Origin of the sequence: Neohoeflea coraliihabitans, assembly GCF_019334345.1 — a bacterium.
GTDB lineage: Bacteria > Pseudomonadota > Alphaproteobacteria > Rhizobiales > Rhizobiaceae > Pseudohoeflea > Pseudohoeflea coraliihabitans.
Genome location: NZ_JAHWQX010000001.1, coordinates 684,896 through 742,061 on the forward strand (window position 1 = coordinate 684,896; position 57,166 = coordinate 742,061).

52 protein-coding genes and 1 other RNA gene (2 of these 53 cut by a window edge) are annotated in these 57,166 nt (G+C 63.1%); 25 read left to right on the forward strand and 28 right to left on the reverse strand.

Annotated features, from left to right (window positions below; genetic code table 11):
* From ftsH to tolQ, 8 genes are all read right to left on the reverse strand, one after another.
* On the reverse strand, positions 1-221 hold the 5' portion of the coding sequence (gene ftsH / locus KY465_RS03240; protein ID WP_219158377.1) for an ATP-dependent zinc metalloprotease FtsH. 1,723 nt of this gene lie to the left of the window's left edge; 221 of the gene's 1,944 nt are visible here — the first part of the coding sequence; its start codon is at positions 219-221; its stop codon lies beyond the left edge, outside the window.
* Between the two features lie 111 nt (positions 222-332).
* On the reverse strand, positions 333-1,682 hold the full coding sequence (tilS, locus tag KY465_RS03245) for a tRNA lysidine(34) synthetase TilS (RefSeq protein WP_219158379.1): 1,350 nt from the start codon (positions 1,680-1,682) through the stop codon (positions 333-335).
* 13 nt (positions 1,683-1,695) lie between these two features.
* Entirely contained in the window at positions 1,696-2,631 is a 936-nt protein-coding gene (ybgF, locus tag KY465_RS03250; RefSeq protein WP_219158381.1) for a tol-pal system protein YbgF, read from the reverse strand.
* 238 nt (positions 2,632-2,869) lie between these two features.
* The gene (gene pal, locus KY465_RS03255) at positions 2,870-3,373 is read right to left on the reverse strand and encodes a peptidoglycan-associated lipoprotein Pal (protein ID WP_219158383.1); all 504 of its coding nucleotides are present in this window, start codon (positions 3,371-3,373) and stop codon (positions 2,870-2,872) included.
* 148 nt (positions 3,374-3,521) lie between these two features.
* Entirely contained in the window at positions 3,522-4,832 is a 1,311-nt protein-coding gene (tolB, locus tag KY465_RS03260) for a Tol-Pal system beta propeller repeat protein TolB (RefSeq protein WP_219158385.1), read from the reverse strand.
* An 18-nt stretch (positions 4,833-4,850) separates the two neighbouring features.
* On the reverse strand, positions 4,851-5,954 hold the full coding sequence (locus KY465_RS03265) for a hypothetical protein (RefSeq protein WP_219158387.1): 1,104 nt from the start codon (positions 5,952-5,954) through the stop codon (positions 4,851-4,853).
* A 9-nt stretch (positions 5,955-5,963) separates the two neighbouring features.
* The gene (gene tolR, locus KY465_RS03270) at positions 5,964-6,416 is read right to left on the reverse strand and encodes a protein TolR (protein ID WP_219158389.1); all 453 of its coding nucleotides are present in this window, start codon (positions 6,414-6,416) and stop codon (positions 5,964-5,966) included.
* A 29-nt stretch (positions 6,417-6,445) separates the two neighbouring features.
* Positions 6,446-7,162: a protein TolQ gene (tolQ, locus tag KY465_RS03275; RefSeq protein ID WP_219158390.1), complete on the reverse strand. Its 717-nt coding sequence runs from the start codon at positions 7,160-7,162 to the stop codon at positions 6,446-6,448.
* Between the two features lie 361 nt (positions 7,163-7,523).
* Between tolQ and ku the strand changes: the two genes are divergently transcribed.
* Positions 7,524-8,444: a non-homologous end joining protein Ku gene (gene ku, locus KY465_RS03280; RefSeq protein WP_219158392.1), complete on the forward strand. Its 921-nt coding sequence runs from the start codon at positions 7,524-7,526 to the stop codon at positions 8,442-8,444.
* 8 nt (positions 8,445-8,452) lie between these two features.
* The gene (gene ligD / locus KY465_RS03285; RefSeq protein WP_219158394.1) at positions 8,453-11,101 is read left to right on the forward strand and encodes a DNA ligase D; all 2,649 of its coding nucleotides are present in this window, start codon (positions 8,453-8,455) and stop codon (positions 11,099-11,101) included.
* Between the two features lie 18 nt (positions 11,102-11,119).
* Here ligD and KY465_RS03290 read toward each other — a convergent pair whose 3' ends face one another.
* From KY465_RS03290 to ybgC, 4 genes are all read right to left on the reverse strand, one after another.
* Complete coding sequence (locus KY465_RS03290; protein WP_219158396.1) at positions 11,120-12,685, reverse strand: tripartite tricarboxylate transporter permease; 1,566 nt, start codon at positions 12,683-12,685, stop codon at positions 11,120-11,122.
* A gap of 11 nt (positions 12,686-12,696) precedes the next feature.
* A complete protein-coding gene (locus KY465_RS03295; RefSeq protein ID WP_219158401.1) occupies positions 12,697-13,128 on the reverse strand; it encodes a tripartite tricarboxylate transporter TctB family protein in 432 nt (143 codons plus the stop codon).
* Between the two features lie 57 nt (positions 13,129-13,185).
* Positions 13,186-14,178: a Bug family tripartite tricarboxylate transporter substrate binding protein gene (locus tag KY465_RS03300; protein ID WP_255561407.1), complete on the reverse strand. Its 993-nt coding sequence runs from the start codon at positions 14,176-14,178 to the stop codon at positions 13,186-13,188.
* Between the two features lie 164 nt (positions 14,179-14,342).
* Entirely contained in the window at positions 14,343-14,804 is a 462-nt protein-coding gene (ybgC, locus tag KY465_RS03305) for a tol-pal system-associated acyl-CoA thioesterase (protein ID WP_219158403.1), read from the reverse strand.
* A 116-nt stretch (positions 14,805-14,920) separates the two neighbouring features.
* Between ybgC and KY465_RS03310 the strand changes: the two genes are divergently transcribed.
* From KY465_RS03310 to KY465_RS03320, 3 genes are read left to right on the forward strand one after another with little or no spacing between them, the layout of a single operon-like run.
* On the forward strand, positions 14,921-16,141 hold the full coding sequence (locus tag KY465_RS03310; protein WP_219158405.1) for an NAD-dependent epimerase/dehydratase family protein: 1,221 nt from the start codon (positions 14,921-14,923) through the stop codon (positions 16,139-16,141).
* Positions 16,138-17,019, forward strand: coding sequence for a glycosyltransferase (locus tag KY465_RS03315; RefSeq protein ID WP_219158407.1), 882 nt, complete (start codon positions 16,138-16,140; stop codon positions 17,017-17,019). Before KY465_RS03310 ends, KY465_RS03315 begins: the two co-directional genes overlap by 4 nt.
* Complete coding sequence (locus KY465_RS03320; RefSeq protein ID WP_219158409.1) at positions 17,016-17,909, forward strand: NAD-dependent epimerase/dehydratase family protein; 894 nt, start codon at positions 17,016-17,018, stop codon at positions 17,907-17,909. Before KY465_RS03315 ends, KY465_RS03320 begins: the two co-directional genes overlap by 4 nt.
* An 18-nt stretch (positions 17,910-17,927) precedes the next feature.
* Here KY465_RS03320 and ruvB read toward each other — a convergent pair whose 3' ends face one another.
* The 3 genes from ruvB to ruvC all read right to left on the reverse strand — a co-directional run bounded on the left by ruvB (position 17,928) and on the right by ruvC (position 20,183).
* Entirely contained in the window at positions 17,928-18,968 is a 1,041-nt protein-coding gene (gene ruvB / locus KY465_RS03325) for a Holliday junction branch migration DNA helicase RuvB (protein ID WP_219158411.1), read from the reverse strand.
* Between the two features lie 89 nt (positions 18,969-19,057).
* Positions 19,058-19,672, reverse strand: coding sequence for a Holliday junction branch migration protein RuvA (ruvA, locus tag KY465_RS03330; protein ID WP_219158413.1), 615 nt, complete (start codon positions 19,670-19,672; stop codon positions 19,058-19,060).
* 4 nt (positions 19,673-19,676) lie between these two features.
* Complete coding sequence (gene ruvC / locus KY465_RS03335; protein ID WP_219158415.1) at positions 19,677-20,183, reverse strand: crossover junction endodeoxyribonuclease RuvC; 507 nt, start codon at positions 20,181-20,183, stop codon at positions 19,677-19,679.
* Positions 20,184-20,391: 208 nt separating this feature from the next.
* Here ruvC and KY465_RS03340 point away from each other — a divergent pair, with 208 nt between their 5' ends.
* Positions 20,392-21,381: an LLM class flavin-dependent oxidoreductase gene (locus KY465_RS03340; RefSeq protein WP_219158417.1), complete on the forward strand. Its 990-nt coding sequence runs from the start codon at positions 20,392-20,394 to the stop codon at positions 21,379-21,381.
* Positions 21,382-21,422: 41 nt separating this feature from the next.
* Here KY465_RS03340 and KY465_RS03345 read toward each other — a convergent pair whose 3' ends face one another.
* From KY465_RS03345 to KY465_RS03365, 5 genes are all read right to left on the reverse strand, one after another.
* Positions 21,423-22,169: a YebC/PmpR family DNA-binding transcriptional regulator gene (locus KY465_RS03345; protein ID WP_219158419.1), complete on the reverse strand. Its 747-nt coding sequence runs from the start codon at positions 22,167-22,169 to the stop codon at positions 21,423-21,425.
* A 95-nt stretch (positions 22,170-22,264) separates the two neighbouring features.
* Positions 22,265-23,089, reverse strand: a complete 825-nt coding sequence (locus tag KY465_RS03350; protein WP_219158421.1) for a TIGR00282 family metallophosphoesterase — start codon at positions 23,087-23,089, stop codon at positions 22,265-22,267.
* A gap of 3 nt (positions 23,090-23,092) precedes the next feature.
* Positions 23,093-23,668 carry a 5-formyltetrahydrofolate cyclo-ligase gene (locus KY465_RS03355; protein ID WP_219158423.1) on the reverse strand — a complete coding sequence of 192 codons (576 nt, stop codon included), beginning with the start codon at positions 23,666-23,668 and terminating at the stop codon, positions 23,093-23,095.
* A 152-nt stretch (positions 23,669-23,820) separates the two neighbouring features.
* Positions 23,821-23,978, reverse strand: a non-coding RNA gene (gene ssrS, locus KY465_RS03360) — 6S RNA.
* A 243-nt stretch (positions 23,979-24,221) separates the two neighbouring features.
* On the reverse strand, positions 24,222-24,785 hold the full coding sequence (locus tag KY465_RS03365; protein ID WP_219158425.1) for a hypothetical protein: 564 nt from the start codon (positions 24,783-24,785) through the stop codon (positions 24,222-24,224).
* Between the two features lie 3 nt (positions 24,786-24,788).
* Here KY465_RS03365 and KY465_RS03370 point away from each other — a divergent pair, with 3 nt between their 5' ends.
* Positions 24,789-26,102, forward strand: a complete 1,314-nt coding sequence (locus KY465_RS03370; RefSeq protein ID WP_219158427.1) for an alpha/beta fold hydrolase — start codon at positions 24,789-24,791, stop codon at positions 26,100-26,102.
* 62 nt (positions 26,103-26,164) lie between these two features.
* On the opposite strand, the gene KY465_RS03375 is transcribed toward KY465_RS03370, so the two are convergent.
* On the reverse strand, positions 26,165-26,521 hold the full coding sequence (locus KY465_RS03375; protein ID WP_219158429.1) for a cell division protein ZapA: 357 nt from the start codon (positions 26,519-26,521) through the stop codon (positions 26,165-26,167).
* Positions 26,522-26,570: 49 nt separating this feature from the next.
* Positions 26,571-26,846 carry a DUF4164 domain-containing protein gene (locus KY465_RS03380; RefSeq protein WP_219158431.1) on the reverse strand — a complete coding sequence of 92 codons (276 nt, stop codon included), beginning with the start codon at positions 26,844-26,846 and terminating at the stop codon, positions 26,571-26,573.
* A 278-nt stretch (positions 26,847-27,124) separates the two neighbouring features.
* On the opposite strand from KY465_RS03380, the gene tkt reads away from it, so the two are divergent.
* The 7 genes from tkt (at position 27,125) to KY465_RS03415 (ending at position 35,909) form a co-directional block, all read left to right on the forward strand.
* Positions 27,125-29,116, forward strand: a complete 1,992-nt coding sequence (gene tkt / locus KY465_RS03385) for a transketolase (protein ID WP_219158433.1) — start codon at positions 27,125-27,127, stop codon at positions 29,114-29,116.
* A 47-nt stretch (positions 29,117-29,163) separates the two neighbouring features.
* Entirely contained in the window at positions 29,164-30,171 is a 1,008-nt protein-coding gene (gene gap / locus KY465_RS03390) for a type I glyceraldehyde-3-phosphate dehydrogenase (protein WP_219158435.1), read from the forward strand.
* 241 nt (positions 30,172-30,412) lie between these two features.
* Complete coding sequence (locus tag KY465_RS03395; protein WP_219158437.1) at positions 30,413-31,042, forward strand: MarC family protein; 630 nt, start codon at positions 30,413-30,415, stop codon at positions 31,040-31,042.
* 46 nt (positions 31,043-31,088) lie between these two features.
* Positions 31,089-32,285 (forward strand): phosphoglycerate kinase, encoded by a 1,197-nt coding sequence (locus KY465_RS03400; RefSeq protein ID WP_219158439.1) that lies wholly within the window; start codon positions 31,089-31,091, stop codon positions 32,283-32,285.
* A 172-nt stretch (positions 32,286-32,457) separates the two neighbouring features.
* Entirely contained in the window at positions 32,458-33,483 is a 1,026-nt protein-coding gene (locus tag KY465_RS03405; RefSeq protein WP_219158441.1) for a class I fructose-bisphosphate aldolase, read from the forward strand.
* Between the two features lie 171 nt (positions 33,484-33,654).
* Positions 33,655-34,437, forward strand: a complete 783-nt coding sequence (locus tag KY465_RS03410; RefSeq protein ID WP_219158443.1) for an SGNH/GDSL hydrolase family protein — start codon at positions 33,655-33,657, stop codon at positions 34,435-34,437.
* Between the two features lie 221 nt (positions 34,438-34,658).
* Positions 34,659-35,909 carry an MFS transporter gene (locus KY465_RS03415; RefSeq protein ID WP_219158446.1) on the forward strand — a complete coding sequence of 417 codons (1,251 nt, stop codon included), beginning with the start codon at positions 34,659-34,661 and terminating at the stop codon, positions 35,907-35,909.
* A gap of 77 nt (positions 35,910-35,986) precedes the next feature.
* On the opposite strand, the gene KY465_RS03420 is transcribed toward KY465_RS03415, so the two are convergent.
* On the reverse strand, positions 35,987-36,967 hold the full coding sequence (locus KY465_RS03420) for an NAD(P)H-quinone oxidoreductase (protein ID WP_219158449.1): 981 nt from the start codon (positions 36,965-36,967) through the stop codon (positions 35,987-35,989).
* A gap of 90 nt (positions 36,968-37,057) precedes the next feature.
* Here KY465_RS03420 and KY465_RS03425 point away from each other — a divergent pair, with 90 nt between their 5' ends.
* The 6 genes from KY465_RS03425 (at position 37,058) to KY465_RS03450 (ending at position 42,648) form a co-directional block, all read left to right on the forward strand.
* Positions 37,058-37,246 (forward strand): DUF1192 domain-containing protein, encoded by a 189-nt coding sequence (locus KY465_RS03425; protein WP_219158451.1) that lies wholly within the window; start codon positions 37,058-37,060, stop codon positions 37,244-37,246.
* 392 nt (positions 37,247-37,638) lie between these two features.
* Complete coding sequence (rcdA, locus tag KY465_RS03430) at positions 37,639-38,157, forward strand: protease adaptor protein RcdA (RefSeq protein ID WP_219158453.1); 519 nt, start codon at positions 37,639-37,641, stop codon at positions 38,155-38,157.
* Between the two features lie 157 nt (positions 38,158-38,314).
* A complete protein-coding gene (gene hemH, locus KY465_RS03435; RefSeq protein ID WP_219158455.1) occupies positions 38,315-39,388 on the forward strand; it encodes a ferrochelatase in 1,074 nt (357 codons plus the stop codon).
* Positions 39,389-39,510: 122 nt separating this feature from the next.
* A complete protein-coding gene (locus KY465_RS03440; protein ID WP_346432583.1) occupies positions 39,511-40,503 on the forward strand; it encodes an SPFH domain-containing protein in 993 nt (330 codons plus the stop codon).
* Positions 40,504-40,507: 4 nt separating this feature from the next.
* Positions 40,508-40,966, forward strand: coding sequence for an NfeD family protein (locus KY465_RS03445; RefSeq protein WP_219158457.1), 459 nt, complete (start codon positions 40,508-40,510; stop codon positions 40,964-40,966).
* A gap of 269 nt (positions 40,967-41,235) precedes the next feature.
* Positions 41,236-42,648 (forward strand): outer membrane beta-barrel protein, encoded by a 1,413-nt coding sequence (locus tag KY465_RS03450; RefSeq protein WP_219158459.1) that lies wholly within the window; start codon positions 41,236-41,238, stop codon positions 42,646-42,648.
* On the opposite strand, the gene galU is transcribed toward KY465_RS03450, so the two are convergent.
* Complete coding sequence (gene galU, locus KY465_RS03455; protein ID WP_219158461.1) at positions 42,645-43,535, reverse strand: UTP--glucose-1-phosphate uridylyltransferase GalU; 891 nt, start codon at positions 43,533-43,535, stop codon at positions 42,645-42,647. The genes KY465_RS03450 and galU overlap by 4 nt on opposite strands.
* Before the next feature lie 199 nt (positions 43,536-43,734).
* Between galU and KY465_RS03460 the strand changes: the two genes are divergently transcribed.
* Entirely contained in the window at positions 43,735-44,991 is a 1,257-nt protein-coding gene (locus KY465_RS03460) for a lytic murein transglycosylase (RefSeq protein ID WP_219158463.1), read from the forward strand.
* Between the two features lie 107 nt (positions 44,992-45,098).
* The gene (locus KY465_RS03465) at positions 45,099-46,295 is read left to right on the forward strand and encodes an SGNH/GDSL hydrolase family protein (RefSeq protein WP_219158465.1); all 1,197 of its coding nucleotides are present in this window, start codon (positions 45,099-45,101) and stop codon (positions 46,293-46,295) included.
* A gap of 59 nt (positions 46,296-46,354) precedes the next feature.
* On the opposite strand, the gene KY465_RS03470 is transcribed toward KY465_RS03465, so the two are convergent.
* The gene (locus KY465_RS03470) at positions 46,355-47,809 is read right to left on the reverse strand and encodes a glutamate synthase subunit beta (protein ID WP_219158467.1); all 1,455 of its coding nucleotides are present in this window, start codon (positions 47,807-47,809) and stop codon (positions 46,355-46,357) included.
* 12 nt (positions 47,810-47,821) lie between these two features.
* A complete protein-coding gene (gltB, locus tag KY465_RS03475) occupies positions 47,822-52,522 on the reverse strand; it encodes a glutamate synthase large subunit (protein WP_219200754.1) in 4,701 nt (1,566 codons plus the stop codon).
* A 627-nt stretch (positions 52,523-53,149) separates the two neighbouring features.
* Between gltB and KY465_RS03480 the strand changes: the two genes are divergently transcribed.
* Positions 53,150-54,196 carry a threonine aldolase family protein gene (locus KY465_RS03480; protein ID WP_219158469.1) on the forward strand — a complete coding sequence of 349 codons (1,047 nt, stop codon included), beginning with the start codon at positions 53,150-53,152 and terminating at the stop codon, positions 54,194-54,196.
* A 70-nt stretch (positions 54,197-54,266) separates the two neighbouring features.
* Here KY465_RS03480 and KY465_RS03485 read toward each other — a convergent pair whose 3' ends face one another.
* The gene (locus KY465_RS03485; protein WP_219158471.1) at positions 54,267-54,794 is read right to left on the reverse strand and encodes a redoxin domain-containing protein; all 528 of its coding nucleotides are present in this window, start codon (positions 54,792-54,794) and stop codon (positions 54,267-54,269) included.
* A 177-nt stretch (positions 54,795-54,971) separates the two neighbouring features.
* Positions 54,972-55,985, reverse strand: coding sequence for a DUF3179 domain-containing protein (locus tag KY465_RS03490; RefSeq protein WP_219158473.1), 1,014 nt, complete (start codon positions 55,983-55,985; stop codon positions 54,972-54,974).
* Between the two features lie 311 nt (positions 55,986-56,296).
* Between KY465_RS03490 and KY465_RS03495 the strand changes: the two genes are divergently transcribed.
* Positions 56,297-56,875: a hypothetical protein gene (locus KY465_RS03495; RefSeq protein ID WP_219158475.1), complete on the forward strand. Its 579-nt coding sequence runs from the start codon at positions 56,297-56,299 to the stop codon at positions 56,873-56,875.
* Positions 56,872-57,166: the 5' portion of a phage holin family protein gene (locus tag KY465_RS03500; protein WP_219158479.1), read on the forward strand. The gene runs 104 nt beyond the window's last position; only the first 295 of its 399 coding nucleotides appear in the window; it begins with the start codon at positions 56,872-56,874; its stop codon lies off the right edge, out of view. Before KY465_RS03495 ends, KY465_RS03500 begins: the two co-directional genes overlap by 4 nt.

The following is a 57,166-nucleotide window of genomic DNA, read 5'->3' on the forward strand; positions in this document are numbered from 1 at the left end:
GTCTGGAACGCCCCTGCGGTATCCTTGTAGTTGCCGGTAATCCGCTCGCCGACGATGGTCACGTCGCGGACACGGCCGGCATCAACCTCATTGAGGAACTGCGAATAGGGAATTTCCCGCCCGGAAGTCCGGTCGGTCGGGCTCTGGAACATGTTGAACAGTGCGATCAACAGCAGCGCGATAATGGCCCAGAGTGCAAAATTGCGTAGGTTTGGATTCATCCTTGTCCCCAAGAGGGTAAGGGCTGGTTCACAGCCGTGGCGACGCGAGGCGTCAAAAACATGCGTCTAACATAGGTTTCCGCTTGGCGTTTGCCAAGGTGAAAGCCCCTTTCACGGGGCAGCTTTTGCCCACCCGGTCCAGGGACACGCGGCAAAGGGCGTTCGCTCTGCCAGTCGCGCCAGCGCAGCCGCCTGCGCGGTATCGAAAACCGGCAGCAAACGTGACGCGCGCCCGCACAAACGTTCCAGCATGACATGCCCGCACGGCACGCCCTGCCCCCCCTCTGTGCACGACAATTCAGGCAGAATTCCGTCTTCGCCGCCCCCCAGCACCTGAACCGCCGAACGGCCCGCATTGCGGATGCGAAACCGGCCATCGAAGATTTCTTCCGCGCCTGCTGCCACACTGATCGGCAGCACATTGCGGCGCTCCCGCCGCAACAGATAACCCGGCCCTCGCGAGTGAACCAGAACCCGCCCGAGGGTCACCGGCATGGCAGCATTCCCCCGCGCCAGCATCATCAGCTTCGCGCGCCCGGCGCGATCCGGCTGGCGCAACCGACCGCCGGCCATATCGATGCAGGCGGCCAGGGCGCCGGCGGCAATGTCCTGCCCCACCCCGGGCAGCACCAGTTCAAACCGATCAGTCGCAAGGCGGCGGCAGCCGGCATCAAGGACCTGCGCCACCGCCGCGCTGCGTGCCGCCCGCTCCGCCCACAACGGTGCCAGCCCGGCAACCGGCTTGACCCCGTCCTGGCGCACACGCACCCGTTCGAAGCGCCGGTCAGCATTGGAAGGGTCCTCGATCCAGCCCACGCCGTTCAGCCTGAGATAAGCCTGCAGATCGCCTCTTCTGCACATCAGCAGCGGACGCACGAACCAGACGCGCTCATTGTATAGTGTGGCCGGCGGGATGCCGGTCAGCCCGGGTATATAAAGATGGTTGCCGCTTGTCGGTTCGATCGGCGCAGCGTGGCGGGTCCGGCGCATCTCCAGGGTTTCCGCCTGGTCATCGGCCGTATGGGCCGTGGCGATCGCCGCCAGTCCGTATCGTTCCGCCGCGGCTGCGAGGAGACCATAGCGCGCCACTCGGGCCGCCGCCTGCAGACCGCTTTTCGGCTTCTCGCCGGTCCAGCTGAGGGTGACATGCTTAACGCCGAGGCTGCGGCACAGCGCACCGACCGCAGCGGCCTCGGCCGGCGATGCCGCGCGCAACCCGTGATCGACTGTCAGAGCGATAATCGGGCGGTCGGCAGCCACCTCGGCCAGCGCCACCAGCAAGGCGGTGGAATCGCTCCCGCCAGAGACCGCAACGCCAATCGGCCGCGGATCGGTAAAATCTGCAATGAATGTTTTCAGCGCCGCTTCAGGCGATCCCGGACAAGCGGCGGACCGCGGGGAGAGGCGCGTCTTGTGGCGCGGGCCGCGCTGCGGTTCGGATTGCGACGCGCGATCGGCCATCTGGTGCCTCAGCTCAGCAATTGGCGCTGGTCTGCTCCTGTTGCGCTTTCTTGCGCACCGCCGGCGAGGCCGCCGGGTAGTTCGAGGCGAGTTGCCGGTAGGTCGCGCAGGCCGCCTCCAGCTTGTCGAGCGCTGCGAGCGACATGCCGAGTTTCAACATCGTGTCGGCCCCCTTGTCAGCCTGCGGGTAGCGCTTGTGTGCGTCGAGAAAGGTCTGTGCCGCATCGGAATAGCGCCCCTGCGAGAACTGTGCCTCGCCGAGCCAGAACATTGCATTCGGCGCATTGGGATCATCGGGATGGATGTCGGCGAAATCGCGGAACACACTTTCGGCCAGCTGATAATCGCCCGCCAGGATGTGATCGTACCCGGCCTGGTAGAGAGCATCGGGGTTGTCGAGAGACGCAGTCTGTGTCGCCGGCCCGTCACCGGGCCCGGTCACCGCATTGCCATTCTCGTCGAAGGTCAGCGTACCCAGCGTGCGTGGCGGCGCCCCGGTAGCCGATGACGGAGCGGTGGAGGCGGTGGTCGTGTCTTCAACACCCGGCGGCGTCTGCGTGCCGGCGTGGTCCATCGGCACCTCGCCACTGACCGCCCCGTCCGCCGACCCGGCATCGGAGCGCTGGCCGCTTCCGCCCTCGAGCTGCTGGAACCGGAACTCGTTGTCTTCCTGCATCTGGCGCATGCGCTCTTCCATCTGCAGCAATTGGAAACCCAGCTCCTCGATGCGCCCATTCAGTCCGCGCACCTGCTCCTCAAGCTGGCCGATGCGGTAGATCGCATCACCCGACTGCACCCGGATCACCTGACTGGTGCCGGCCATCGCCGTCGCCGCCGCCTGCGGTGTCACCACCGGACCGCTCCACACAGGCGTGACCAGTCCCGTCCAGGTCAGCGCCGCCGCACCTGCAATCGCACCAATCCCGCCCAATCGACGCATTTTCTTCATCTGTCTCAACCTCGTTTTGTCATGGCTCCGGCAACACGCCACCCCGATGGCCGTCTCGCCCGTCAGGCAAGGGAGCCGATTTCGTTCTCGTCAGCGCCGATGCGGCTGCAACTGGACGCCCTGCCTCGCGACACCGCGCCACAGCCGCTCAATCACCATACAACCGGGCATTTCTATGGTGCGCAGAAAAAAGGCGGCCATCAAGGCCGCCTTTGATCTCTGACCGGAAGGCCCTGTTTTAGCTGCCGCTGGCACCGCCAAGTGCGGTGACCGCGCGCCGGTTCTGCGACCAGCAGGAGATATCGTCACAAACGGCCACCGGACGTTCCTTGCCGTAGGAAATCGTCTGGACGCGGTTGGCGGGAATTCCTCTCGAAGCGAGATAGGCCTTGGTCGCTGCGGCGCGACGGGCGCCGAGAGCCAGGTTGTATTCCCGCGTGCCGCGCTCATCGGCATGACCTTCGATGGTGATGCGATAGTTGGGATAACGCGCCAGCCATTGCGCCTGCTTGTCGAGCGTCGCCGCCGAATCAGGCCGGATGGCTGTCGAATCCGTGTCAAAGAAGATGCGATCCCCGACATTGACTGTGAAATCTTGCTGCGAACCCGGCGTGGCCGAACTCAACCCCAGTTCCCCCGCATTGTTCGGCAGCGACTTCTTGCTCGCGCACCCGGTTACGGCAAGCGCCACGAAAAGCGCGAGAAATGCCGGATTGCGGGCGATTGTGGACATGCGGCGCATGGCCGGCCTCCTTGAATGTTGTGGTTGACCAAATCTAACCGATGGCGGTTAATCGGCCTTGAACAGACAGGGTAAATCCCCGGTTAAAAACTCCCCGATTGCGCCCAGATGAACTGCAAATGCGGCATGAAGGCGGCGACAATGCGCCTTATTCGAGAAGCGGCGACCAGGCCGGGTCCGAGGCATAGCCCGGTGTTTCCACCCGCTGCTCGTTGTATCCGGTCAGGTCGATCGAGTAGATTTGCGGGCCACCGGCGCCAGCCGGCTGCCGGAAGAACATCAGCACGCGCCCATTCGGCGCCCAGGTCGGCCCCTCATTGTGGAAGCCGGTCGTCAGGATGCGCTCGCCCGATCCGTCCGGCTTCATCACGCCGATCGAGAACTTGCCGCCCGACTGTTTGGTGAAGGCGATCAGGTCGCCGCGTGGTGACCACACCGGCGTCGAATAGGATCCGTCGCCAAAGGAAATGCGCTGCTGGTTCGAACCGTCCGCCCCCATCACGTAAAGCTGCTGGCGCCCGCCCCGGTCGCTTTCGAACACGATGCGCTGCGAATCCGGCGAGAATGACGGCGAAGTGTCGATCGCGGCCGTCGAAGTCAGCCGCGTTGTCGCGCGTGACCTCAGATCCATGGCATAGATGTTGGCATTACCATCCTGCTGCAGGCTCATCACGATCTTCTGGCCATCGGGAGAAAAGCGCGGCGAGAAAGTCATGCCGGGAAAGTTTCCGACCAGTTCACGCTGTCCGGTTTCCAGTTGCAGCAGATAGACCCGCGGCTGCCCACCCTCGAACGACATATAGGTGATTTCCTGCCGGTTCGGCGAAAAGCGCGGTGTCAGGACGATATCATTGCCCGACGTCAGCATGCGCACATTGGCGCCATCCTGGTCCATGATCGCCAATTGCTTCTTGCGATCGCTCTTCGGGCCGCTTTCCGAAACAAAGACGACGCGACTGTCGAAATATCCTTTTTCGCCTGTCAGCCGCTGGTAGATCGCATCGGCAATGATATGCGCGACCCGCCGCCAGTTTTCCGGGCTTGTGAAGAACTGCTCGCCCGCCAGCTGCTGGTTGGCAAAGGTGTCCCACAGCCGGTACTCGGCGCGCAGCCGGCCATCGGCCTCGCGCACCACCCGGCCGGTCACCAGCGCCTGCGCGTTGATCGCGGTCCAGTCGGGAAACCGCGGCGTCTGGTCGGGATCGGCAATCTGTTCAATGAAGGCGGCCCGGTTGACCGGCGCGAACAGGCCCGACCGTTTCAGATCGGCTTCGATCACGCCGGACACGCGCGCACCGAGATCGTCACCGGCCTGAAAATCGGTAATCGCGATCGGCAGCGGCTCGACATTGGCGCGGTTGATGTCGATTTCGACCAGCGCGGCGGCCGGCTGCGATGCAAGCAGGCTCGCAACCAGCAGAGCGGCGAACACGAACAGAGTCTGGCGCAGTTTTCGCATGGATCACAAACCTCACTATTAAAACAATTGGCTCGGGTCGAAGTGTACGACAACTTCAGACCAGGCGTCGTATTTGGCCACCGGCAGCGTATAGGGCTGGGCGCGCAACACCGCCCGCCGGGCACTGCTCGCCAGTGTCCCGCGGGTGCCCGCCGAACCGCCCGAGGCCGAGACATTGACATTGCCGACAATATTGCCGGCCGGGTCCAGCTTCATGCGCACCGTCACGCGCACGTCGCCGCCATCGGCCATGCCGGGAATGATGTTCCAGTACTTCTGGATCTGCCCGCGCAGCGCGTCCATCTCGCTCTGGCTCAGCGTTTCGCCCCGCGTCGTCTGGGCGCCGCCGAGCGACGCCGTCTCCGTGCTTCGCTTGGCGCCGCCGCCTTTGGCCGTGTCCTTGTTCAGCAAGGCGGCGATCTCATCGGCATTGAAATCCGATTCCTTCGACGAGGAGGCGCTTGCCGTGGGCTGCCTGGTCTCGGGTTTCGGCTCGACCTTGGCGACCTCTTTCGGGGCGGCTTCCTTCGGCGCCGGCTCCGGTCGGCGCTGCGGCACCGGACCGGCACTGGGCAAGGCGGAAAATTCAGGCTCGGGGGGCGCCTGCTCGATGGCTTCGGCGACCGGGTCCGGCTCTGGCGGAAGCGAGGCCAACTCGGTCGGCTCCGGTTCTGCCGGCTGTTCGGCCGGCTCGATGGGCGCAGGCGCTGGTTCGGCTTTCGTCACCGGCTCGGGGACAGGCTCAGGCTTCGGCTCCGGCTTGACATCCGGCTCGGGCGTCGGCACCGGCTTTTCCGAGGGCTTGGGCGGCGCATCGGCGACGACCTCGCGTTCGGCCGCCTCGGCATTCTCGTTGGCACTCAGATCAGCCGTATTGTCGCCGACCGTCTCGGCATCCTCCACCGGATCCGGCCGCTGCGTCGGTTTCGGCGCCGCCGTCTCGGCCACGGGTGCCGTTTTTTCGCCCTGCTGGATCTGCGTGATCTCCTCGATCGGGATGATATCGACCGGCAACGCCTCGACATCCGCAACTTCGAGGGTCCGCGGAGCCGTGAAACTGGACAGCGCCACGGCGAGAACCAGGGCGTGCAGTCCGGTCGATATGATAAGGCTGCCTTTCATGACCGACGATCAGCTATCCTGCTCCTGGAGCGTCACCAGGCCGAGATTGCGATATCCGGCTGCCGAGATGCGCGCCATCACCTTCATGACGGTGCCGTAGTCGGCACTGGTGTCGCCGCGCACATAGATGCGCTCATTGTAGCCTGTCGTGGCGATCGCTTCGAGCTTCGGGACCACCTCGTCGAGGCCGATCTCGGTTTCCTGCAGAAAGATCTGCCCATCCGGATTGACGGAAATAGTGATCGGCTGCGTTTCCGAGTTCAGGGCCTTGGCCTGGGTTTCCGGCAGATCGATCGGCACGCCGACCGTCAGAAGCGGCGCTGCCACCATGAAGATGATCAGAAGCACGAGCATCACATCGACGAACGGCGTGACATTGATCTCGCTGACCAGCTCGCGCCGCCGTCCGCGCCGACCGCGCCGCGTGCTCCGGCCGCTGCCTCCTGAAACGGACATTCCCATCAATGAGCCTCCGTAAGCGTTTGCGCGGCCTATTCGGCCGCCTGGCGGGTTTGCATGCGCTCGTCGATCTGCCGCGACAGAATTCCCGAGAATTCATCGGCGAAACCTTCGAGCCGCGCCGTTATCTTGCCGGCATCCGCCGAGAACTTGTTGTAGGCGATGACGGCCGGAATTGCCGCCAGAAGGCCGATCGCCGTCGCCATGAGCGCCTCGGCGATACCCGGCGCGACAACGGCCAGATTGGTCGATTTCGAACCGGCGATCGCCTGGAACGAGGTCATGATGCCCACCACGGTTCCGAACAGGCCGATAAACGGCGCCGCCGATCCGATTGTCGCCAGCGACCCGAGACGCGCCTCGAGTTTCTCCGCTTCGCGCGCCAGCGTCACATCCATGGCCTTGTCGATACGCATCTGCAGGCCGATCGGGGACTTCGCGCCGCGTTCGAACGATTTCTTCCACTCGCGCATGGCGGCCACGAACACCGCGCCCATGCCGGTCGGCTTGCGCTCGGAAAGGGAACGATAAAGCTCCTCAAGCGACTGGCCCGACCAGAACGCCTGCTCGAATTTGTCGAGCCGGCGGCGGACCCGCCCATAGCTGACAATCTTGTCCGCGACGATCGCCCAGGTCCAGATCGACGCTCCAACAAGACCGAGCATGACGATCTTCACGACGATTCCCGCCTGCATGAAAAGCGACCACAGCGTCACATCGCTCGTTGCGGCCAGTCCAACCTGTTCCATAGTGATAGCCCTCGAATCCAAACGCCCGGCGGCTAAACCGGGCGGCCAAGACGTCCTCTTTGCCGGAAACCGCAAGCGGACGGGTCAAACCCTTGCTCGCCGTGGCTTTCTCGCGGCCAATTTTGGTTAAAGGATGGCGCAGGACGCCAGCCCGTCGACTCTCCGACATTGATAATCTGTTATGGTTAAGGCTTCGTTAGGCTCACCCTCCGCCGGCGAGCGCTGCCCTTATGGCCTGCAGCCGGGAACCTATGGCGCCAGACCGGGGTTAAAGACCCGATATCGCCGCGTTCCGGATCCGTCAGGGTCCCTGGCGATCCTGCGGCGTTCAGAGTTCTTTTTGCGTAACCGGGAGAAGCGAATGGCACCGAGGTCCCTTTGGAAAGGTCAGCTGCGTCTCTCCCTGGTCTCGATTCCGGTCGAACTCTACAGCGCCACCCAGTCCAGTGGTCGCACCTCGTTTCGCCAGATCCACAAGCCTTCCGGCAAACGCGTGCATTACGACAAGGTGGTGGAAGGCATCGGCCCGGTCGATAACGATGATATCGTCAAGGGATACGAGATCGAGAAAGGCGAATATGTTCTGCTCGAACCCGAGGAGATCGACGCCGTCAAGCTCGAAACCAAGCGCACGCTGGAGCTGGTGCAATTCGTCGAAGCCAGCGCGATCGACCCGATCTACTACGACAAACCCTATTATCTCGTGCCCGAAAATCAACTCGCCGAGGAAGCCTACCAGGTGATCCGCGATGCGCTGCGCAGCACCAGGAAGGTGGGCATCGGCCAGCTCACCATGCGCGGCCGTGAATACCTTATCGCCGTCAAGCCCTGCGGTTCGGGACTGCTGCTCGAAACGCTGCACTACGCCGCGGAGCTGCGCGATGCGGACCCGCTGTTCAAGGGCATCCCCGAAACCAAGGCAGATTCCGACCTGCTTGAGGTCGCCACCGCGTTGATCGACAAGAAAACGTCAGACTTCGACGCTTCCGCCTATAAAAGCAATTATGAGGCTGCCCTGCGTGACCTCGTCAAGCGCAAGATGAAGGGCAAGCGCCTGACCATCGACGAGGACGAGGAACGCAGCGATAGCGGCGGCGACAATGTCATCGATCTGATGGCCACCTTGAAGAAGAGCCTTGAAGGCTCATCCGGGTCGGGCGCGTCGAAATCGCGCGCTGGCAAATCATCCCGTTCAAAATCCGCTTCCAGCAAGACCGGCAGCAAATCCGCAAAGAGCAAGTCCGCGAAGTCCTCTGGCGGATCGACGCGCAAATCGGCCTGAGGCAGCACATGGCGACCTCCCGCACCGATATCGAAGAGTACAACCGCAAGCGCGACTTCAACAAGACCAGCGAACCGCGCGGCGCCACCGGCAAAAGCAAGGGGCGCCTCGCCTACCTGATCCAGAAACATGCCGCGCGCCGCCTGCACTACGACTTCCGACTTGAACTCGACGGCGTCTTGAAAAGCTGGGCGGTCACTCGTGGCCCGAGCCTCGATCCCGAGGACAAGCGTCTTGCGGTGCGCACCGAGGACCACCCGATGGACTACGGCCGTTTCGAAGGCACGATCCCCGCCAAGGAATATGGCGGTGGAACGGTGATGCTGTGGGACACCGGCTGGTGGGAGCCGTTGGAAGACGCCGGGCCCGGCCTCGCGGAAGGCAAGCTGAAATTCCGGCTGCATGGCGAACGCCTGACCGGCAGGTGGACGCTGGTGCGCATGCGACCGCGCGAGCGAGAAAAACGCGAGAACTGGCTGCTGATCAAGGAGCGCGACGACATTGCCTCCGAGGAAGGCGACAAGCTGCTGCGATCGGAAATGACCAGCATTGTCTCCGGCCGCACCATGGAGGAGATCGCCGCCGGTGAAGGCGCCCGCGGCAAGCGTGTCTGGCACTCTGGCAAGAGCGCCAAGGAGAATGTCGCCAGCGGCGCCGTCCCGGCTGGCCAGGACAAGAAGAAACCGGCGCGAAAGACACAGAGTCGCCTCGCCGCACCGCGTTTTATCGCGCCACAGCTTGCCAAGCGCGTTGAATCAGCGCCTGCCGGCGATGACTGGGTCAGCGAGGTGAAGTTTGACGGCTACCGCCTGCTTTGCGCCATCGGCAAGGGCGGCGTCCTCTGCTACACGCGCAACGGCCATGACTGGAGCGAAAAATTCCCCGACATCGCCGCCGCTCTAAGCACTCTGCCATGCCGCAACGCGCTGATTGACGGCGAAGCCATAGCCGAGGGCGAAGGTTCGAGCTTTTCGGCTCTGCAGGAGGCCCTCGCGACCGGCACGCCGATTTCCTATTTCGCCTTCGATCTGCTGACCCTCGACGGAACCGACCTGCGCAAGCAGCCATTGCTCGAGCGCAAGGAGCGGCTGAAGGAACTGCTCTCCGGGCACACCGGCGGCACGTTGCGCTACAGCGAGCATGTGCGCGGCCACAGCCAGGAGGTTTTCCGCCAGCTGTGCCGCGCCAATCAGGAGGGTTTGATTGCCAAGCGCGCCGACGCCGCCTATCGCTCGGGACGGTCCGGTGGCTGGCTGAAAGTCAAATGCACCCGCCGCCAGGAATTCGTCGTGGGTGGATTTTCGGCCTCCGACAAGCGCGGCCGGCCGTTCGCCTCCTTGCTGCTCGGCACCTTCGAAGACGAGAAGCTGATCTATCGCGGCCGCGTCGGCACCGGCTTCAACGAGCGCTCGATGAGTGAACTCGCCGGTCTGTTTGCCAAGCGGGCTCGCAAGTCCATGCCTTTTGCCGAGGTGCCGAAACAGTTTGCACGTGGCGCCAGATGGCTGCGACCGGACCTCGTTGTCGAGGTCGATTTCGCCGAGTTCACGGACCATGGCCATATCCGGCATGGCGTTTACGAGGGGCTGCGCCGCGACAAGAAGGCACCCGACGTGGCTCTGGAAGGCCCATCCGCCCCCGGTTCAAATGATGGCAGCGCGTCGCCAGCCCCTGGAAAAAAGAAAACGCCACAGCGAGTCAAGGCGATGAAGACGGAAACCCGCAAGTCCGCCCAGACCGCGCCAAAAGGCAAGACAGGCCCCGTGGTCGCCGGTGTCCGGATCAGCAGTCACGACCGGGTGATCTTCAAGAAGCCGGGTCTGACCAAACTCGACCTCGCGGAGTATTACGAGCGCGTCGCCGAGCGTTTTCTCGCCGAATCGCGCCATCGTCCCGTCTCCCTGGTGCGGTGCCCGAGCGGCGACATCGGCGATTGCTTCTTCCAGAAACACGCTGGCCAGGGCTTTCCCGACTCGATTGGCGAGATCCCCATCCAGGAATCCTCCGGCAAGACAGCCAAATACATGGTCCTCGATGCCGCCGAAGATATCGTCGCCGCTGTCCAGATGGGCACCATCGAGTTCCATGTCTGGGGCGCCCGCAGCGATCGTCTCGACCGGCCCGACCGCATGGTTTTCGACCTCGACCCCGATGCCGGTCTCGACTTCGAGCGCGTCAAGGCGGCTGCAAGCGAAATGCGGCAGGTGCTTGAAGCGGTGGGCCTGCAATCCCTGGCCATGGTCACCGGCGGCAAGGGCATTCACGTCATCGTTCCCCTGCAGCGGCGCGCCGACTTCGCCGAAGTCAAAAGCTTCTCCCGCGACCTGTCTCAACGGCTGGCTGCAGCGGCGCCGGAGCGCTACACCGCAACCATGTCGAAGAAGAAGCGCAAGGGCCGCATATTCATTGACTGGCTGCGCAATGAGCGCGGCTCGACGGCGATCGCGCCGTGGTCCGTGCGCGCCCGGCCCGGCGCTCCGGTCGCCGTGCCCGTATCATGGCAGGAACTGGCCGACCTTGACGCCGCCAACAGCTTCAGCCTGGCCGAGGCTGTCGATCGCGCCCAGGCGCCCGACCCCTGGCAGGAGGCGAATAGCTGGCGGCAGTCGGTCACCAGGCACATGCTCAAGGCGGTCGCCGGCGAGAATGGGAAGTGACGCCCGGCAAGCCGTCGCTCAGTCGGGGTTGGCCCCTTCGGTCGCCGCTGTCGCCGTCTCGTCCTTTGCCGCCGCTTTGCGCATGCGCGCCCTGACGATGCCGCCGACAAAGATCGGCAGCACGAAACCGACAATGGCGATCGCCCACAGGATCAGGGTCAGCGGCGATCCGACGAGGATCGAATAATCACCATCATTGATGGTCACCGCGCGCCGCAGATTGACCTCCATCTCGTTGCCGAGAAGCGTGCCGAGAATGACCGGAACCAGCGGAACATCAAGCTTGCGCAAAGCCCAGCCCATGATACCGAAGCCGACCATCACCATCAGATCGAAACTGCTGCCGGAAATGCCGTAAATGCCGACGAACGAGATCATGGCAACGATCGGCATCAGGATGCGCGGCGGCACCATCAGCACCCGCACGAACAGCCCGACCATCGGAATGTTCATTGCCAGAAGCATGAAGTTGCCGATGAACAAGGCCGCGATAAGACCCCACACGACATCCGGGTTTTGCGTAAACAGCAGCGGGCCGGGGGTGATGTTGAGCGCCAGCAGGACGGCCAGCAGCACCGCGGTGGTTCCCGACCCCGGCACGCCGAGCGCCAGCATCGGCACAAGCGCTCCGCCGGCCGCGGCATTGTTGCCCGCCTCGGGGGCCGCGACACCGCGCGGGTCGCCGGTGCCGAATGTGCCCTTCTTGTCGACGAGCTTCTTTTCCAGGGAATAGGAAATGAACGAGCCGAGCGAGGCGCCGGCGCCGGGCAGCACACCGGCGATGAAACCGAGGACCGTGGTGCGCAGCATGGTCGGCGTGCAATAGCGGATCAGCCCCCATGACGGCGCGATCTTGCCGATCACCACCTTCGGCTTGGCCGCTTCCTCTTCCGCCGAACCGCGATGTTCGAGGAAGATGAACACCTCCGACAGCGCAAACAGTCCGACGATGGCGACAAGGAAGTCGATCCCGTCATAAAGATGCACCTCGCCAAATGTGAAACGCGGCACGCCGGTCTGGGTATCGACCCCGATCATCGCCAGTCCAAGTCCGAGGGCCGCTGCAAAGGCCGATTTCGCCTGGTTGCTGGCGCTGATCCCGCCTAGCGTCGCAAAGGCCAGGGTGAACAGCGCAAAATACTCGGCCGGCCCGAATAATAGGGCCACCTTGACCAGTTGCGGCGCCAACAGCACGAGACCCCAGGTCGCAAAGAACGCGCCGACGAAAGACGCAATGCCCGACAGCGCCAGGGCTTCGCCGGCCCGCCCCTGCTGCGCCATGGGATAACCGTCGAGACAGGTCATCATCGCGGGCTCGTCGCCCGGTATGTTCAACAGGATCGAGCTGATTCGCCCACCATACATCGCGCCGTAATAGACCGAGGTCAGCAGGATCAGCGCCGGTGTCGGCCCGAGTCCGAGCGTGAAGGCCAGCGGTATGAGGATCGCCACCCCGTTGGACGGGCCGAGGCCCGGCAACGCGCCCATGATCGTGCCGAGAAAGCAGCCGAGCAGCGCCAGTCCGATATTCTGGAATGTCAGCGCTACGGAGAAGCCATCAGCAAGCGAGGAGAGTGTGTCCATGACCTAAACCCTCAGAACCCAAGCGGCCCGGAAGCCAGCGACAGCCCCAGGATCAGCTTGAACACAACATAAATGCCGATCGCCGTGCCGAGACCGACGACAGCTGATTGCAGCGGGCGCGTACCCAGCCGCCATGTCAGATAGCTCGCCGCCAGCGTGGTGGAGATGAGAAACCCGAGTTCCGGCAAGAGCTGCGCATAGGCCAGCATCACCAGGGCCGCCAGACCGATCTCCGCGAGCCGTCCGGCGCGTGGCCAGGAGGGCTCGGGATCCGGTTTGATCAGGAAATAGACAGAGGCAAGAGCCATCACCGCCGCAATGACCAGCGGGAACGTTTTCGGCCCCACGGCATCCGACAGGAAGCTCTCCTGGATGATGGTCGCCTGATACGCGAAAATCAGCGCGATCAGAATGCCGATACCACCGAAGATGCGGTCGCTCATGCTCGTCCCCCCCGCAAGAATGTGGCCCGCCCCTTCATCGGGCGGGCCATGGGTTCCCTATTGGAGGATCCCGATTTCCTTCGACAGCGCCGTGATGTTGTCGACGGAGTCCCTGACGAACGCTTCGAACTCGGCGCCCTGCAGGTCGAGCGGGGCGAGACCGTTCGTCTCCATCACCGCCTTCCATTCGTCACTGGCATACAGCGTGCCAATGGCATCCACCCAGAATTCATAGGCTTCGCCGCTCATGCCGCCCGGCGCATAAAAGCCGCGCCAATTCGCGCCGATTGCGTCGATGCCCTGCTCCTTGGCCGTCGGCATGTCGGCAAATTCACCCTCGAGACGCTCCGGCGCCAGAACCGCCAGCACCTTGATGTCGCCGGAGTCGACAAAGCCCTTCGCTTCCGACAGATCACCGGTGAAGGCCTGCAGGGAACCGGCGAGAAGTTGCGTGACCGCCTCGCCACCGCCGGCAAAGGCAATGTATTTGACGCTCCGCACGTCGGAAATACCGGCTTTCTGAGCGGCGATCAGCACCTTCAGATGATCCCAGCCGCCGACCGCCGAACCGCCGCCGATGCTGACCGAACTCGGGTCATCCTTGATCTTCTCCAGAAGTTCGGGAAGCGTGTTGATCTCGCTGTCCTTCGCGACAGCGATAACACCGTAATCGGCACCCACGGCCGCCAGCCAGCGCACCTGATCCATCGTGTTGCCCGGATAGGCGTTTTGCGCCAGTCGGGTGGCCGTGGCGGACGACGCTGCGATGATCAGATCATTCGCGTCGTTGCGCTTGTTCACCACCTCTGCGAACGCCACGCCGCCACCGCCGCCCGACAGGTTCACCACCTGCATGGTGGATTTGATGAGCCCCAGATCCTGCAGCGACTTGCCGACCTGCCGGCAGGTGAAGTCCCAACCGCCGCCCGGATTTGCCGGGGCGATACATTCCGTCCGTTCCGGTTCAAAGGCACTTGCGGCCGACACCGCCATCGCCAGTGCACCGGCAATCGCCAATCCGCCAATCAGCGGCAATGCTGCTATTTTCATGATCGCTCCTCCCATGACAGTTTTGCTACCCACTCTACGCGCATGACGGGCGGGGATTGGAAACCATAGCATGAAATTTGAGCGTCGCACGCTCGAAAACCGCCAGCGCCGATTTGCCGTTCAGGGCACGGCGAACGGCGGCAATTGAGCCGTTATTCGCGCCTTCAAGGGGAGATGCGCAGCCGCGCCGCCAGCGCGTCCGGCAGACGCCGCGGCCGGCCGAAACCGTTGACCACCGCCACCTGCACCTTCGCCGAAATCAGCAGGTCCTCCTCCCTCCGGATCTCCTGGTGGAGCGTCATGCGTGCGCCGCGCACCTCGTCGGCCTGCGTGGAGATGATCAAGACGTCGTCCATGCGCGCCGGCGACCGGAAATCGATCTCCATCCGCCGCACCACGAAGGCCACGGCTTCTGCCGGGTCGCCGACCGCATGAATCGCACTTTGCGCCACCCCCAGATGGCGGATCATGTCGGTGCGGCCGCGCTCGAGAAAATGCAGATAGCGCGCATGATAGACAACGCCTGAAAAGTCGGTGTCCTCATAATAGACACGCTGGCGCAGCACGTGACCGGCGTCGGTCAGTTCGCCTGCCAGTTCGTGGGGGGTTGTCGAAACATCCCGCATTATCCGTTTCTCCTGCCCTTTTCACGGCGACTGGAACATGCTTTTAAAGCATCGCGCGCCGGTCACAATTGTTTCTTGCAACTGGTGCATAAGGCGGACGAATTCAGGAGCAGACAATGAAAATAGCGATCCTTGGCGGCGACGGTTTCGTCGGCTGGCCGACAGCCCTGCATCTGTCCGATGCCGGCCACGACGTGCACATCATCGACAATCTGTCGCGGCGCTGGATCGACACCGAGCTTGGCGTCCAGTCGCTCACCCCGATGGATTCGATCCAGGAGCGCACCCGCATCTGGCATGCCGAAACCGGCCGCCGCATTCATTTTCACCTCATCGACCTTGCCGGTGATTATCAGCTCTTGAAGAACTGGCTCGATGCGCATCGGCCAGATGCCATTGTTCATTTCGCCCAGCAGCGTGCCGCGCCCTACTCCATGAAGTCGGACCGGCACAAGAACTACACCGTCAACAACAATGTCAGTGCCAGCCACAATCTGCTCAACGCCATGGTCGAGCTTGAGCTCGACGCCCACCTCGTGCATCTCGGCACCATGGGCGTGTACGGCTATTCGACCGTCGGTGCCGCGATCCCCGAGGGCTATCTTCCGGTCGGTATCGAAACCATGTCCGGCGAGACGGTGCAGCAGGAAATCCTCTATCCGGCCAATCCCGGCTCCATCTACCACATGACCAAATGCCTGGATCAGCTGCTGTTTCAGTTTTACGCCAAGAACGATGGCGTGCGCATCACCGACTTGCACCAGGGCATCGTCTGGGGCACCCACACGCCGCAGACGGCACGCCACCCGCAACTGATCAACCGCTTCGATTACGACGGCGATTACGGCACGGTCCTCAACCGCTTTTTGATCCAGGCGGCGATCGGCTATCCGCTGACCGTTCACGGCACCGGTGGCCAGACGCGCGCCTTCATTCACATCCGCGATTGTGTGCGCTGCGTCGAGATCGCCTTGAACAATCCGCCGGCACGCGGCGACCGCGTCGAGATCTTCAACCAGATGACCGAAACGCACCGCGTTCGCGATCTCGCCGAGCTGGTGTCCCGCCTGACCGGTGCCAAGATCGCCATGCTGCCCAATCCGCGCAAGGAGGCGGCCGAGAACGAACTGGTCGTCAACAATGACAAGTTCCTCGCCCTCGGCCTCAACCCGACCCGGCTCGAAGACGGCCTGCTCGAGGAAGTGGTCGAGGTCGCGAAAAAATTCGCCTATCGCGTCGACCGCAGCCGTGTTCCTGCCACCGCCGCCTGGACGCGCGAAATCGCCCCGCGGATCGACAGGGACCCGGAAGGCACGGCGCTCAAATCGGTCTCATGACCGCCCCTGCCGCTGCTGCCTCATCTGCAACCGGGCTGGCACCCGACGGCCCGGCAGGCTCCGAGCGGGCCTATGTCACTCTGGTCACCAATGCCGACTACGCGCTCGGCGCCACGGCGCTGGCCCGCTCGCTGCAACGCACCCAGACCACGGCGGATCTTGTCGTGCTGCACACAGGCGGCGTTGGCCAGGCCGAACTCGCGCCACTCAAAGAGCTTGGCTGCAGGCTGGTGCGCACTGACCTGCTGGCCACCTCGGACGCCTTCAACGCCCGCCATGCCCGTGGCAAGCTGCATGCCGACGCCCCCTTCACCAAGGGGCGCAAACCGGCTTTTCACTCGCCGCTCGACAATTTCTGCAAGCTGCGTCTGTGGCAACTGACCGACTATGCAGCCTGCGTCTTCATCGATGCCGACGCGATCGTGCTCAAGAACATTGACCGGCTGTTCGATTATCCGGAATTTTCCGCCGCGCCCAATGTCTACGAGAGCCTGAGCGATTTTCACCGGCTCAACTCCGGTGTCTTCACGGCGCGCCCGGATGCATCGACCTTCGCCGCCATGCTCGAGCGGCTCGATCAGCCGAACGTGTTCTGGCGGCGCACCGACCAGACCTTCCTGCAGGATTTCTTTCCGGACTGGCATGGACTGCCGGTGTTCGACAACATGCTGCAATATGTCTGGTTCAACCTGCCGGAACTCTGGGATTGGGCATCGATCTCGATCCTGCATTTCCAATACGAGAAACCCTGGGAAAAGGATCACCCGAGGACGGCGCAGCTGCGTCCCCTGATCGACCTGTGGCAGGCGTTCCTCACCGGCGAAGCGATCCCGGACATCGCAACGCTGCCCGGCCCGCCGGCACGTCGCGAGACATGAAGCGGGTCCTTGTTTCCGGCGCCACCGGCCTCGTCGGCCGCTACATCGTCGATCATCTGCTGCAGCACGGCTTTCAGGTCGTTGTCGGCGGGCGCACCCCGCCGCCTTCCGGCGTCTTTCGCAAAGCCTTGCCGCATCGGCTCCTTGCACTCGATCCAGACAGCGATCAGAGCGAAGCCTTTACCGGTATCGATCACTTTGTCCACGCCGCCTTCTCCCACCTCCCCGGTCGCTACCGTGGCGGCGAAGGTGATGATCCGGAGGGCTTTTGCCGCGCCAATCGCGCCGGCACGCTTGCCCTGTTCGAAGCAGCGCGCCGCGCTGGCGTCCGGCGCCTCGTCTTTCTGTCAAGCCGCGCCGTCTACGATGGCGTCACGCCCGGTTCCCTGCTGCGCGAGGATGCGCCCCTCGCCCCCACTTCACTGTACGGCCAGGTCAAGCTTGAAGCGGAGACGGCCCTTGCCGCGCTGCGCCACCCCGGCTTTGACGGTGTCAGCCTGCGTGCCACCGGGGTCTATGGTGATCTCGTTCCCAACAAATGGCAGGGCCTGATTGCCGATTATCTCGCCGGCCGCCCGGTGCCGGCCCGGGCCGCCAGCGAGGTGCATGGCCGTGATCTCGCCGCCGCCATCGTCCTTTTGCTTGCACAGGCAGAGCCCGGCGAAATGCCGGATGCCGTGAACGTCTCCGATATCCTCGTTGACACGCGCGACATCCTGGCCCCCTTCCAGTCAGCCCTTGGCGTGTCCCACCCCCTGCCGCCCGCCGGTGACCCGAACGCCGTGTCGGTGATGAGCATCGAGCGTCTCGCCAGGCTCGGCTGGCAGCCGGGCGGTCGTCCGCTGTTTGACAGGACGATGGCCGGTCTTGCTGCCCGCTGGCCGTTCTGACATCTGTCGCCGCGCCGGCTAGTCCTCGTCGAGCGACAGCCGGAACTGCGCCGCTTCGAGATCCTTCGGCATGGCCATGCCAAGGTGGCCGAAGGCGCGATTGGTGAGCAACCGTCCGCGCGGCGTGCGCTGGATGAACCCCTGCTGGATCAGATAGGGCTCGATAATGTCCTCGATGGCATCGCGCGGTTCCGACAGCCCAGCCGCGATCGTCTCGATGCCCACCGGACCGCCGCCAAAATTCCCGGCAATCATCGTCAGGTAGCGCATATCAAGCTGATCCAGCCCCATGCTGTCGACAGACAGCCGTGTCAGCGCCGCATCGGCAATGTCCCGGCTGACCGCATCCGCTTCCGCCACTTCCGCAAAATCGCGCACCCGGCGCAACAGCCGCCCGGCGATCCGTGGTGTGCCGCGCGCCCGCCGCGCAATTTCCCGCGCCCCTTCGTCGGTCATGCCAAGCCCCATGATCCGGGCCCCGCGCCGCACGATCAGCTCAAGTTCTTCGACCGAGTAGAACTCCAGCCGGACCGGGATGCCGAAGCGATCGCGCAACGGATTGGTCAGAAGTCCAAGCCGCGTTGTCGCCGCCACCAGGGTGAAGCGCGCCAGGTCGATCTTGACCGACCGGGCCGCCGGCCCTTCACCGATGATCAGATCGAGCTGGAAATCCTCCATCGCCGGGTACAAGATCTCCTCGACTGCAGGATTGAGCCGGTGAATCTCGTCGATGAACAGGACATCCCCGTCTTCCAGGTTGGTCAGCAGCGCCGCCAGATCGCCGGACTTGGCGATCACCGGCCCCGAGGTCGAGCGAAAATTGACCCCCAGTTCCTTCGCCATGATCTGCGCCAGCGTCGTCTTGCCAAGCCCCGGCGGACCGACGAACAAGACGTGATCGAGCGCCTCGCCGCGCGCCTTGGCCGCCGCGATGAACACTTTCAGGTTGGCGCGCGCTTCGGCCTGTCCGGTAAAATCGTCGAGCCGCTGCGGCCGGAGGCTCTGTTCCAGATCCTCGCCGCGCTTCTCCGGATCGATCAATCGATCGGCCTCGCTCATTAATTCACTCCGTAGCTGGCGCTCGGGCGCCCATGGCCGCCGACAAACCCGTCATCTCCTAGCAAGATCACCCGGCCATGAACAAGCAATCAGCGCGACAATTCCTTCAGGCCAAGTCGAATGAGCTTGGCTGCATCGGCGTCCTCGCCGGCCGTCTTCAAGGCGGCCGCGACAGCATTGGCCGCCTGATCGCGGCTGTAGCCAAGATTGCTCAGCGCCGAGACGGCATCGGTCACCGGACCGGTCGCGACACCCTCGCCAAGCTCCTGTTTCAGGCCGATCGCCGGCGCCGCATCACCGGCATAGGCCGGTGCCTTCGACTTCAGTTCGGTGACGATCCGTTCGGCCACTTTCTTGCCCACCCCGGGCGACCGCGCCACCATCGCAACATCGCGCAGCGCCACCGCATTGGCGATCTCCGACGGGCTCAGCGTCGACAACACCGCCAGCGCCACCTTGGCGCCAACGCCCTGCACCCCCTGCAGCAGGCGAAACCATTCCCGCTCCAGATGCGAACCGAAGCCGAACAGCCGGAACTGATCCTCGCGCACATAGGTTTCGATATGCAACACCGCCGCCTCGCCGACGCTCAGCCGCGCCACCGTACGCGAGGCGCATGACACCGCGTAGCAGACCCCATGCACATCGATCAGCACCAGATCGCCATCGATCTCGTCGATCGTGCCTTTCAGCTTTCCGATCATGCCGTCACTCCGCTGCCATCCGCCAGCCCGGCGCCGCCCGGTGATGCGCATGGCAAATGGCAATCGCCAGCGCATCGGCGGCATCGTCACTGTCAAATGTGGCGCGCGGCATCAAGACCTTGACCATCATGCGGATCTGCCCCTTGTCGCCGTGCCCGACACCGATAACCGTCTTCTTGACGGCATTCGGAGCATATTCACAAACCCGCAGACCCGCCCGTGCCGGCACCAGCATGGCAATGCCGCGCGCCTGCCCCAGTTTGAGGGTCGCCGCCGCATTCTTGTTGACGAAGGTGTTCTCGACCGCCGCCTCGCTTGGCCGGAAGGAATGAACGATCTCTGCCAGGCCGTCATGCAATTGCATCAGCCGGGTCGCAAGATCGCAATCCGCGTTGGAGCTGACCGTGCCCGAGGCGACAAAGCGCAACGTATTGCCGAGGCTTTCAACCAGGCCCCAGCCGGTCCGCCGAAGCCCCGGATCGATGCCGATGATGCGAATCGCCTCTGTCATGCCGGAATCCTAGCCGCCCCGCCGCGACCTTTCCATCAAAATGTGAACAAAACAAAAACATCTCTCAGCCGGACGCAGCGCCTTTGGCAAATGCGACTCGCATGCCTAAATAGAAGAACGGCCCGGCGCAAATTGCCCGCCTGATTTCCATTTCCCCGCCGCGGCGCCTCTGCCGCAGCCGCGGGCGACTGTCCCGAAAGCTTGATTGATGACCGCGTTCTCCATCCTTGACCTTTGCCCCATCATTGAAGGCGGCGATGCCCGCCAGGCGCTCGCCGAGACCCGTGAGATGGCCAAGGCGGCCGAGGATGCGGGTTTCGCCCGCTTCTGGCTTGCCGAGCACCACGGCATGGCGGGCATTGCCAGCGCCGCCACGGCCCTGGTCATCGCCGAGGCCGGCCATGCCACCGAGACGATCCGCATCGGCTCCGGCGGCATCATGCTGCCCAACCACGCGCCCCTGGTCATCGCCGAACAGTTCGGCACGCTGGAAGCGCTGTTTCCCGGCCGCGTCGATCTCGGCCTCGGACGTGCGCCGGGGACCGACATGGCGACCGCCCGCGCCTTGCGGCGCAATCTCGAGGCCGGCGCTCAGAGCTTCCCCAATGACATTCTCGAATTGCAGGCCTATCTCGGCGAACCACAGGACGGCCAGCGGCTGCGCGCGGTGCCCGGCGAAGGCGCCAATGTGCCCATCTGGATTCTCGGCTCCAGCCTCTACAGCGCGCATCTCGCCGCCGCTCTCGGCCTGCCCTACGCCTTCGCATCGCATTTCGCGCCCGACCAGCTGTTCGAGGCGCTTGAGATCTACCGCACCGGCTTCAAGCCGTCAGCTCAGCTCGACGCGCCTTATGTGCTGGCCGCTGTCATGGGCGTCATCGCCGCGACCGACGAGGAGGCCGCCTATCACTTCACCTCGGTGCAGCAGAATTTCGTCAACATGCGCCGCAATGCGCGCGGCAAGATGCCGAAGCCGGTCGCTTCCATGGATGAAATCTGGACCGAGATGGAAAGGACGATGGTCGAGCACACCTTGCGCTTTGCCATTGTCGGCGGCCCAGACAAGGCGCGCGAGAACATGGCCCGCTTTCTCGCCGACACCGGCGCCGACGAGATCATGGTGTCGATCCCGGTTTACGCGATCGAGGCGCGGCTCGATGCGGTCCGGCGCTTTGCCGCGCTTCGCGACAGTCTCTGACATCACGCCGACGACGGGACAGAAACCCGCCGCTTGCCGGATCAGGCCGACAGCTTCGCCATCACCTCGTCATCGACCTCGAAGTTGGCATAGACATTCTGCACATCGTCGTCATCGTCGAGCACGCTGATCAGCCGCAACACCGACATCGCCTTGTCCTCATCGACCGGCGTCATCGTCTGCGGCTTCCACACGGCACGCACGGATTCGGCTTCGCCGAGCTGGTCTTCCAGTGATTTCGACACATCGCCGATATCCTCGAAGGCGCACAGGATGGTGTGGCCATCATCATCGCTCGTCACATCCTCGGCGCCGGCCATGATCGCCGCTTCCATGATCTCGTCCGCCGTGCCCTTGTCGGCGGGATAGACGATCTCGCCGACCCGATTGAACATGAAGCCGACCGATCCGGTTTCTCCGAGCGCGCCGCCGGATTTGGTGAAGGCCGCGCGCACGGTGGAAGCGGTGCGGTTGCGATTGTCGGTCAGTGCCTCGACAATGACCGCCACGCCGCCCGGCCCGTAGCCCTCATAGCGCACTTCCTCGTAGTTCTCGCTGTCGCCGCCCGACGCCTTGCTGATTGCGCGTTGGATATTGTCTTTCGGCATCGATTGCGACTTGGCGTTCTGAATCGCCAGTCGCAGACGCGGGTTCATTGCCGGATCGGGCGCACCCATTTTTGCCGCGACCGTGATCTCGCGCGCCAGCTTGGAGAAGATCTTCGAGCGCACGGCATCCTGCCGGCCCTTGCGGTGCATGATGTTCTTGAATTGTGAATGACCTGCCATCGCGTCTTCTATCCCGTTCTCAATATGCCGGCCTTATAATCGCGCCACTGCTGTTCGTCCAGAACCGGCGCCACAACCGATCCTTCGCCGCCCGGTCAAGTCCAGAACGAGGGCACGCTTTCGCTCAAGCGGGCGCCAAGGCGAAGCGGCGCGATCTTCTCCGCCAGGCCGGTCCGGTCGGAGATCTCCACCGCCACACCACAAATGGTCGCCGGCCCCGATGCCGCTTCAAAGCGCCCTTTCGGCAACCGCGTGATGAACCGGTTGAGCGGCTCCTCCTTGTCCATGCCAAGCGAGGAATCATAGTCTCCGCACATGCCGGCATCGCTCATATAGGCGGTACCGCCATCAAGGATCATCGCGTCCGCCGTCGGAATGTGCGTATGCGTGCCGACCACCAGACTGGCCTGCCCGTCAAGAAAATGCGCAAAACACATTTTCTCGCTGGTCGCCTCGGCGTGGAAATCGAACACCACCGCATCCGCCTGCTCTCCGAGCGGCGTATCCTGCAGGATGCCCTCGGCGCAGCCGAATGGGTCGTCGAGATCGGGATGCATGAACACCCGCCCCATCACATTGGCCACAAGCACGCGCGCCCCGTTGCGCGCCACATAAAGGTTGGAACCGCGTCCCGGTGTGCCCTGCGGATAGTTCGCCGGCCGCAGGAACTGCGCGTAATTGTCCGCATAAATGACCGTCTCGCGCTGATCGAAAGCATGGTTTCCGGTCGTCACCACATCGGCGCCGGCGGCCAGCGTGCTCTGCAAAATATCTTCGGTGATGCCGAAACCTCCGGCAGCGTTCTCGCCATTGACGATAACGAAATCGAGTTTGTAATCACGGATCAGACTGGGCAACCGTTCGAACACCGCGTTGCGCCCGGTGCGCCCGACCATGTCGCCAAGAAAAAGTAGTCGCATCGTCTATTGCTCTCCCGCCGCGAACCGTCTGAGGCCGCTTTCGGTCAGGACCTCGTCGAGCGGCACGTCATGCGCTTCCGCTGCGATGAGATCGGTTTCCTGCATGTCGAACGCCGCTCCGACCAACCGCACCGAGCGACCCTCGGCGCGCAGGCGGGCGATCGCCCTGTCATAATGGCCGGCGCCGTAGCCGAGTCGATGGCCGCGCCGGTCAAAGGCCGCCAAAGGCAGCAGGATGACGTCCGGCGACACCACCGCCGCATCATCGGCCGGACCGCGCGTGCCAAACCCGGTCTCCACCAGCCCCGTGTCACGGTCAAAGGCGCGGAAGACGATCGTCTGCCGATCGACCACCACCGGCAGACACAGGCGCGCCCCGCACTCGCGCAGACGCACCAGCAATGGTCGCAGATCCGGTTCCGAGCGAATGGGCAGAAATCCGGCCACGAGTGTTCCGGGCGCAATCTGCAGCGCCGCCGCATGGCCTTCCATGGCCAGGCTTTTCTCGATCCGGGACTGCACCGGCAACCGGTCCCGGCGGTCCAGCACGGCGCGTCGCAGGCTCTGCTTGTCGAGCAAGGTGGCGTCTCCAGTTTGCCCACCGCGAAAAGCCGGTGTGTGCAGCGCTGTGGCCACCCTGTCAATGGCCCTCGAGCCGGGACCCCGGCCTGAACGCCGAAAACCGGCGTTGAGCGCAACCGGCCGGAACAGGGAACATATTTTTTTGGAAAGCGCGATCCGCGACGACCGATGGACGGTTCGATCCCGGGAAGCCTACAATGTAGGTGGGTGCCGTGTGTCCAAGCCCACGGGCCTGGCCAGGGACAGCTCCCTTAGGATCAAGTAAGGCCCCGGGGATTGTGTGTCCTGTCGAGAAGCGCAGATCGCAATTCGTATATAGGACAAATTCGGCGCACCGCAATCCGGCGCTCCTCGTTTTGCGCGCGCCGCGAAACGCCAGGGCGCTCAAAGGCAAGACCCGTGGCGAAACGGCCACCTCGCCGCGGCCATCAGACGGTCATTCGCTTGAGATAAAGTTTCGCGACGATATGATGCACCAACGGGAATCGGACATGACAGTATGAAGCCGGCGGAAGAAGCAGCCCTGCCAAGGGCCATCGAAAGCATCTATTCATACTTCAACGGCGAACGTGAATTCGCAGAATTCATGCGCAATATTGAAGCGTTCATCAACGACGGCAGCGACGAGAGCAACGGCAGCAAGGACGAGTCCGCGGATCGGACCAACCACTTCCAGATTGCCGGTGAACTGGCTCGCACCCTCTCGCCCGGTCCGCAGGCCCACTACCGCGCTCTCGCGCAGGGCCCGGCTGTGACGATCGTCATTGACGCTGACCTGCGCGTCGTCGCGCAGTCGACCTCCGCCCGCGAACTGTTCGGCGACATAGATGGCCTCGGCCTCTCGCTGCGCGCGGGAAGCCGATCCCTGCATCAGCATCCCAATCCATTGCTTCAAGAGGCCCGGGACAAACTGCAGCGACAACTTGCCGGCCCGGTGCTGGACAAACTCGCAGCCCTTTTGAAGATTGAACCGCCGCCCTGCGCGACACACGGCAACTCCGTCGATCGCCCATCGATTGCGCCAGACTCCGGCGCAACGGGCGACGGCCCCCAGATGCAGCTGCCGGGGGCGGATTGCTGCCGGGACATCAGCGGTGGCACCGCCGAGCGCCATTTCGTGCGATCCGCCATTGACGGCGCCTACGTCGCGCTGACCCGTCCGGCCGGGCTCGATGCCGTCGCTGTGACGCTGCCGGCGACCACCTGGACTGCCCGCATCGCCGGCATCCTGCAACGGTCGCTCGGTCTGACACGCTCGGAGAGAGAAGTTTTCGAACTGATGCTGACCGGCAAGTCCAATGTCGAAATCTCGCACAAGCGCCACCGCTCCATCGACACCGTCAAGAGCCAGACGCGGTCGATCTTTCGCAAGCTCGGCGTCTCCTCGCGCGTCGAGGCGGTCCAGGTTGTCAAGGACATCGCCAGCCTCGCGGCCTTTTCCGGCGCCCCTTCCGCTGCTGAGGCGCAATATGCGCCCGGTTCCGAGACGCTTCCCTTCGCCCATGATCCATCCGTCTGGCGGCGGCTGCGAATCGGTGAACGCCGCATCGGTTACGTCCATTATCCGCTCGAGGACGATCCGCCGGCGTATCCGCGCCGTCAGATCCTCCTGTTCCATGGTCTAGCCCAGGGTCCGGAACTGTCCAAACGGACCCGACGCGCCTTCTTTCGCGCCGGTTTCGAACTGATCGGAGTTTCAAAGCCCGGCTACGGCGCCAGCAGCGGCGCGCCGAGCGATGCCGGCTATCTGGCCACCTGCGTCGCAGACGCGCATCACATCGCCAAGATTCACGGTTTCGAGCGGCCGGTCATCCTGGCGCATCTCTTCGGCGCCCATGCCGCACTTAAATATTGCCGTGCCTATCCGTTCGACATCTCCGGCATCGTCTTTTGTTCCAGCTATTTTCCGCTGCAGATGGCCGCCGATTTGCAGCCGCTCGGCGCTCTGCAGAAACTGGCCACGTCGCGCGGTATCGCGTCTCGGGCAACCCATAGTTTCATCGTCAATGCCGGTTTCGCCTATCTGCGTTACGGCGGCGCCCAGCGCTATCTGAAAGCGCTCGCCGAGCAATCGCCAAGCGACCGCGAAGCGCTGCAGGACGATGACATATTCGGCGTGCTGCAGGCGGGCATCCGGCATGTCACGCAAAATGGCAGATCGGCCTTCCTCAACGACAGTGGCGCCAGCCGCGGCGACTGGACTGCGCTTGTTGAAGAGAACACAGCGCCCTCCATCGTCCTGCATGGGCAAAGCGATCCGGCCGTCAATTCCAGGCTCGCGCGCTTTGCTGCCGAGCGAATGCGCCGGGCCCGCTATGAGGAAGTTCCTGAGGTCGGACAGCAGCTCTTGCACGTCGTGCCGGAGATGGTGGCGGCTGCCTGCGCCGAACTCTTCGAGCACACACGCCAGAACACCGCCAATATCGCCTAGAGACGCAGCGGCGAGGAAGCCGCTCCGGCTTGTCCAGGCCCCCGGCTTTGCCTGGCCCGGGTCTAGACTTTCAGCTTGCCGGCGATCGCCTCGATGCGGCCGGTCACCTCCTGCAGCGCAGTGGCGAGTTCCGCGTCGGTCTTGTCCACCCGGCTGAGCGCATTGTCCCGGGTCTTCTTCAGGGTTTCGAGCTCCGCTTCCAGGCCGCGCACCTTGCGCTGCACTTCATGCAACTCGTCCATCACCATGATACCCGACATCACCGTCAGGCGCAGGTCGCCTATTTCGCCGAACTGTGACTTCAAATGACCGACATAGCGGTCGAACCGTCCGGCGAGATCGGTCAGATGCTCTTCCTGGCCCTCCTCGCAGGCCATGCGGTAGGACTTGCCATCAATTGTGACCGTTACCTGTGCCATTCGATTTCCTGTCGTGTGTTGATCGCTCGCACCGCCTTTGATCCTGACCCTAGCGATCGAGCACGGCGCGGATTGTCTCCATCGCCGTCACGAGGCGGCGCGAGACTTCGCGGTTCGCCTCCTCAAGCCGGTTGCCGCGATGCTCCGCCGCGTCCAATTCCTGCGCCAGCCGCGAGCGGTCCTCCAGCATGCGTGTCAATTCGGCTTCCGCCTGCTCGGCATTATGACCATTTTCAACCTGTCGATCGACGGCATTTTCCAGCTGATCGAGCGCTCCCCGCAGCGACTCCAAGGCCGATTTGACAGATTTTTCAGTGCTGATCATGAACAATTCCGTCGGATAGGTCGCGCCGAATCGCTGCAAAGACCGTAACTTGCAGAAAATACCTTATTCACCGGTCGAATAGGCCGTCAACAAGGCGCACAGCCTGTCCCCATCGAATGGGATCCCGCTGGCTGGGGAGAGCCCGTGCTGCACCGCCGCGGATTTGTTGACTCCATGGAGCCACCTGCTATGTGTGCGCCGCTCCACGAGCCCTCCCGGGTAACCGATTGTCGGTCTTGAGGGCCGAGTAACAACAGCAAGCGAGAAAGCGCTCCATTATGGTTTCACGCGAAAAACACGACCGGATGGCCAATGCAATCCGGTTCCTGTCGATGGACGCCGTCCAGAAGGCGAAATCCGGCCATCCCGGCCTGCCGATGGGCGCCGCCGATATCGCCACGGTGCTCTTTTCGCGCTTCCTGAAATTTGACCCCAAGAAGCCCGACTGGCCGGACCGCGACCGCTTCGTGCTGTCTGCCGGTCATGGATCGATGCTGCTGTACTCGCTTCTTTATCTGACCGGCTACGATGACATCTCGATCGATGCCATCAAGAACTTCCGGCAGCTTGGCGCGCCGACCGCCGGCCATCCCGAATACGGTCATGCCGCCGGCATCGAGACAACCACGGGACCGCTCGGCCAGGGCATCGGCAATGCCGTCGGCATGGCGATAGCCGAACGCCACCTGGCTGCCGAATTCGGCGATGAACTGGTTGACCATCACACCTATGTGCTGGCCGGCGACGGCTGCCTGATGGAAGGCATTTCGCAAGAGGCAATCACCCTTGCCGGTCATCTCAAGCTCAACAAGCTGATTCTGTTCTGGGACGACAACGGCATCTCGATCGACGGTCCGGTGTCGATTTCGGACTCCACCGATCAGATCGGTCGCTTTGCTGCGGCCGGCTGGAACACCCTGGAAATTGATGGGCACGATCCGGAAGCGATCGCCAGCGCCATTGAGACCGCCCAGGCGTCGGACAAGCCGACAATGATCGCCTGCAAGACAACCATCGGCTTCGGTGCGCCGACCAAGTCCGGCACCGCCGGGGCCCACGGCTCACCGCTCGGCCCCGACGAGATTGCCGCAACGCGCAAGGCGCTTGGCTGGGAGGCCGAGCCCTTTGTCGTGCCGTCCGAGGTGCTGGATGCCTGGCGTCTGGCCGGCCTGCGCAACGTCAAGTGCCGCAAGGCATGGGAAAGCCGGCTCGGCGAGGCTGACAGCGACCAGCGCGTTGCGTTGACGCGCCGCATGACCGGTGATCTGCCGGGTGGCCTTGAAGCGGCGATTGTCAAATACAAGAAGCAGCTGGCGACCGACCGGCCCGAAGTTGCCACCCGCAAGTCGTCGCAGATGGCGCTTGAGGTCATCAATGCCGTCGTGCCGGAAACCATCGGCGGTTCGGCCGACCTGACCGGGTCCAACAACACCAATACCAGCCAGACGAAGGCCATCACCCCCGACGATTTCTCCGGCCGCTTCATTCACTGGGGCATTCGCGAGCACGGCATGGCCGCGGCGATGAACGGCATGGCGCTGCATGGCGGCGTCATCCCCTATTCCGGCGGTTTCCTGATCTTCTCCGATTATTGCCGGCCATCGATCCGCCTTGCGGCGCTGATGGGCATCCGTGTCATTCATGTCCTCACCCATGATTCGATCGGCCTGGGCGAAGACGGCCCGACGCACCAGCCGGTCGAGCACATGGCGGCCCTGCGCGCCATCCCCAATCTGGCGATGTTCCGGCCCGCCGACGCGGTCGAAACCGCCGAGTGCTGGCAATTGGCGCTGGAAATGAAGAAAAGACCTTCCGGCCTGGCGCTGACGCGGCAGAACCTGCCGACCGTGCGCGAGGAATTCGTCGAGGAAAACCTGTCGGCCTTTGGCGCCTATGATCTGGTGTCGGCAAGCGACGCCGAGATCACCATCTTCGCCTCCGGTTCCGAAGTGTCGATCGCTCTCGAGGCGCGCCAGCAGCTTGAAGCCAAGGGACATGCAACGCGCGTCGTCTCCGTGCCGAGTTTCGAATTGTTCGAGGACCAGAACTCCGAATACAAGGCGGCCATTGTCGGCAATTCACCGGTCAAGATCGCCATCGAGGCCGGTATCCGCCAGGGTTGGGACCGCTTCATCGGATCGGACGGCATATTCATCGGCATGTCGGGCTTCGGCGCTTCGGGCCGCTATGAGGATCTCTTCGCCCATTTCGGCATCACCGCCGAGGCGGCCGTGGCTGCCGCGATAGAGCGTTTGGAAGACAAGGCCTGATCACGACGACGGGCTGACACTGTTGCAAGACGAGAAGGAGCACGGGCATGACAACGCGGGTAGCGATCAACGGTTTCGGACGCATTGGGCGCAACATCGTCCGGGCCATTTTCGAATCCGGTCGCAAGGACATCGACATCGTCGCCATCAATGATCTCGGCCCGGTCGAGACCAATGCACATCTGATGCGCTTTGATTCCGTGCATGGCCGCTTCCCGCACGAGGTGACAGTCGACGGCGACACCATTTCGGTGGGCAGCGAAAGCTTCAAGGTTTTTGCCGAACGCGATCCGGCAAAGCTGCCGTGGGGCGACCTCGACATCGACATCGCGCTCGAATGCACCGGCATCTTCACGGCCCGCGACAAGGCGGCGCTGCATCTTGAGGCGGGCGCCAAGCGCGTTCTGGTCTCCGCGCCGGCCACCGGCGCCGACAAGACCATCGTCTACGGCGTCAATCACGAGACGCTGACCAAGGACGACGTCGTCGTCTCCAATGCCTCCTGCACCACCAATTGTCTGGCTCCGGTGGTTGACGTCCTGCACGCTGCATTCGGCATAGAGCGCGGCATGATGACGACCATCCATTCCTACACCGGCGACCAGCCGACGCTCGACACCATGCACAAGGATCTCTATCGCGGCCGTGCCGCCGCCCTCAGCCAGATCCCGACCTCCACCGGCGCGGCCAAGGCCATCGGTCTTGTCATCCCGGAATTGAAGGGCAAGCTTGACGGCATTTCGGTGCGCGTTCCCACCCCGAATGTCTCGCTGGTCGACTTCAAGTTCATCGCGTCCAAGTCGGTGACCGTTGAAGAGATCAACAACGCGCTGACCTCGGCCGCCGATGGCCGGCTGAAGAACATCCTCGCCTACACCAACGCGCCGAACGTCTCGATCGACTTCAATCACGACCCCCACTCGTCGACCGTCGCCATTGACCAGACCAAGGTGATGGACGGCAATTTCGTTTCGGTCCTGTCCTGGTACGACAATGAATGGGGCTTCTCGAACCGCATGGGCGACACCGCCGTCGCCATGGGCAAGCTGATCTGATCCGGCTTTGATCGCGACGACTTCATAAAGGCGGCCGGCTCGGCCGCCTTTTTTGTTGGTACTGCCATGCACAAGGCAGCACCGGGCAAGGATCGCTGGCATCCGGGCAAGGAAGCAGCGTAAAACCGCCTGCGACGGTTTTGCGACTTGCTTGCAACACCCTGATCACGCCATTCTTTGCCTCAAGCCCCGGCAAAGATCATCTCGCCAAGCCGCCGCCCCCAGCCGGAACCGAGGATTTATGGACTTAACCTATCTTTACCGCGAGCTGATCACCATCGCCGTGGCGATCGATCCGATCGGCACCCTGCCGGTTTTCATCGCCGTGACCGCGCGCATGTCGTCGGCCAAGCGCAAGAAGGTCGCGGTCAGGGCGGTGCTCACTGCCGGCGGGGTTCTGGCCTTCTTCCTGGTGTTCGGGCAGCTGCTGTTTGAAGCGATGAGCCTGTCGCTTGGCTCGTTCCAGATCGCCGGCGGCATCATCCTGTTCATTTTCGCCCTGACGATGGTGTTCGGGGATTCAAAGACCGAGAAAGAGCTGGCAGACGTCGAGTCCGACCATCGCCAGAGCGCCGTCTTCCCCCTCGCCATTCCCTCCATCGCCTCGCCGGGCGCCATCCTTGCGGTCATCATTCTCACCGACAACCACCGCAATGCCATTGCCGAACAGGCGGTCACGGCCGGATTGCTGGCACTGGTCCTCGTTGTCACGCTGATCCTGCTCTTCCTCGCCACGCCGATCATTCGCTTGATCGGCACACCCGGCGCCAGCGTCATCAGCCGCGTCATGGGGATCATTCTCGCCACCGTCGCTGTTGATGCGGTCCTCAATGGATTTGCCAGTGTCGGAGTGCTTGATATAAACGGATGATCCTGTTCACCTCCGGCTCGCTACTCCCAGAATGGACCTTCAAGGCATGGCTGACTTTCACACGCTCGATGATCTCGGCGATCTTTCCGGCAAGCGCGTTCTTCTGCGTGTTGACCTCAATGTTCCCGTCAAGGACGGCAAGGTCACCGACCTGACGCGCATCGAGCGGGTCGCGCCGACCATTTCCGAATTGTCGCGCAAGGGCGCCAAGACCATTTTGATGGCGCATTTCGGCCGCCCCAAGGGTCAACCGGCCGAAGGCCTGTCGCTCGCCGGCATTGCCCATTCCGTTGAACAGGTGCTCGATCACCGCGTCCACTTCTGTCCGGCCACCATCGGGCCCGAGGTCACCGAGGCGGTAGAGCAGATGGTCGACGGGGATATCCTGCTCCTCGAGAATCTGCGTTTTCACGCCGGTGAAGAGAAAAACGACCCGGAATTTGCTGCCGCACTCGCAAAGAACGGCGATATCTACGTCAACGATGCGTTTTCAACGGCGCACCGCGCGCACGCATCCACCGAGGGTCTGGCGCATCTGCTGCCCGCCTATGCCGGCCGCACCATGCAAGAAGAGCTCTCCGCCCTCGCCAAGGGCCTGGGCAACCCGGACCGACCGCTGCTCGCCATCGTCGGCGGCGCCAAGGTCTCGACCAAGATCGACCTGCTGGAAAACCTTGTCGGCAAGGTCGATGCGCTGGTTATCGGCGGCGGCATGGCCAACACCTTCCTGGCAGCGCGCGGCGTCGAGATCGGCAAGTCGCTTTGCGAGCACGATCTGGCCGAAACCGCGCGCCGCATCGATGCGGAAGCCGCCGACAAGGGCTGCGCCATTGTCCTTCCGAGCGATGCCGTCGTCGCGCGCGAATTCAAGGCCGGGGCGGAAAGCCAGGTTGTCGGCGTCGATGCCGTGCCCACTGACGCGATGATCCTCGATGTCGGGCCGGACACGGTCGAAGCGATCAACGCCTGGATCACCAAGGCCGACACCCTGGTCTGGAATGGTCCGCTCGGCGCCTTCGAGATTGAACCCTTCGACGCCGCCACGGTGGCCGCCGCGCGCCATGCCGCCCGGCGTTCCGCCGAAGGCCTGCTGGTCTCGGTCGCCGGTGGTGGCGATACGGTTTCCGCCCTCAATCACGCCGGCGTTGCCCAAGACTTCTCCTATGTCTCGACCGCCGGCGGCGCATTTCTCGAATGGATGGAAGGCAAGGATCTGCCCGGGGTCAACGCGCTGCGCAAATAGACAGCCGCGGATCAGCCGGCCCTCGCCCGCACGGCTTAACCATGCAACAACTTCAAACGATTGAATTTATTTCAATCGTTTGAAAAAATTGGCCATAGATTACAATCACTTGCCGGCTCTGCTATGAGCAACCACATTCCAGATTTCACATTACTTTCAAGGGTCGCAACAGATGACTGAACGCCTCGAAGACATTGCCGTTGCCATGGTGGCACGTGGCAAGGGAATTCTCGCTGCCGATGAATCGACCGGTACGATCAAGAAGCGCTTCGACACGATCGGGCTCGAATCGACAGCCGACAACCGCCGCGATTACCGCGAGATGCTGTTTCGCACCAATGAAGCCATGCAGGATTGCATCTCCGGCGTTATTTTGTTCGACGAGACACTGCGGCAGAGCGCCGCCGACGGCACGCGACTGGTCGACCTGATCACCGCTGCCGGTGCCATCCCCGGCATCAAGGTCGACAAGGGCGCCAAGCCGCTCCCCGGCTTTCCCGGCGAGACGGTCACCGAAGGCCTCGATGGCCTGAACGAGCGGCTGCAGGAATATCACGAACTCGGGGCCCGCTTCGCCAAGTGGCGTGGCGTCATCGCGATCGGGGAGTCCACTCCCACCTTCGGCGCCATCAAGGCCAATGCCCATGCCCTGGCGCGCTATGCAGCCCTTTGCCAGGCCAACAAAATCGTGCCGATTGTCGAGCCGGAAGTCCTGATGGATGGCGAGCCCGGCACGCATTCGCTCGAGCGCTGCGAAGAAGTGACCACCCTCGTCCTCAATACGGTGTTTGACGAACTGGCCGACGCCCGCGTGCGTCTCGAGGGCATGATCCTCAAGCCGAACATGGTCATCGATGGCAAGAATGCCCGCAATGCTTCGGTGGAGGCCGTGGCGGAAGCGACAATCCGCACGCTCAAGCGCACCGTGCCCTCGGCAGTGCCCGGCATCGCCTTCCTGTCAGGCGGTCAATCGGACGAAGAGGCCACGGCGCATCTGTCGGCGATGAACGCCGGTCACGATCTGCCCTGGAACCTGACCTTCTCCTATGGGCGCGCGCTGCAGGCCGCGGCCATCAAGGCGTGGGGCGGCAAGAAGGAGAATGTCGCAGCCGGTCAGCGCGCCTTCAGCCATCGGGCGAAGATGAACAGCCTGGCCGCCTGCGGCGACTGGCGCAAGGACCTCGAACAGGCCGCCTGATCGCCGTTTGCGATCCGCTTGCAAAAACCAGCGTCCGGATCCGGGGTCATGAAATTCCGACAGGATTAGCCCGCCGCCTTGCGGCGGGCTTTTTCGTTTGGCTGTCACAAGCAAGCGGCATAATCTGACAGTCTCGCAGCCCTGCCCGACATCTGTTCCCGGAATGCGCCCATGAACACAATCACTGCCGGACTCCTCAGTTGGCTCTTGTTGCCCGTCGCCGCGGTCTATGCCCTGGGCATTCGCCGCACCGCCCCGCGCCTGCCGCCCCCACGCGGGCCTCAGCGCGGACGCATCGGAGCCACCGAACCGGTCTGGCGCCTGCTGGTCATGGGCGATTCCTCCTCCGCCGGCGTCGGCGCGGAGCGGGTCGAAGACACGCTTGCCCCGCAACTGGCGCATCTCATCCACGCCACGACCGGCGACGCGGTCTCCTGGCGCGGCGCCGGCGCCAATTCGGCAAAGGCAGCAGACATTCGCGACCACGTTCTGCCCAACATCGAGGAGCGCGACTTCACGCATATCGTTCTGACTGTCGGCACCAATGACATGAAGAACTACCTCACCGCGCGGCAGTTCAAGAAGGGGTTTGGCGGTCTGCTCTACACCATCCATGCCCGCTGGCCGGATGCACGGGTCATCTGGTCACCGGTGCTCGACATGATGGATGTCCCACTTCTGCCCGGCCCGCTCGCCCGCATTCTCAATATGCGGGTCAAGGTCATCAACACGATGGGAGAGCGGCTGTGCCGCGAGCGTCAGGCCATCGCCGCGCCGCCACTGCCGGTGCCCAGCGGCGAAGGTTTTGCCAGCGACGGCTTTCACGCCAACGCCGCCGGCTACCGCCATTGGGCCGAGCATCTCCTGCCATTCCTCACGGACGGATCAGCACGGCAAGCATCATTGCAGCAATCAGGCCAACCCCGATTTTCCACACGTCTGCGCGGCGTTTGAACCCGGGAAAGCCAAGCGGCCGGATCAGGTGAACGACCATCATCAGGACAATCAGCAACGCCAGGATCTTGAACATGCAGGCTCCGTTGCAGGTCGGTTCGGATGAAGGTTATCTCTCTTAGCCGCTCGCCGCGCGAATGGCGAGACGCGATGGTCGCATCGCTGCATGCAACCTGCTATTGACCTTGGTGTTTCCTCGTCCCCGGCTCGGAACCAGACCCATGCGCCGCAATCTTTTTCCCATCATGGCTCTTTTGCTCGGCACGGCCTTCCTGCTGGCCGGCAACGGACTGCATGCGTTGCTTCTGCCCATGCGCGGCAATCTCGAAGGGTTCTCCGCCACCGCACTCGGCCTGCTCGGCACGGCCTGGGCCAGTGGTTTCGTGCTCGGCTGCCTCTTCTCGCAACGCGTTGTCCGTCGCATCGGCCATGTCCGCGCATTTTCGGCATTCTCCGCCATCATCGCGGTGATCGCATTGCTCACCGGTCTCCTGGTCCACCCGGTCGCCTGGATCGCCCTGCGCATCGTCACGGGTTTCTCGCTGGCCGCCGCCTTCATGATCATCGAGAGCTGGCTCAATGAGCGTGCCACCAACGAATCACGCGGCCTGATCTTCTCGCTCTACATGACAGTCAACTCCGGCGCCCTGGTGGTCGGGCAGATGTCCATTGCTCTCGGGGACGTTTCGACCAGCACATTCTTCATGATCGCCGGCATCCTCTACTGCCTGGCACTGGTGCCCACCGCCGTATCGACAGCAACCAGTCCGGCGCCGCTCACCGAGGTCAGCATCGACCTGCGGCTGATCTATCGCAATTCGCCGGTCTCTTTCATTGCCATGCTGCTGGTCGGCATTGCCAATGGCGCCTTCGCCACGCTCGGGCCGGTCTTTGGCGTCGGGATCGGGCTGCCGGCCGCCGGTGTGGCGACACTGATGTCGGTGACGATCTTTGCCGGAGCAATCATGCAGATCCCGGCTGGCCGGCTCTCCGACCGCATGGACCGGCGCTACGTCGTTGCCGGGCTGGCCGGCGTCGCCGCATTGAGCGGCCTCACTCTTGCCCTCGGCGCAGCCACCGCCATCGGCATTCTCTTCGTGCTCGCCGCCTTTTACGGCGCGGCCTCCTATACGCTCTATCCGGTCATCGTCGCCCACGCCAATGACTATGCCCGCGACAACCAGTTCGTCACCATCTCCAGCGGTCTGCTGCTGCTCTATGGTCTCGGGACGATCATCGGGCCGACGGTGGGCGGCATTCTCATGTCGGACGGCCGGCCGCAACTGCTCTTCGCTGTCACCGGCCTGGCGCATCTCGGCATCGGTGCCTATGCCGTCTACCGTTCGACGCGCCGCGCACCGGTCCCCGTTGAGGAACGCGACACGTTCGTCTCGGCCCCCGGCACGCCCGAGGCAATTGCCCTCGACCCGCGCGCCAATGCGGCAGAGGACCCGCAATCCTCCGAGGGCTGAGACGCCCCCGCACCGGCGATGCCGGAGACGATACTGCGGCTGCCCGGATCAGGTCTCATTCCAGATGCGTCCTGTTCCTAGTCCACTTCCAGGACAATCTTGCCGATATGTTCGCTCTCCTCGATGCGAGCATGCGCAGCGGATGCCTGCGACAGGGGAAAGATCGAATCCATCACCGGCGCAATCTTGCGCTCGTTGAGCAGCGGCCAGACCTCCCGGCGCAACGCCTCGGCGATCTTCGCCTTGAAGGCCGCGGGACGCGCCCTGAGCGTCGAGCCGGTCAGCACCAGCCGTTTTGTCATCACCAGTTGCAGATCGATTTCCGCCATCCGGCCGTCTAGATAGGCGATCTGCACGATCCGGCCTTCGCTGGCGGCGACCCTCATATTGCGGTTGGTGTAGTCCCCGCCGACCATGTCGAGGATCACATCGACGCCTTCACCATGTGTGGCGTCGCCGATGACATCGACGAAATCCTCGTCGCGGTAATTGATCGCCAGATCGGCGCCCAGCCCGCGCATGGCCTGGCATTTCTCCTCGGAGCCTGCGGTTGCGAAAACCGTTGCGCCAAACGCCTTGCCCAGTTGTATGGCCGTCGTGCCGATGCCCGAAGTGCCCCCGTGAACCAGCAGCCTTTCGTCGGCTTTCAGGCCGCCACGGTCGAACACGTTTGACCAGACGGTAAAAAATGTCTCGGGCAGTGCCGCGCATTCATTCATCGTCAGTCCGCCCGGCACCGGCAGGGCATTGGTCGCATCGGCCACGCAGTAGTCGGCATAGCCGCCGCCCGGCACCAGCGCACAAACCGCATCGCCAACCTTGTGCTCGCTTACCGCCGCGCCGACCGCTTCGACCACGCCGGCGATCTCCAGTCCCGGAATGTCGCTGACCCCCGGCGGCGGCGGATAGAACCCCATGCGCTGCAGGCAGTCGGGCCGGTTCACCCCGGCCGCCCTGACCGCCACCAGAATCTCGCCCTCTTGCGGCTCCGGTCGCGGACGATCGACGGCAACGAGCACCTCTGGTCCGCCTGATGTACTGATCTCGATGGCGCGCATCTTGGGTCCTTTCCGATTGTGCGTGTCCGACTGTCACCGCATCCGGCGATTCACTGGATTTTATCGCCCCCATATGGAAAGATCACGGCCATGTTCGAGGATGACCGACCAACGAAGAAAGCGGTGCACGAGATCGGCTGTGACCTGTCGCTCCTCTCGGTCGCTGAACTTGATGAGCGAATCGCCGTGCTTCAGGCTGAAATCGCGCGGCTCGAGTCGGAAAAAAGCGCCAAATCCGCCTCCAGGGGCGCGGCGGAGGGGCTGTTCAGCAAGAAATAATCAAACAATAATCAAAACTTACCGAATTTAAATTGCGAGTTAAGCTTCGGTTAAGCTTTACAGGTCTTAACTGTCCCCATCCAGTTCTTCTGGATACCGGACGGTTGCACCTCGGTGGCATCGTCTGACGCCTCCCTGTTAAACTCTTGAGAGCCGCCAGTGCGGCTCTTTTTTTGTGCCTGACCACGCCCGGTTGACGCCGCCCCTGGCCGCTCCCGGCGGCATCGGCCACGCCAATGCTTTTTAATGAAACTTGACCGGTCCGGCCATTAACCTTTCTTTAACAATCCGCTTGTGGAAAGCGGCCGGCAGCGGCACATTCTCCTCAGACACGAACAGGAACGCTTTGCTTCCTTATCCGTTCTCTTTGTAATTCGTTCAGGATAAGCCCGATGCCCGAGACCAGCCCGAACACCGTCAACATCGCCGATCACATCGCGCATTCGGCACCGTTCAAGGCGCTTTACGCGGAAGGTATGGGTCTGGTTGAGGAAACCGCGTCCTATCTCGATGGCGATGGCCGCGTTGCCTCCAAGGCCTTGCCGCGCATGGCCGCTGTCCTGTACGCCGCGGAATCGATGCGTCTGACGACGCGGCTGATGCAGATGGCGTCCTGGCTTTTGTTGCAACGCGCCGTCAACAACGGCGAGATGAGCCGCGAGCAGGTGGTTGCCGAGAAAAGCAAGGTGCGCCTCGACGGGTTCAACGTCGACCGCGCCGCCGCCGGCTGGGACGATCTGCCGGAAATGTTCCGCGATCTCGTCGAGCGCTCGCTGCGTTTGCAGAACCGCGTCGCCCTGCTCGACCGCGAGATTTACCGGCCGCAGGATGCGCAAACCCTCAAGGCCGACAATGAAAATGCCGTTCAGGCGCAACAGACCCTGCTCGCCACGGTCTTCGCCAGCCGCTAGACCGGTCTCGCGCCCGGCGTTCCGCTGATCTCTCCACTGTTTACGCCGCGAACGGCATCGAATGAGGCCCGCGACGCTCTAACGCGGCGCGATGCCTTTGATTTGCGCCTCCGCGCGGCTATGTAGCAGGAGATCTCCTCGCGGACACGGAGCACCCATGCCCCCCGGTACCAGCGCCCCAGTGGCACATCCGAGCAGCGCAGAAGCGCGGCAGACCCGCCCGGCCGAGCATCCGCCGGTGCGGTCCGGCCGTATCGGCGTGCTCCTCGTCAATCTCGGCACGCCGGACGCCACCGACTATCGTTCGATGCGCCGGTATCTGGCGGAATTCCTGTCCGATCGCCGGGTCATCGAAGTGCCGCGCGCCATCTGGTTTCCCCTGCTCTACGGCATCATCCTCAACCGTCGCCCACAACGCGTCGGCAAGGCCTATGAGCAGATCTGGAACCGGGAACGCGATGAAAGTTTTCTGCGCACCTTCACCCGCAACCAGTCCGAAAAGCTGGCGACGGCTCTCGGCGACCATCCGCAAGTCGTGGTCGACTGGGCAATGCGCTACGGCACGCCGCCGATTTCCGAGCGCCTGGATGCCTTGCAGGCTGCCGGCTGCGAACGCATCCTGCTGTTTCCGCTCTATCCGCAATACGCCGCGGCAACCACCGCCACCGTCAACGACCAGGCCTTCCGCCATCTGATGACCATGCGCTGGCAGCCGGCCCTGCGCACCGTGCCGCCCTATCACGATGACCCTGTCTACATCGAAGCGATCGCGACATCGATCGAAACCCACCTGGCCGCACTCGACTGGCAGCCGGAAAAGATCATCGCCTCGTTTCACGGCATCCCGAAATCCTATTTCGAAAAGGGTGATCCCTATTATTGCCATTGCCAGAAGACCGGCCGCCTGCTGCGCCAGCGACTGGGGATGGGCGAGGAACGATTGATGGTTACCTTCCAGTCACGCTTCGGACGCGAAGAGTGGTTGCAGCCCTACACCGACAAGACCATCGAGGCACTGGCCCGGGCGGGAACCAGGAGGGTCGCCGTCATCAATCCCGGCTTCGTGTCCGATTGTCTCGAAACACTTGAGGAGATTGCCGGCGAGGCCGCCGAGATCTTCACCGAGAATGGTGGCGAGAAATTCTCCCATATTCCCTGCCTCAATGATGATCCGGCGGGCATGCGCGTCATCGAAACGGTGGTCCGGCGCGAATTGCAGGGCTGGATCTGAGGACCGGTCCATAGTTGCATCTTTGTCGCGAACGCGCTTATCTCAACGCGCCGTGATCGCCCTGCCGCAAGCGGGCCCGGCACGTCGATAGTCCGCGCCTTCAGCGCGCCGAGGAGAAACGCGTGAACTTCACCGGATTTGACATCACCGTCCTGATCATTGTCGCTCTTGCCATACTGGTGCTGTTTGCCGGCATCAAGATGGTGCCGCAGGGCTACTCCTATACGGTCGAGCGCTTTGGCCGCTACACCAAGACCCTGACCCCCGGCCTCAATCTGATCATTCCCTTCATCGATCGCATCGGCGCCCGCATGAACATCATGGAACAGGTGCTGGACGTGCCCACCCAGGAGGTCATCACCAAGGACAATGCCTCCATTTCCACCGACGCCGTCGCCTTCTACCAGGTCCTCAACCCCGCCGAGGCCGCCTACCAGGTGTCCAATCTCGAACTGGCGCTGCTCAATCTGACCATGACCAATATTCGTTCGGTGATGGGCTCGATGGATCTCGACGAGCTGCTGTCGAACCGCGATGTCATCAATGACCGGCTGCTGCACGTCGTCGATCAGGCCGCCAAGCCCTGGGGTATCAAGATCACCCGTGTCGAGATCAAGGACATCGCTCCGCCGGTCGATCTGATCGAGGCAATGGGGCGCCAGATGAAGGCAGAGCGGGAAAAGCGTGCCGAGGTCCTCGAGGCCGAGGGCGCCCGCAACGCCCAGATCCTGCGCGCCGAAGGCGCCAAGCAATCGGCAATCCTTGAGGCCGAGGGCCGCCGCGAGGCCGCCTATCGCGACGCCGAAGCGCGTGAACGCCTTGCCGAGGCCGAGGCCAAGGCCACGGAACTCGTTTCGCAGGCCGTGGCCAGCGGCGATGTCAACGCGCTGAACTACTTCGTCGCCCAGAAATACACCGAAGCGATCAGCGCCATCGGAACCGCCAAGAACCAGAAGGTCGTGCTGATGCCGATGGAAGCTTCGGCTCTGATCGGCTCGCTCGGCGGCATCGGCGCTCTGGCCCGCGAGGTCTTCGGCGACGCCGCGGCCACCGCCGGCCGCACCCCTACCACGCCCCCGATCCCGCGCCGGCCCTCCGGCGCAAGTCCGGAATAGCGCCGTGATCGCGGCGCTTGCCCTGGAGCTCGGCCCCTGGAGCTGGTGGATAGCCGGATTCCTGCTGCTTGGTGCGGAAATCCTCATCCCCGGCATTTTTCTGCTGTGGATCGGCCTCGCGGCGATCGTTGTCGGAGCCCTGTCTTTTGCCCTCTGGCAGACGGCCATCTGGAACTGGCAGATCCAGTTTCTGGTCTTCGCTGTCCTGGCCCTGGTCTTCGCACTTCTCGGGCGCAGGATCATGGCGGGTCGCGGCGAGGAGAGCGATCAGCCGATGCTCAACAAGCGCGCCGAGGCGCTTGTCGGCCGCACCGGCGATCTCGCCGAACCGATCGAGAACGGGCGTGGCCGCATGCGCATTGACGACACCATCTGGGTGGTATGCGGTCCTGACCTCCCGGCCGGGCAATCCGTGCGGGTCCGGGCCGTCGAAAAGGGCGATCTGCACGTCGAGCCCGTCTGACATCGGCGCGGCACTCTCCCGGCGCCTGCACCGCGCCGTGACCGGGCAAGCAGCGCGACGGAAACCAAGCGTTAACCACGGCTGTTTACACTTTGCAAGGAATTGCCAAAGTGAGTATCCCGACCGTGTCATCCGCGCGATCCAGAGATTTTTTCGTCCGCCCATCCGTCAGGCTGGCCACGGCTTTGGCTATCGCCGCTGGCTGCAGCCAAGGCGCCTGGGCACAATCGCCGGGCGAAGATGACGACGCGCGGCCCGGCGCCTATCTGATGCGCGAGACCTCAGCCGACGCGTTTCCGGCCCTGCCCGCAGGCAGCCCGGACAGCTTTGGCGACCCGTCCGAGGACGGCGATCTCATTCCCTCCTATGCCGACCTGACCGCCCCGGATACCGCTGACCCCCTGACCGCGGGCGCCAGCGACGCGGACGGTGCCGACGATGATCAGGAGGGCCGTGTCGGTTCGGTTGACGCCGAGACCGCCGATGACGACGCCTATGGCCGCATCAACACCCCGGTCCCTACCGTCGATGGCCTGCGCGGTGTCACCGCCGATGACACGCCGACCGGCATTCGTATCGGAACGATGATTCTGCGCCCGACGCTAACCCAGAAGCTGGTGCATGAAACTGACAATTACGGCACCTCATCGGACCGCCGCACCTTCAGTGAAACCACGCTCGAAGCAAGCCTTGAATCCGACTGGGCGCGCCACAAGCTCACTGTCACCGGCGAGGGCAGCTATCAGAAAAACATCTCCGGCACCGGTCAGGAAGATCCCGATGTCGCGATTGATGCTGTGCTGGATCTCGACATTTCCGAATTGACCAGCGCCCAGCTCAGCGCTGGATATGATTTCTCGCGCGAGGATCGCACCGACCCCGGCGCCGTAGCCGGCGCCACGGCGCAGGCGGGGGTGCATCGTCTCTCGACCTCCGCCGCCCTTAGCCGCGACATCGGCAAGTTGCGCGGCACCGGCCGGCTCGATCTCGACAGAACCCTGTATGGCGATGCGGAACTTGCAAGCGGCTCGGTGATCTCCGGCGATGACCGCGACAACCTCGATTACGGCTTTACCGCCCGTCTCGGCTATGCGCTGTCTCCATCCCTGATCCCGTTTCTCGAAGCCGCGATCAGCCGCACCGATTTCGATCAGGAAGTGGACAGCGTTGGCCATCAGCGCTCCGCCACCACCTATGAGCTGCGGGCCGGCGCCGAAATGCCGGTCGGTGAGAAGATTTCCGGCGAATTTTCGCTCGGCTATCTCTGGCGCGATATCGATGACGCCGCCCTGGCCTCGATCAGCGGTCTTGCCGTCGATGCAACCCTGACCTGGTCGCCGCAACGCGGAACTCAGTTGGCCACGACCCTGTCGACCACGATCGAATCCTCGACCGCGGCGGGCGAAAGCGGCTCCGTCGCTTACCAGCTTCAAAGTCAGTTGAGCCGCGAGTTGCGCCATAATCTCGACGCCAGCCTTACAGGGTCGGCCCTGTACCGCGACTACACGGGTCTTACGCCGCCAGCTCCCGAGCTGGAGCTCGGCGTCAGCGGTGAACTCGACTGGTCCGTCAACCGCTGGCTGTCTCTGATCGCCGAGGCCGGATACGAGAAAACCACCCAGGACGGCGTGCCCGACTCCGACAGCGCCTTCCTTGGCCTGGGTCTCCGGCTTCGCCGCTAAACGGACTTTTCGGACAAAAGTGCGCGCATCTGATCGCCGACCTGCGGGCCGAGTTCCGGATGCGCCAGCGCGAACGCGACATTGGCCATGATGAAGCCATCCTTGGAACCGCAGTCATAGGTCGATCCGGTGAACTTGTAGGCCGAGAAATCCTGCTTGCGGGCGAGATGCAACATGGCGTCGGTCACCTGGATTTCATTGCCCGCGCCGCGCTCGCCATGGCTGAGAATGTCGAAAATCTCCGGTTGCAGGATGTAGCGGCCATTGATGAAATAGTTGGAGGGCGCCGTGCCCTTCGCCGGTTTTTCCACCATTTCAGTAATTCGGAAACCGCCGGGCAGCTCTTCCCCCTGGCCGACGATCCCGTAGCGGTGCGCCAGTTCAGGATCGCATTCCTCGACCGCGATGATGTTGCCGCCGACCTCGTTGTAGAGTTCGACCATGCCGCTCATGCAGCCTTTCTCGGCGCGCATCACCATATCCGGCAGAAGAAGCGCGAACGGTTCATCGCCGACGATGTCACGCGCGCACCATACCGCATGTCCGAGTCCGAGTGGCGCCTGCTGCCGCGTGAAGCTCGTCGCACCGGCGGCCGGCAGCATCGCCTCAAGTTCGGTCAGCTCTGCCGTCTTGCCGCGCTTTTCCAGAGTGTCATTCAGTTCATAGGCAATATCGAAATGGTCCTCGATGACCCCCTTGTTGCGCCCGGTCACGAAGATCACGTGCTCGATTCCCGCCGCCAGAGCCTCCTCGACGACATATTGCACCACCGGCTTGTCGACGACGGTCAGCATTTCCTTCGGCACCGCCTTTGTTGCCGGAAGAAAGCGGGTACCCAGGCCAGCCACCGGCAGCACTGCTTTGCGGATTTTCCTTGTCTCGGCCATAAAATTTTCCTGTTTTCCTGCGACAGTCACATGGTTGCCGCGACGGCTGGCGCAAGCGCAGTCGTGGCAAAAATTTCTTTCGATTCCGCCATGCTGCGCAGCCCTGCTGCAGTCTTGGTGAACGAAATCTTAACGACAGGATGCCATCCTCGGCGACACACCGCTTTCAGACAAGTAGAGCAACACAGGATAATCCGAAATGTTCCGTCGCACACGCATCCGATCCAGCGCATCGACAGCCTTCCGGACCGCTCCGCTTTCCGGCGCCGCGATCGCTGCTGCAGTCTTCTTCAGCCTCGTCTCGCCGCTGAAGGCAGCGCCCGATCCGGCCTTTCTCAACTGGATCTCGGAGTTTTACGCCGTGGCCGCCAAGAGCGGCATCTCCAAGAAGACCTACAATGAGGCCTTCACCGGCGTCGTCGAGCCGGACCCGGAAGTTCTGCGCAAGGCGCGCCATCAGCCCGAGTTTACCACCAAGGTGTGGGATTACATGGACTCGCGCGTCAACCCCTACACCATCGCCAAGGGACGCGAACTGGCCCGCCGCCACAGCCGCACCCTCGACAGCATCGAGCGCCGCTTCGGTGTCAGCCGCAATATCGTCCTGGCTATCTGGTCGATGGAATCCAATTATGGCGACATCTTCAAGAATCCGGACCGGCTGCACTACGTGCCGCGCGCATTGGCCACCCTCGCCTATGCTGACAAGCGGCGCGCCAAATTTGCCCGCAAGCAGCTGATTGCCGCGCTGAAGATCCTGCAGTCGGGAGATATTTCCACCCGTGAGATGAGTGGCTCCTGGGCCGGCGCCATGGGCCACACCCAGTTCATCCCGACGAGCTACCTTGCCTTCGCCGTCGATGCGGACGGAAACGGCAATCGCGACATCTGGAATTCGGTTCCTGATGCGCTTTCGACTGCTGCCAATCTGCTGGCCAAGAATGGCTGGCAGAGCGGTCGGACATGGGGCTACGAAGCGGTCGCCCCCTCGGGCGGGCATCGTTATAACGGCCAGACCAAGACGCTTGGCGAGTGGGCACGCCTCGGCTTCACCCGCCCTGGCGGCAAGGGTTTTCCCAGTGGCAACACCCGTGCGGAACTGAAGATGCCGGCCGGTGCCAACGGCCCGGCGTTCCTGATGACCCGCAATTTCTTCATTCTCAAACGCTATAATGCCTCCGATCTTTACGCCCTGTCGGTTGGCGTTCTGGCCGACGAGATTGCCGGCTATGGCGGCGTCGACCAGCGCTGGCCACGCCCTGCCGGCACGCTCGACATCAAGGAAAAGTTCGAGTTGCAGGCGCGGCTCAAGACGCTGGGCTACTACGAGGGCGAGATCGACGGCAATTTCGGTTCCGGCTCCCGCGCCGCCATCGAGGCCTTCCAGGCACGCAGCGGCTTGACCACCGACGGCAAACCGTCGCAGAAGGTTCTTGACGCCGTACGCGGGCGCTAGGGATCCGCACCCTTGCTGGACCCCATGGGTCGACGCCGGCCCCCGGAACCTACTGCCACCGGAGGCCGGCGCGAACACGCCGGCTGCCGCATATCGGAGCACGCTGAATGGTTTTCACGGCTGCCATAGGACGTTCGATTACATTCGGCCTTGCCCTTCTCCTGGCCGCAGTGCTTGTGCCTGCCGGTCTCTCCGCCCCGGCCTATGCGCAGGAGAAGGTGGAGCGCAAATCCCTGCTCAAGCTGCTTTTCGGCAAGGACGAGGCCCAGACACAGCAGGCAGCGCCGCGCGCCCGCAAAAGCAGGTCACGGCCGGTTCGCTCAAGCCGACCGTCGAACCGGGCCGGCAACCGCAAGGCAGCGCCAGCGCAGCCGGCGGCTCCGAAAGTCGAAAAACTGGTCAATGCGCGCAAGGTCCTGGTGGTCGGTGATTTTCTCGCCGGCGGCCTTGCCGAAGGTCTGGAGAAAAGTTTCGACAATTCACCCGGAGTGGTGATCGTCAGCCGGACAAAGGGCTCATCCGGCCTCGTTCGCGACGACCATTACAACTGGCCGAAAGCGCTGCCGGATATCCTTGCCGAAGTCGATCCGGACATTGTCATCGTGCAGATCGGCTCCAACGACAGCCAGCAGATGCGTGTTGCCGGTACCCGCCTTGAGGTGCGCTCGCCGCCCTGGCTTGAGGAATATGGCCGCCGCACCGAAGCGATGATCGCGGCGGTCAAGAAGATCGACCGCCCGCTGCTGTGGGTCGGCGTGCCATCCTTCAACTTCACCTCCATGACGGCCGACATGGTGGCGTTCAACGGCATCTTCAAAAACAAGGTCGAACAGGTCAATGGCGAGTTCATCGACATCTGGGATGGGTTTGTCGATGAGGACGGGAAATTTGTCTTCACCGGCTCCGACATCAACGGCCAGCAGGTCCGCTTGCGTGGTCCCGACGGCATCAACATGACCGCCGCCGGCCGGCGCAAGATGGCATTTTACACCGAAAAGACCATACGCCGCCTGCTCGGCAGCGCCGCCGATCCTGCGGTCAGCTCGGTCGGTCTGGACGACGCCAGCCTGCCCGACCTGACCTTCCCGACCTCGCCGCTGGAGACGATCAACCCGGTCCGCACCGCCCCGGTCGCCATGCTCGATCCGGAACTGGATGGCGGCGACGCCTTGCTCGATCAGGCAACCGAGCGCGTCAATCTGACCCCGACGCCGCGCGACCGGTTGGTCGAGCAGGGTCTGCCCCCCGAGGCGCCAGCCGGTCGCGCCGACGACTTCAGATGGCCGCGCACAGCAACGAACTAGCGCGGCTTGAATGCGACGAAAGGCAGCGCCGCGAACCGGTGGCGCTGCCGTTTCCGGTCTTAACGCGGCAAATTGGTTGAACCCATGAGTTCCAGATCGATCGCCCGCGCCGCCTGCCGGCCTTCGCGGATGGCCCACACGACCAGCGACTGGCCGCGCCGCACATCGCCGGCGACCCAGAGCTTGTCCACCGTTGATTTGTAGCTGCGATCGTCGGCCACGACATTCTTCGAGCCGCGGAAATCCGTATTGATTTCCAGCCGCTCGCCGAGATCGGAAAGCACCGAATCCTCCCCCGGTCCGCGGAAACCGATGGCGACGAACACCAGGTCCGCCCGGATGATGAACTCTGTTCCGGCAATCGGCTTGCGCTTCTCGTCCACCTTGCAGCATTTCACGCCCGCGAGGATACCGTTCTCGCCGATCAGTTCGAGCGTGCCGACCTGGAATTCACGCCGCGCGCCTTCCGCCTGCGACGAGGAGGTGCGCATCTTGGTGGCCCAGTAAGGCCACACGGCGAGCTTGTCTTCCTTTTCCGGCGGCTGCGGCCGGATGTCGAGTTGCGTGACCCGCACCGCGCCCTGCCGGAAGGCGGTTCCGACGCAGTCAGAGGCCGTATCGCCGCCGCCGATGACCACGACCCGCTTGCCGCCGGCCATGATCGGCGGTGACGGCCAGCCCGTCGAATCGATGGATTCGCGCGCCACCCGCTTGTTCTGCTGCACCAGATACGGCATCGCGTCGTGCACACCAACGAGATCCGCCCCCGGCAGGCCGACCTCGCGTGGCGTCTCCGAGCCGCCACAGTACAGCACCGCATCATGATCCTTGATCAGGTCGTCGACCGGGATATCCACGCCGACATTGACGCCGCAATGGAAAGTCACACCCTCGCCTTCCATCTGCTCGACCCGTCGATCGATGAAGTGCTTCTCCATCTTGAAATCGGGAATTCCGAAGCGAAGCAGCCCGCCCGGACGGCTTTCCCGCTCGTAGACATGCACTTCGTGACCGGCCCGGCCAAGCTGTTGCGCCGCGGCAAGACCTGCCGGCCCCGACCCGATGATGGCAACCGACCTTCCGGTCTTCTCGGCCACCGGCTGCGGCACGATGAACCCCATCTCATAGGCCTTGTCCGCCAGCGCCTGCTCGATCGTCTTGATCGTCACCGGCGCGTCCTCGAGGTTGAGAACGCACGCCTCCTCGCACGGAGCCGGGCAGATGCGCCCGGTGAACTCGGGGAAATTATTGGTGGTGTGCAGGTTGATGATCGCCTCTTCCCAGCGGTCATTGTAGACGAGGTCGTTCCAGTCCGGGATCTGGTTGTGAATCGGACAGCCGGTCGGACCGTGACAATAGGGGATGCCGCAATCCATGCAGCGCGCCGCCTGCTTCTGCACCTCCGGATCGCTCATGCGAATGGTGAACTCACGGAAATGACGGATTCGGTCGGATGCCGGTTGATACTTCGCCGTCTGCCGATCAATCTCGAGGAAGCCTGTTACCTTGCCCATCTCACACCCGTCCTATTCCGCTGCCACACCGAGGCGATTGCGTTCCATTTCCTCCAGCGCGCGGCGGTATTCCACCGGCATCACCTTGCGAAATTTCGGTCGGTAATCCGCCCAGTTCTCAAGAATGTGCTGCGCCCGCTCCGAGCCCGTGTAATGCATGTGATTGGAAATCAGCTGGAACAGCCGTTCCTCGTCATGCCGGGTCATGTCACCGGAAATATCCACGCGCCCCTTGTGCATCAGATCGCCGCCGTGATGATGCAGCTTCTCGAGAATATCATCTTCCTCCGGAACCGGTTCCAGCTCGACCATCGCCATGTTGCAGCGCGCCGCGAAATCGCTGCTCTCATCGAGCACATAGGCGACACCGCCGCTCATCCCGGCAGCGAAGTTGCGACCGGTCTCGCCGATGACGACGACGAGGCCGCCGGTCATGTATTCACAGCCATGGTCGCCGACGCCCTCGACCACTGCGATGGCGCCCGAATTGCGCACCGCAAAGCGTTCGCCGGCCACGCCGCGGAAATAGCATTCGCCTTCGACGGCGCCGTAGAGCACCGTGTTGCCGACAATGATCGACTGCTCCGGCACAATGCTGCTGTCCTCTGCCGGACGCACGATGATCCGCCCGCCGGACAAGCCCTTTCCGACGTAATCATTGGCATCGCCGCGCAGGTCGAAGGTCACACCATGCGCCAGGAAGGCGCCGAAGGACTGGCCGGCCGTTCCCGTCAGGTTCACCCGGATGGTGTCTTCCGGCAGGCCCTTGTGACCATGTTTGCGCACGATTTCGCCGGACAGCATCGCCCCTGCCGAACGGTCGACATTGCGGATGTCGCTCTCGATCGTCAGCCGTTTGCGATCATTGATCGCCTCCGCCGCTTCGACGATCAGCTTGCGATCGAGCACGTCATCGATCGGATGCACCTGCCGCTCGGTCTGGTAGATCGCTTCCTTCGGCGCCTTCGGCTTGTAGAATACGCGGCTGAAATCCAGCCCCTCCGCCTTCCAGTGGGCGATCAGCTCATCTTTTTCCAAAAGGTCAAATTCACCGATGATCTGGTCAAGATGCGTAAAGCCCATCTCGGCAAGAAGCTCGCGCACTTCCTCGGCGATAAAGAAGAAATAATTGACCACATGCTCAGGCGTACCCTTGAAGCGTTTTCTGAGCACCGGATCCTGGGTCGCAACCCCGACAGGACAGGTGTTGAGATGGCATTTGCGCATCATGATGCAGCCGGCAGCGATCAGCGGTGCGGTCGAGAAGCCGAATTCGTCGGCTCCGAGCAGCGCCCCGATGATGACGTCACGACCGGTCTTCAATCCGCCATCCACCTGCAGCGCGATGCGGCTGCGCAGACCGTTGAGCACCAGCGTCTGCTGCGTCTCGGCAAGGCCCATTTCCCACGGGCTGCCCGCATGTTTCAGCGACGTCAGCGGGGACGCGCCGGTGCCGCCGTCAAAGCCGGATATGGTGATGTGATCGGCGCGTGCCTTGGCGACGCCGGCGGCGACAGTCCCGACCCCGACCTCGGAGACCAGCTTGACCGAGATGTCCGAGGACGGATTGACGTTCTTCAGATCGAAGATCAGCTGCGCCAGATCCTCGATCGAATAGATATCGTGGTGCGGCGGCGGCGAGATCAGCCCGACACCGGGTGTCGAATGCCGTGTCTTGGCGATCGTCGCATCCACCTTGTGGCCCGGCAATTGTCCGCCTTCGCCGGGCTTGGCCCCCTGCGCCACCTTGATCTGGATCATGTCCGAGTTGACCAGATATTCGGTCGTTACGCCGAACCGGCCGGAAGCCACCTGCTTGATCGCCGAGCGTTCGGGATTGGCGCCGTTGCCCCCCGGCAGCGGCAGATACCGGTCCGGCTCTTCACCGCCCTCGCCGGTATTCGACTTGCCGCCGATACGGTTCATGGCGACGGCCAGCGTCGTATGCGCCTCGCGGCTGATCGAACCGAAGGACATGGCGCCGGTCGAGAACCGCTTGACGATCTCGCTGGCCGGCTCGACCGCCTCCAGCGGCACCGGCTTGCGCCCGGTTGCTGCCGCATCGCGGATCTTGAACAATCCGCGGATGCGGTTCATCCGCTGTGCTTCGCTGTCCATCAGCGCCGAGAATTCCCGGTAGCGGTCCTCGGCATTGCCGCGTACGGCGTGCTGCAGCTTCGCGACCGCGTCGGGCGTCCAGGAATGGTCTTCGCCGCGCATCCGGTAGGCGTATTCCCCGCCCACATCCAGATTGGTGGCCAGCACTGGATCCGCGCCGAAGGCGGCCGCATGGCGCGTCGCGGTTTCGATCGCCACCTCGCGCAGGCCGACGCCCTCGATCGTCGTCGCGGTGCCGGCGAAATAGCGCTCGACAAACGCGCTCGACAGGCCGACCGCATCGAAGATCTGCGCGCCGCAATACGACTGGTAGGTGGAGATGCCCATCTTCGACATCACCTTCAGAATGCCCTTGCCGATCGCCTTGATATAGCGCGTGACGACCTCATGCGCGTCGACTTCGGCAGGGAATTCGCCACGCCCATGCATGTCGTTGAGGGTATCGAACGCCAGATAGGGGTTGATCGCTTCGGCGCCGTACCCGGCCAGGCAGGCAAAATGGTGAACCTCGCGCGGCTCGCCCGATTCAACCACCAGGCCCACCGAGGTGCGCAGACCCTTGCGGATCAGGTGATGATGCACGGCCGCCGTCGCCAGGAGGGCCGGAATGGCGATGCGGTCGGAGCCGATCTGCCGATCCGACAGGATAATGATGTTGTAGCCGCCGTTCACCGCTTCCTCGGCGCGCTCGCACAGGCGCTCGACGGCCCCCTCCATGCCTTCGGCACCCTTGACCGACGCATAGGTGATGTCGAGCGTCTTGGTGTCGAAGCGCTCCTCAGTATGGCCGATCGAACGGATCTTCTCGAGATCGCCATTGGTCAGGATCGGCTGCCGCACTTCCAGCCGCTTGCGCTTGGAAGCGCCGCGATGATCGAGGATATTGGGCCGCGGGCCGATAAACGAGACCAGGCTCATGACCAGTTCCTCGCGGATCGGATCGATCGGCGGATTGGTCACCTGCGCGAAATTCTGCTTGAAATAGGTGTAGAGCAGCTTCGATTTCGACGACATCGCTGAAATCGGCGTGTCAGTCCCCATCGAGCCGATGGCTTCCTGGCCGGTTGTTGCCATCGGCGCCATCAGGATGCGCGTGTCCTCGAGCGTGTAGCCGAAGGCCTGCTGCCGGTCGAGCAGGGAGACATCACTGCGCAGGGCGCGCGGCGAGACGGGCCGCAATTCCTCAAGGATCAATTGCGTCCGGTCCAGCCATTCACGGTAGGGATGGCGCTGCGCCAGCGATGACTTGATCTCCTCATCGGAGATGATGCGGCCTTCCTGCGTGTCGATCAGCAGCATCTTGCCCGGCTGCAGCCGCCACTTGCGTTCGATGTCCTTTTCAGCCACCGGCAAGACACCGGATTCGCTGGCCATGATCACCCGGTGATCGCTTGTCACGATGTAGCGCGCCGGGCGCAGACCATTGCGGTCGAGCGTCGCACCGATCTGCCGGCCATCGGTGAAGGCGACGGCCGCCGGTCCGTCCCACGGCTCCATCAGCGCAGCGTGATACTCGTAGAACGCCCGCCGGTCGGCATCCATCAACTGGTTACCGGCCCAGGCTTCCGGGATCAGCGTCATCACCGCATGCGCCATCGAATAGCCGCCCTGCACCAAGAATTCGAGCGCATTGTCGAAACAGGCGGTATCGGACTGGCCTTCGTAGGAGATCGGCCAGAGTTTCGAGATATCATCGCCGAACAATGGCGAGGACACCGAAGCCTGGCGCGCCGCCATCCAGTTCACATTGCCGCGCAGCGTGTTGATCTCGCCATTATGCGCGACCATGCGATAGGGATGCGACAGCTTCCAGGACGGAAATGTGTTGGTCGAAAAGCGCTGATGCACCAGAGCGATGGCCGAGACGAAGCGCGGGTCCGCCAGATCCTTGTAATAGGACTTGACCTGGAAGGCGAGGAACATCCCCTTGTAGACGATCGTCCGCGTCGAAAGCGAGACGAAGTAAAAGCCGTTGTCGCGGCCGTTCGTTTCCCCATAAACGCGGTTCGAGATGATCTTGCGCAACAAGAACAGCCGCCGCTCGAATGTCTCTTCATCACTGATATCTGCGCCGCGGCCGATGAACACCTGCAGGTGGTGCGGCTCGGTGGCAGCAATGTCCGGCGCCTTCGACAGCGAGGAATTGTCGACCGGCACGTCCCGGAAGCCGAGAAGCACCTGGCCGGTCTCGGCCACCACGTCACGAATGATCTGCACCAGATGCGCGCGCAGTTCATCCTCGCGCGGCATGAACAGGAAGCCGGCGGCGTATTCGCCCGGCTCCGGCAGCGTGATGCCGTCTTTCGCAAGCTCTTCCTTGAAAAAGGCATGCGGGATCTGCGTCAGCAGTCCGGCTCCATCGCCCATCAGCGGATCGGCCCCGACGGCGCCGCGATGGGTGAGGTTTTCCAGCATCGACAGCCCGTCTTCGATGATCGCGTGCGACTTTTCGCCCTTCATATGGGCAATGAAGCCGACACCGCAGGCATCATGCTCGTTGCGAGGATCGTAAAGCCCTTGCCGCGCGGGAACGCCCGATGCCTTGAAAGGCCGAGCCGCATCTGAACCGGCCGCCAGGGCAGCCAGGGCAGCCATATCAGCCGGCGACGTGAGGGGCGTGGCGGAAGGAAGGTCGGAACGTGCCGCTGTGCTGCCCATGAGCCGCGCGGCCCGAGAACGCATCATCTCTGTCATCCCATCTCTCCCTTCGCTCGCCCATTCTGGCGTCGCTCGTAGATACCCGGCTCATTATGAGCGACAGGCATGGCCCGTTCGGAACTTGCTTTCGACTGATCCGCCGCGTCTGGTCCGGAATGTCCGCCCGTTCGTGGCTGCACGGGATTTTAGCACACCGGTTGTCGCGCGGTCACCCCGGCTGTCAGTGCCGGTCTCCGCAGTTTCTGCCCGGTCCGCACGCCGCTCCGACAGCGATCCGGACAAATAGGACAGTAAGGCTGTCCTATTCCGGCTTATGGCAGAAGTGCGCCCGCAAGGCAAGCCGCCAGAGCCTGTTTTTGTGGATGCCGAGCATCAATAGGTCCCGTTGTCGCACCAATACGCAGCAATATTGCGCCATGTTGCGGCACAGTTCCGTTTCATTGCCGGCACCTGCTCAGCGGATCGGTGACCAATGCCCTCGCCGGCCGACCGCCCATTTACATCAGCGGCGGAAAAAGCTTAGCACAGCGGATCACCTTCGCCTCAACCATCAGCGGGACCTTGATGATCTTCACATCCGACAACTGGGCCGGCGCGCATCCTGACATTGCCCGGGCGCTTTCCGATCATTCCGGTGGCTTTGCTGCCGCATACGGTGCCAGCGACCTTGATCGCGCCGTTGAAAGACGCTTCAGCGAGCTGTTTGAAACCGAGGTTGCGGTCTTTTTCGTCGGCACCGGCACGGCCGCCAATTCGCTGGCGCTGGCCAGCGCTGCCAAGCCCGGCGGCGTCGCCTTCGCTCATCATCAGGCCCACATCATTGCCGATGAATGCGGTGCTCCCGAGTTCTTCTCAGGTGGCGGTCGCCTCGCGGCGGTTGATGGCGGCCACGGCAAGATCGATCCAGAGAACCTGGAGATGACAATAGCCCGTTACCCGGCGGAATTCGTTCATGCCGGACAACCCGTCGCTGTCTCGATAACCCAGGCGACCGAAAGCGGCACGGTCTATTCGACGGATGAAATCAGGAGAATTTCCGCCATCGCGGAAAAGCATCACCTGCCGCTGCACATGGACGGCGCCCGCTTCGCCAACGCGCTTGTCGCCCTGGACGTCAGCCCGGCGGAAATGACCATCGCCAGCGGCATCGACATGCTGTCCTTCGGCGGCACCAAGAACGGGTGCTGGTGTGCTGAAGCGCTCATTGTTTTTGATCCGGGCAAGGCAGAGCAACTGCCCTTTCTGCGCAAGCGTGGCGCGCATCTGTTTTCCAAAAGCCGTTTCATTGCCGCTCAGTTTGCCGCATATCTGCACGATGACCTCTGGCTGCGCCTGGCGGGACATGCCAACCGGATGGCCGATCAAATGCGCCAGGCAATCACCCTCGCGTCAGATGCCCGGCTTGCATGGCCGAGCCAGACCAACGAGGTGTTTGCCATCCTGCCGCAAGACACGGCGGCGGGCCTGCGCCACCACGGGGCACAGTTCTACGACTGGCCCGTACCGAAGGATTGCGGCGCGATCGCCCCGCAGGAGGTGCTGGTGCGTCTGGTCACCAGCTTAGCCACCACGCCGCAGGAGATCGACAGTTTCGCCTCGCATCTTCGCTGACGCACCGCCCGGAACGGTCACGCGGCCAGGTTCGCCGCGCGCAGCCATGCAGTGCTGAAAGTGCGGATTTCTAGGCTGCCAGCGTGCCGTTGGCCGGATAATTTTTCGCGATGATGAAGTCGAGGCCTTTCAAAAGATCATCAAGCCGCGGCCGGGCGAAGGGCACGCTCTGATAGAACAGGGCGTAAACCTTGCCGTCGGGGTAAATCACGCCGATCCCGGGCTCGGCGAAGCGCTCCGGCTCGGCGTCCTTTTCCTTCTTTGAAATGAAGAGGCCCCACTGACGGGCATCATCCTCGGAAAGACCGTATCCGACGTCCAGTGCTGAGATATCCCATTGCTCGCGCTGGCGCTGCGCGCGCTCCTCACTATCCATCGATGCGGCAAGAACGGCGAGACCGCGCTTTTCGAAAGCCTCGCCGCGCTGCGCCACCTCTTCGAGCTGGGACTTGCAAATCGGGCAGTGCACACCGCGATAGAAGAACACGACGGTAAAGTGCGTGGGCTTCGTTGCCGCGAGGTCGATATGGCCGCCACCGATGGCCGGCAGGGAAAGGGCGGGCGCCGGTGACCCGGGCAAGAGAACATGCTGTGTCATGGGAAAATCCTTGTAGAGAAAGAGGAGGGGCACCATCCGGGATGCGAAGCGCCAGCTGAATTCGGCACATGCGTGCCGATGGGTTGGGTTGCCTTACAACGCGGAAAGCGCCGGCACCGTTCCTCGCGCACTGCTTCTGGAGAGATCCTGCAGCCATCGGCAACCCCCGCGCGGATCTCAGCGCGATGACAGGGTGATCGGACCGCTTTCGGCATGCACCGTCAGGCCCGGGTGAAATGCCAGCACGACGAAGGCGAATGTCGTATCGTGCACGATGGCCGCGCCATCCGACAACCGCTCGGCGGTAACCGTGCCGACATCCGCGCCGGCGGCGATATCCCGCGCGTCGAGAGCCGAGGCGACACCGCCGCGCCATGTCAGGCGCAGCCCGTTGATCTCCAGAGAGTCCACCGCTTTCAGATGCGGCAACGTCACGGCGGCCAGTTCACCTGCGTGGCGCGCGATCACCACCCGCATCATCGCTGGCAATTCCTCCGGCAACTCCCCGGTGTATAACGGATACGGTGCCTGCCGGCTGTCATAGCCGACATAGGGATTCTCGCCGTAGCGACGCAGCGCCGGATCGGCGGGAACCAGCACCTCGGCATCGGGATTCTCGCGGGCAAATTCACCGAATCCCTGTATGCGCGAGGGAAGCATCCGCAGCGCCTGCCCGGCCCGTTCACCGACGATCGCCTCGCCGGTAAATTGCTGCCACCAGCTCTCGGTGGCGCGGTCATACATGACCATGTCGGAATTTCGCAGAAGTCCGCTGACACCGAAGGTGGTGACGCTGCCATCCTCCAGGCGTCTGTCAAACACGATCGAGGAGTTGCACAGCGGGCAATAGGTGACCGCAACCGGCTGACCATCGAGAGTATCGTTGACGATTTCGTGCCAGGTGAGAACGCGCAGCGGATAAGCCCGCACCACCGATCCGACTTCAAGGCGGATGACCGGTTCGCTGGCGCCCATATGCTCAAGCGTGCTGGCTTTACGGAAGACCGGCGCGTCGATGGCCGGAATACCGTCGCGTCCCGGACCGCCGGAAATGATTTCGCCAAGGTCCACTTCCGTCTGTGAAAAATCAGTCGCCCACCCAGACGCGCGCCAGCGTTCGGGATTGGCGAGGGCCGGGATGGCGATGGCCAATGCGGCGAGAAAAGAAATGGTGGCAGCTAAATTTCGCATGCCTCCATAGTCGCCTGCGCGTCGATCGCAAGCCAGTCAAGTTTGGGTGAAGTCCGCTGCGGGCGGCGGTGACGAGCCCGTGACCTCGAGCAAACCCCGCGCCCGCCGCGCAAATCAGGCAAGCCATGTGCCGCCCGCTGGCGGCTGACTTCCGGCGTTTCAGGAACGATTCCGCAGGTCGTTCGTTCAATTTGTGAACGTCCATTCGCAATCGGAGGCGGACTAGCAATGCATGGGATCTTTTATCTGATCGGCGTCATCGTGGTTGTGCTCGCGGTGATCAACCTACTCTTTTAAGTGAGGCTACTCAAATGAACACGACAAATCCGACCACGCCCGGCCAGGAGCAGGGCGCTAAGGAAAAAATCAAGGCCACCAGCGAGCGCGCGTCCGAACAGATCAAGGCGAGCGCTCAGGATGTCGGCAAGACCATATCCGAAGAAGCGGCTGGCTACGCTGGCAAAGCCAAGGAATCGGCGGCCGCTGAGGTCAAGGATGTGGCGTCGGCCTTGCGCACCGCTGCCGACCAACTGCGCAGCGGCTCGCCGCAGGAACGCACCTTCAGCCAGATCGCCGAAAGCCTTGCCGACGCCTCGGAGTCCATCCGTGACAAGGACCTTGGCGAAATGGTGGGCGGCCTGAACAGCTTCGCCCGGAACAACCCGCTTGTCTTCCTCGGCAGCGCCGCGCTGATTGGCTTTGCCGCCACGCGCTTCGCTAAGGCTTCGGAGCGAGGCCAGCCATCTGAGGAGAGCACAGCCCCAACGACATCGGCCCCCGCAGGCGGCTCCCCCGGCACGGGCGCCGGAACCAGCACCAGCACGGGTTATCAGCCGGCGGCACGGCCCGCTGGCGCCGCATCCGGGGTTTCAACAGGAGTTCGGAAATGACCACAGCTACGCAAAAATCCACCACCGAGCTTTTGAAAGATGCCCTGTCGCATGTCAGCTCGCTCGTCCGCAAGGAAATCGACCTGGCACGCGCGGAGGTCAATGAAAATCTCCACTCGGCCGGCGTGGCCGTGGGACTGATCATCGGTGCGGTCGTGGTTGCACTGACCGCTCTGAATGTCCTGTCCGCCGCACTCGTCGCCGCGCTGGCCGAACTCGGCCTTGGCGCCGGGTGGGCTGCGTTGATCGTCGGTGTCGTGCTGGCAGTCGTCGCCTACGCCATGATGAAAA

Bases quoted from the DNA above. Each gene is read 5' to 3' on its own strand.
- ruvA (WP_219158413.1), bottom strand. From the start codon at position 19,672: ATGATCGGAAAGCTGAAAGGCACGATCGACGAGATCGATGGCGATCTG.
- ybgF (WP_219158381.1), bottom strand. From the start codon at position 2,631: ATGAAGAAAATGCGTCGATTGGGCGGGATTGGTGCGATTGCAGGTGCG.
- KY465_RS03380 (WP_219158431.1), bottom strand. From the start codon at position 26,846: ATGATCAGCACTGAAAAATCTGTCAAATCGGCCTTGGAGTCGCTGCGG.
- KY465_RS03485 (WP_219158471.1), bottom strand. From the start codon at position 54,794: ATGACACAGCATGTTCTCTTGCCCGGGTCACCGGCGCCCGCCCTTTCC.
- ku (WP_219158392.1), top strand. From the start codon at position 7,524: ATGGCACCGAGGTCCCTTTGGAAAGGTCAGCTGCGTCTCTCCCTGGTC.
- galU (WP_219158461.1), bottom strand. From the start codon at position 43,535: ATGGCCGAGACAAGGAAAATCCGCAAAGCAGTGCTGCCGGTGGCTGGC.
- tolR (WP_219158389.1), bottom strand. From the start codon at position 6,416: ATGGGAATGTCCGTTTCAGGAGGCAGCGGCCGGAGCACGCGGCGCGGT.
- KY465_RS03495 (WP_219158475.1), top strand. From the start codon at position 56,297: ATGAACACGACAAATCCGACCACGCCCGGCCAGGAGCAGGGCGCTAAG.
- KY465_RS03300 (WP_255561407.1), bottom strand. From the start codon at position 14,178: ATGAAAATAGCAGCATTGCCGCTGATTGGCGGATTGGCGATTGCCGGT.
- pal (WP_219158383.1), bottom strand. From the start codon at position 3,373: ATGCGCCGCATGTCCACAATCGCCCGCAATCCGGCATTTCTCGCGCTT.
- KY465_RS03345 (WP_219158419.1), bottom strand. From the start codon at position 22,169: ATGGCAGGTCATTCACAATTCAAGAACATCATGCACCGCAAGGGCCGG.
- KY465_RS03410 (WP_219158443.1), top strand. From the start codon at position 33,655: ATGAACACAATCACTGCCGGACTCCTCAGTTGGCTCTTGTTGCCCGTC.
- KY465_RS03405 (WP_219158441.1), top strand. From the start codon at position 32,458: ATGACTGAACGCCTCGAAGACATTGCCGTTGCCATGGTGGCACGTGGC.
- KY465_RS03425 (WP_219158451.1), top strand. From the start codon at position 37,058: ATGTTCGAGGATGACCGACCAACGAAGAAAGCGGTGCACGAGATCGGC.
- KY465_RS03340 (WP_219158417.1), top strand. From the start codon at position 20,392: ATGACCGCGTTCTCCATCCTTGACCTTTGCCCCATCATTGAAGGCGGC.
- KY465_RS03400 (WP_219158439.1), top strand. From the start codon at position 31,089: ATGGCTGACTTTCACACGCTCGATGATCTCGGCGATCTTTCCGGCAAG.
- ruvB (WP_219158411.1), bottom strand. From the start codon at position 18,968: ATGAGCGAGGCCGATCGATTGATCGATCCGGAGAAGCGCGGCGAGGAT.
- gap (WP_219158435.1), top strand. From the start codon at position 29,164: ATGACAACGCGGGTAGCGATCAACGGTTTCGGACGCATTGGGCGCAAC.
- rcdA (WP_219158453.1), top strand. From the start codon at position 37,639: ATGCCCGAGACCAGCCCGAACACCGTCAACATCGCCGATCACATCGCG.
- KY465_RS03295 (WP_219158401.1), bottom strand. From the start codon at position 13,128: ATGAGCGACCGCATCTTCGGTGGTATCGGCATTCTGATCGCGCTGATT.
- KY465_RS03460 (WP_219158463.1), top strand. From the start codon at position 43,735: ATGTTCCGTCGCACACGCATCCGATCCAGCGCATCGACAGCCTTCCGG.
- KY465_RS03320 (WP_219158409.1), top strand. From the start codon at position 17,016: ATGAAGCGGGTCCTTGTTTCCGGCGCCACCGGCCTCGTCGGCCGCTAC.
- KY465_RS03265 (WP_219158387.1), bottom strand. From the start codon at position 5,954: ATGAAAGGCAGCCTTATCATATCGACCGGACTGCACGCCCTGGTTCTC.
- KY465_RS03365 (WP_219158425.1), bottom strand. From the start codon at position 24,785: ATGGCGCTCGGCGGTGCCACCGCTGATGTCCCGGCAGCAATCCGCCCC.
- KY465_RS03480 (WP_219158469.1), top strand. From the start codon at position 53,150: ATGATCTTCACATCCGACAACTGGGCCGGCGCGCATCCTGACATTGCC.
- ruvC (WP_219158415.1), bottom strand. From the start codon at position 20,183: ATGACAGAGGCGATTCGCATCATCGGCATCGATCCGGGGCTTCGGCGG.
- gltB (WP_219200754.1), bottom strand. From the start codon at position 52,522: ATGGCTGCCCTGGCTGCCCTGGCGGCCGGTTCAGATGCGGCTCGGCCT.
- KY465_RS03290 (WP_219158396.1), bottom strand. From the start codon at position 12,685: ATGGACACACTCTCCTCGCTTGCTGATGGCTTCTCCGTAGCGCTGACA.
- tolQ (WP_219158390.1), bottom strand. From the start codon at position 7,162: ATGGAACAGGTTGGACTGGCCGCAACGAGCGATGTGACGCTGTGGTCG.
- KY465_RS03490 (WP_219158473.1), bottom strand. From the start codon at position 55,985: ATGCGAAATTTAGCTGCCACCATTTCTTTTCTCGCCGCATTGGCCATC.
- KY465_RS03450 (WP_219158459.1), top strand. From the start codon at position 41,236: ATGCGCGAGACCTCAGCCGACGCGTTTCCGGCCCTGCCCGCAGGCAGC.
- KY465_RS03415 (WP_219158446.1), top strand. From the start codon at position 34,659: ATGCGCCGCAATCTTTTTCCCATCATGGCTCTTTTGCTCGGCACGGCC.
- tolB (WP_219158385.1), bottom strand. From the start codon at position 4,832: ATGCGAAAACTGCGCCAGACTCTGTTCGTGTTCGCCGCTCTGCTGGTT.
- KY465_RS03420 (WP_219158449.1), bottom strand. From the start codon at position 36,967: ATGCGCGCCATCGAGATCAGTACATCAGGCGGACCAGAGGTGCTCGTT.
- KY465_RS03470 (WP_219158467.1), bottom strand. From the start codon at position 47,809: ATGGGCAAGGTAACAGGCTTCCTCGAGATTGATCGGCAGACGGCGAAG.
- KY465_RS03395 (WP_219158437.1), top strand. From the start codon at position 30,413: ATGGACTTAACCTATCTTTACCGCGAGCTGATCACCATCGCCGTGGCG.
- tkt (WP_219158433.1), top strand. From the start codon at position 27,125: ATGGTTTCACGCGAAAAACACGACCGGATGGCCAATGCAATCCGGTTC.
- KY465_RS03375 (WP_219158429.1), bottom strand. From the start codon at position 26,521: ATGGCACAGGTAACGGTCACAATTGATGGCAAGTCCTACCGCATGGCC.
- KY465_RS03315 (WP_219158407.1), top strand. From the start codon at position 16,138: ATGACCGCCCCTGCCGCTGCTGCCTCATCTGCAACCGGGCTGGCACCC.
- KY465_RS03350 (WP_219158421.1), bottom strand. From the start codon at position 23,089: ATGCGACTACTTTTTCTTGGCGACATGGTCGGGCGCACCGGGCGCAAC.
- KY465_RS03310 (WP_219158405.1), top strand. From the start codon at position 14,921: ATGAAAATAGCGATCCTTGGCGGCGACGGTTTCGTCGGCTGGCCGACA.
- ligD (WP_219158394.1), top strand. From the start codon at position 8,453: ATGGCGACCTCCCGCACCGATATCGAAGAGTACAACCGCAAGCGCGAC.
- hemH (WP_219158455.1), top strand. From the start codon at position 38,315: ATGCCCCCCGGTACCAGCGCCCCAGTGGCACATCCGAGCAGCGCAGAA.
- ybgC (WP_219158403.1), bottom strand. From the start codon at position 14,804: ATGCGGGATGTTTCGACAACCCCCCACGAACTGGCAGGCGAACTGACC.
- tilS (WP_219158379.1), bottom strand. From the start codon at position 1,682: ATGGCCGATCGCGCGTCGCAATCCGAACCGCAGCGCGGCCCGCGCCAC.
- KY465_RS03465 (WP_219158465.1), top strand. From the start codon at position 45,099: ATGGTTTTCACGGCTGCCATAGGACGTTCGATTACATTCGGCCTTGCC.